Origin of the sequence: Pseudomonas sp. GW456-L13 (genome assembly GCF_017350115.1) — a bacterium.
GTDB lineage: Bacteria > Pseudomonadota > Gammaproteobacteria > Pseudomonadales > Pseudomonadaceae > Aquipseudomonas > Aquipseudomonas jessenii.
Window position 1 is genome coordinate 2,324,519 of sequence record NZ_JACNAS010000001.1, and the last position, 54,719, is coordinate 2,379,237.

The 54,719-nt window shown below is 60.3% G+C and carries 61 protein-coding genes and 1 pseudogene (2 of these 62 running past the window's edge); 28 read left to right on the top strand and 34 right to left on the bottom strand.

The window, feature by feature from the left end; translation table 11 throughout:
• Positions 1-506, bottom strand: the 5' portion of a protein-coding gene (locus J4D25_RS10555; RefSeq protein ID WP_057716394.1) for a class II aldolase/adducin family protein. 277 nt of this gene lie to the left of the window's left edge; 506 of the gene's 783 nt are visible here — the first part of the coding sequence; its start codon is at positions 504-506; its stop codon lies beyond the left edge, outside the window.
• 191 nt (positions 507-697) lie between these two features.
• Positions 698-1,153 (bottom strand): flavodoxin, encoded by a 456-nt coding sequence (locus J4D25_RS10560; protein ID WP_057716395.1) that lies wholly within the window; start codon positions 1,151-1,153, stop codon positions 698-700.
• A 102-nt stretch (positions 1,154-1,255) separates the two neighbouring features.
• On the opposite strand from J4D25_RS10560, the gene J4D25_RS10565 reads away from it, so the two are divergent.
• Both J4D25_RS10565 and J4D25_RS10570 read left to right on the top strand, forming a co-directional pair.
• On the top strand, positions 1,256-1,732 hold the full coding sequence (locus J4D25_RS10565; protein ID WP_057716396.1) for a PAS domain-containing protein: 477 nt from the start codon (positions 1,256-1,258) through the stop codon (positions 1,730-1,732).
• Positions 1,733-1,786: 54 nt separating this feature from the next.
• Positions 1,787-2,392, top strand: coding sequence for a hypothetical protein (locus tag J4D25_RS10570; RefSeq protein ID WP_057716397.1), 606 nt, complete (start codon positions 1,787-1,789; stop codon positions 2,390-2,392).
• A 3-nt stretch (positions 2,393-2,395) separates the two neighbouring features.
• Here J4D25_RS10570 and J4D25_RS10575 read toward each other — a convergent pair whose 3' ends face one another.
• Positions 2,396-3,355 (bottom strand): MerR family transcriptional regulator, encoded by a 960-nt coding sequence (locus tag J4D25_RS10575; RefSeq protein WP_057716398.1) that lies wholly within the window; start codon positions 3,353-3,355, stop codon positions 2,396-2,398.
• A 223-nt stretch (positions 3,356-3,578) separates the two neighbouring features.
• On the opposite strand from J4D25_RS10575, the gene J4D25_RS10580 reads away from it, so the two are divergent.
• From J4D25_RS10580 to J4D25_RS10610, 7 genes are all read left to right on the top strand, one after another.
• Positions 3,579-4,148, top strand: a complete 570-nt coding sequence (locus J4D25_RS10580; protein WP_057716399.1) for an antibiotic biosynthesis monooxygenase — start codon at positions 3,579-3,581, stop codon at positions 4,146-4,148.
• Positions 4,149-4,319: 171 nt separating this feature from the next.
• Positions 4,320-5,030 (top strand): dihydromonapterin reductase, encoded by a 711-nt coding sequence (gene folM, locus J4D25_RS10585; protein ID WP_057716400.1) that lies wholly within the window; start codon positions 4,320-4,322, stop codon positions 5,028-5,030.
• 19 nt (positions 5,031-5,049) lie between these two features.
• Positions 5,050-5,610 carry a GTP cyclohydrolase I FolE gene (gene folE / locus J4D25_RS10590; RefSeq protein WP_008046221.1) on the top strand — a complete coding sequence of 187 codons (561 nt, stop codon included), beginning with the start codon at positions 5,050-5,052 and terminating at the stop codon, positions 5,608-5,610.
• Positions 5,611-5,612: 2 nt separating this feature from the next.
• Positions 5,613-5,984 carry a dihydroneopterin triphosphate 2'-epimerase gene (gene folX, locus J4D25_RS10595; RefSeq protein WP_007970304.1) on the top strand — a complete coding sequence of 124 codons (372 nt, stop codon included), beginning with the start codon at positions 5,613-5,615 and terminating at the stop codon, positions 5,982-5,984.
• Between the two features lie 97 nt (positions 5,985-6,081).
• Complete coding sequence (locus J4D25_RS10600) at positions 6,082-6,378, top strand: DUF1244 domain-containing protein (protein WP_046040093.1); 297 nt, start codon at positions 6,082-6,084, stop codon at positions 6,376-6,378.
• A complete protein-coding gene (locus J4D25_RS10605; RefSeq protein ID WP_057716401.1) occupies positions 6,371-6,709 on the top strand; it encodes a HopJ type III effector protein in 339 nt (112 codons plus the stop codon). Before J4D25_RS10600 ends, J4D25_RS10605 begins: the two co-directional genes overlap by 8 nt.
• A 248-nt stretch (positions 6,710-6,957) precedes the next feature.
• Positions 6,958-8,208 (top strand): aspartate aminotransferase family protein, encoded by a 1,251-nt coding sequence (locus J4D25_RS10610; protein WP_057716402.1) that lies wholly within the window; start codon positions 6,958-6,960, stop codon positions 8,206-8,208.
• A gap of 2 nt (positions 8,209-8,210) precedes the next feature.
• Here the strand turns inward: J4D25_RS10610 and J4D25_RS26975 are convergent.
• Both J4D25_RS26975 and trxB read right to left on the bottom strand, forming a co-directional pair.
• Positions 8,211-8,300: pseudogene (locus tag J4D25_RS26975) on the bottom strand (outer membrane lipoprotein carrier protein LolA); the annotation flags it as partial.
• Positions 8,301-8,387: 87 nt separating this feature from the next.
• The gene (gene trxB / locus J4D25_RS10615; RefSeq protein WP_057716403.1) at positions 8,388-9,344 is read right to left on the bottom strand and encodes a thioredoxin-disulfide reductase; all 957 of its coding nucleotides are present in this window, start codon (positions 9,342-9,344) and stop codon (positions 8,388-8,390) included.
• 314 nt (positions 9,345-9,658) lie between these two features.
• On the opposite strand from trxB, the gene cysZ reads away from it, so the two are divergent.
• Together cysZ and J4D25_RS10625 are read left to right on the top strand one after the other, a co-directional pair.
• On the top strand, positions 9,659-10,411 hold the full coding sequence (gene cysZ, locus J4D25_RS10620; RefSeq protein ID WP_057716404.1) for a sulfate transporter CysZ: 753 nt from the start codon (positions 9,659-9,661) through the stop codon (positions 10,409-10,411).
• Positions 10,412-10,447: 36 nt separating this feature from the next.
• Entirely contained in the window at positions 10,448-11,647 is a 1,200-nt protein-coding gene (locus J4D25_RS10625) for a glycosyltransferase family 1 protein (protein ID WP_057716405.1), read from the top strand.
• 115 nt (positions 11,648-11,762) lie between these two features.
• On the opposite strand, the gene J4D25_RS10630 is transcribed toward J4D25_RS10625, so the two are convergent.
• From J4D25_RS10630 to J4D25_RS10640, 3 genes are all read right to left on the bottom strand, one after another.
• Positions 11,763-12,866: an NADH:flavin oxidoreductase gene (locus J4D25_RS10630; RefSeq protein WP_057716406.1), complete on the bottom strand. Its 1,104-nt coding sequence runs from the start codon at positions 12,864-12,866 to the stop codon at positions 11,763-11,765.
• A 191-nt stretch (positions 12,867-13,057) separates the two neighbouring features.
• Entirely contained in the window at positions 13,058-13,540 is a 483-nt protein-coding gene (locus tag J4D25_RS10635) for a glutathione peroxidase (RefSeq protein ID WP_056728393.1), read from the bottom strand.
• A 122-nt stretch (positions 13,541-13,662) separates the two neighbouring features.
• Positions 13,663-14,148 carry a peptidylprolyl isomerase gene (locus J4D25_RS10640; protein ID WP_007942189.1) on the bottom strand — a complete coding sequence of 162 codons (486 nt, stop codon included), beginning with the start codon at positions 14,146-14,148 and terminating at the stop codon, positions 13,663-13,665.
• Between J4D25_RS10640 and J4D25_RS10645 the strand changes: the two genes are divergently transcribed.
• The 3 genes from J4D25_RS10645 to J4D25_RS10655 are packed head-to-tail and all read left to right on the top strand — an operon-like array spanning position 14,117 to position 17,509.
• Entirely contained in the window at positions 14,117-14,443 is a 327-nt protein-coding gene (locus J4D25_RS10645; RefSeq protein ID WP_057716672.1) for a DUF3565 domain-containing protein, read from the top strand. The genes J4D25_RS10640 and J4D25_RS10645 overlap by 32 nt on opposite strands.
• A gap of 60 nt (positions 14,444-14,503) precedes the next feature.
• Positions 14,504-16,603, top strand: a complete 2,100-nt coding sequence (gene pta / locus J4D25_RS10650) for a phosphate acetyltransferase (RefSeq protein ID WP_007970292.1) — start codon at positions 14,504-14,506, stop codon at positions 16,601-16,603.
• Entirely contained in the window at positions 16,604-17,509 is a 906-nt protein-coding gene (locus J4D25_RS10655; protein WP_057716407.1) for an acyltransferase, read from the top strand.
• A gap of 183 nt (positions 17,510-17,692) precedes the next feature.
• Here J4D25_RS10655 and cysN read toward each other — a convergent pair whose 3' ends face one another.
• Both cysN and cysD read right to left on the bottom strand, forming a co-directional pair.
• Positions 17,693-19,591: a sulfate adenylyltransferase subunit CysN gene (gene cysN, locus J4D25_RS10660; protein ID WP_057716408.1), complete on the bottom strand. Its 1,899-nt coding sequence runs from the start codon at positions 19,589-19,591 to the stop codon at positions 17,693-17,695.
• A 9-nt stretch (positions 19,592-19,600) separates the two neighbouring features.
• A complete protein-coding gene (gene cysD / locus J4D25_RS10665) occupies positions 19,601-20,518 on the bottom strand; it encodes a sulfate adenylyltransferase subunit CysD (RefSeq protein ID WP_008046199.1) in 918 nt (305 codons plus the stop codon).
• 219 nt (positions 20,519-20,737) lie between these two features.
• On the opposite strand from cysD, the gene J4D25_RS26980 reads away from it, so the two are divergent.
• Together J4D25_RS26980 and J4D25_RS10670 are read left to right on the top strand one after the other, a co-directional pair.
• On the top strand, positions 20,738-21,043 hold the full coding sequence (locus tag J4D25_RS26980) for an IS3 family transposase (RefSeq protein WP_057713040.1): 306 nt from the start codon (positions 20,738-20,740) through the stop codon (positions 21,041-21,043).
• Entirely contained in the window at positions 21,040-21,876 is an 837-nt protein-coding gene (locus J4D25_RS10670; protein WP_057716268.1) for an IS3 family transposase, read from the top strand. Before J4D25_RS26980 ends, J4D25_RS10670 begins: the two co-directional genes overlap by 4 nt.
• A gap of 143 nt (positions 21,877-22,019) precedes the next feature.
• Here the strand turns inward: J4D25_RS10670 and J4D25_RS10675 are convergent, their stop codons facing one another.
• Positions 22,020-22,778 carry a Nif3-like dinuclear metal center hexameric protein gene (locus tag J4D25_RS10675; protein WP_057716409.1) on the bottom strand — a complete coding sequence of 253 codons (759 nt, stop codon included), beginning with the start codon at positions 22,776-22,778 and terminating at the stop codon, positions 22,020-22,022.
• A 103-nt stretch (positions 22,779-22,881) separates the two neighbouring features.
• Between J4D25_RS10675 and algW the strand changes: the two genes are divergently transcribed.
• Entirely contained in the window at positions 22,882-24,042 is a 1,161-nt protein-coding gene (gene algW / locus J4D25_RS10680; RefSeq protein ID WP_057716410.1) for a Do family serine endopeptidase AlgW, read from the top strand.
• Between the two features lie 137 nt (positions 24,043-24,179).
• On the opposite strand, the gene hisC is transcribed toward algW, so the two are convergent.
• From hisC to J4D25_RS10730, 10 genes are all read right to left on the bottom strand, one after another.
• Positions 24,180-25,232 (bottom strand): histidinol-phosphate transaminase, encoded by a 1,053-nt coding sequence (gene hisC, locus J4D25_RS10685; RefSeq protein ID WP_057716411.1) that lies wholly within the window; start codon positions 25,230-25,232, stop codon positions 24,180-24,182.
• 2 nt (positions 25,233-25,234) lie between these two features.
• Positions 25,235-26,572, bottom strand: a complete 1,338-nt coding sequence (gene hisD / locus J4D25_RS10690) for a histidinol dehydrogenase (RefSeq protein WP_057716412.1) — start codon at positions 26,570-26,572, stop codon at positions 25,235-25,237.
• A 126-nt stretch (positions 26,573-26,698) separates the two neighbouring features.
• The gene (hisG, locus tag J4D25_RS10695; protein ID WP_008018703.1) at positions 26,699-27,334 is read right to left on the bottom strand and encodes an ATP phosphoribosyltransferase; all 636 of its coding nucleotides are present in this window, start codon (positions 27,332-27,334) and stop codon (positions 26,699-26,701) included.
• Positions 27,335-27,459: 125 nt separating this feature from the next.
• A complete protein-coding gene (gene murA, locus J4D25_RS10700; RefSeq protein ID WP_056728381.1) occupies positions 27,460-28,725 on the bottom strand; it encodes a UDP-N-acetylglucosamine 1-carboxyvinyltransferase in 1,266 nt (421 codons plus the stop codon).
• A gap of 22 nt (positions 28,726-28,747) precedes the next feature.
• On the bottom strand, positions 28,748-28,987 hold the full coding sequence (locus tag J4D25_RS10705; protein ID WP_020796650.1) for a BolA family protein: 240 nt from the start codon (positions 28,985-28,987) through the stop codon (positions 28,748-28,750).
• Positions 28,988-29,101: 114 nt separating this feature from the next.
• Positions 29,102-29,407, bottom strand: coding sequence for a lipid asymmetry maintenance protein MlaB (locus J4D25_RS10710; RefSeq protein WP_057716413.1), 306 nt, complete (start codon positions 29,405-29,407; stop codon positions 29,102-29,104).
• Positions 29,404-30,057 (bottom strand): phospholipid-binding protein MlaC, encoded by a 654-nt coding sequence (locus tag J4D25_RS10715; protein WP_057716414.1) that lies wholly within the window; start codon positions 30,055-30,057, stop codon positions 29,404-29,406. Before J4D25_RS10715 ends, J4D25_RS10710 begins: the two co-directional genes overlap by 4 nt.
• A gap of 11 nt (positions 30,058-30,068) precedes the next feature.
• A complete protein-coding gene (gene mlaD, locus J4D25_RS10720) occupies positions 30,069-30,536 on the bottom strand; it encodes an outer membrane lipid asymmetry maintenance protein MlaD (RefSeq protein ID WP_007970271.1) in 468 nt (155 codons plus the stop codon).
• Positions 30,536-31,333, bottom strand: coding sequence for a lipid asymmetry maintenance ABC transporter permease subunit MlaE (mlaE, locus tag J4D25_RS10725; protein WP_057716415.1), 798 nt, complete (start codon positions 31,331-31,333; stop codon positions 30,536-30,538). The genes mlaD and mlaE overlap by 1 nt, the downstream gene beginning before the upstream one ends.
• Entirely contained in the window at positions 31,333-32,142 is an 810-nt protein-coding gene (locus J4D25_RS10730; RefSeq protein ID WP_007986707.1) for an ATP-binding cassette domain-containing protein, read from the bottom strand. Before J4D25_RS10730 ends, mlaE begins: the two co-directional genes overlap by 1 nt.
• A 275-nt stretch (positions 32,143-32,417) precedes the next feature.
• Between J4D25_RS10730 and J4D25_RS10735 the strand changes: the two genes are divergently transcribed.
• From J4D25_RS10735 to J4D25_RS10780, 10 genes are all read left to right on the top strand, one after another.
• Positions 32,418-33,392 (top strand): KpsF/GutQ family sugar-phosphate isomerase, encoded by a 975-nt coding sequence (locus J4D25_RS10735; RefSeq protein ID WP_057716416.1) that lies wholly within the window; start codon positions 32,418-32,420, stop codon positions 33,390-33,392.
• Positions 33,392-33,916 carry an HAD family hydrolase gene (locus tag J4D25_RS10740; RefSeq protein WP_008018712.1) on the top strand — a complete coding sequence of 175 codons (525 nt, stop codon included), beginning with the start codon at positions 33,392-33,394 and terminating at the stop codon, positions 33,914-33,916. The genes J4D25_RS10735 and J4D25_RS10740 overlap by 1 nt, the downstream gene beginning before the upstream one ends.
• A 7-nt stretch (positions 33,917-33,923) precedes the next feature.
• Complete coding sequence (gene lptC / locus J4D25_RS10745) at positions 33,924-34,496, top strand: LPS export ABC transporter periplasmic protein LptC (protein WP_057716417.1); 573 nt, start codon at positions 33,924-33,926, stop codon at positions 34,494-34,496.
• Complete coding sequence (lptA, locus tag J4D25_RS10750) at positions 34,483-35,031, top strand: lipopolysaccharide transport periplasmic protein LptA (protein ID WP_057716418.1); 549 nt, start codon at positions 34,483-34,485, stop codon at positions 35,029-35,031. The genes lptC and lptA overlap by 14 nt, the downstream gene beginning before the upstream one ends.
• A complete protein-coding gene (gene lptB, locus J4D25_RS10755; protein ID WP_008054366.1) occupies positions 35,031-35,756 on the top strand; it encodes an LPS export ABC transporter ATP-binding protein in 726 nt (241 codons plus the stop codon). The genes lptA and lptB overlap by 1 nt, the downstream gene beginning before the upstream one ends.
• A gap of 246 nt (positions 35,757-36,002) precedes the next feature.
• Positions 36,003-37,496, top strand: coding sequence for an RNA polymerase factor sigma-54 (locus J4D25_RS10760; protein WP_015093497.1), 1,494 nt, complete (start codon positions 36,003-36,005; stop codon positions 37,494-37,496).
• 74 nt (positions 37,497-37,570) lie between these two features.
• Positions 37,571-37,879, top strand: coding sequence for a ribosome hibernation-promoting factor, HPF/YfiA family (gene hpf, locus J4D25_RS10765; protein WP_007941242.1), 309 nt, complete (start codon positions 37,571-37,573; stop codon positions 37,877-37,879).
• A 12-nt stretch (positions 37,880-37,891) separates the two neighbouring features.
• Positions 37,892-38,356 (top strand): PTS IIA-like nitrogen regulatory protein PtsN, encoded by a 465-nt coding sequence (ptsN, locus tag J4D25_RS10770; RefSeq protein ID WP_008046148.1) that lies wholly within the window; start codon positions 37,892-37,894, stop codon positions 38,354-38,356.
• A 2-nt stretch (positions 38,357-38,358) separates the two neighbouring features.
• Positions 38,359-39,216, top strand: coding sequence for an RNase adapter RapZ (rapZ, locus tag J4D25_RS10775; protein WP_057716419.1), 858 nt, complete (start codon positions 38,359-38,361; stop codon positions 39,214-39,216).
• Between the two features lie 15 nt (positions 39,217-39,231).
• Positions 39,232-39,504, top strand: a complete 273-nt coding sequence (locus J4D25_RS10780; RefSeq protein WP_057716420.1) for an HPr family phosphocarrier protein — start codon at positions 39,232-39,234, stop codon at positions 39,502-39,504.
• 28 nt (positions 39,505-39,532) lie between these two features.
• Here J4D25_RS10780 and J4D25_RS10785 read toward each other — a convergent pair whose 3' ends face one another.
• The 6 genes from J4D25_RS10785 to pmbA form a co-directional block, all read right to left on the bottom strand.
• Positions 39,533-40,426, bottom strand: a complete 894-nt coding sequence (locus J4D25_RS10785; RefSeq protein WP_057716421.1) for a ZIP family metal transporter — start codon at positions 40,424-40,426, stop codon at positions 39,533-39,535.
• A gap of 31 nt (positions 40,427-40,457) precedes the next feature.
• Entirely contained in the window at positions 40,458-41,069 is a 612-nt protein-coding gene (locus J4D25_RS10790) for a superoxide dismutase (RefSeq protein WP_057716422.1), read from the bottom strand.
• A 2-nt stretch (positions 41,070-41,071) separates the two neighbouring features.
• Positions 41,072-41,500, bottom strand: a complete 429-nt coding sequence (locus J4D25_RS10795; protein WP_057716423.1) for a hypothetical protein — start codon at positions 41,498-41,500, stop codon at positions 41,072-41,074.
• A 27-nt stretch (positions 41,501-41,527) separates the two neighbouring features.
• Positions 41,528-42,904 carry an aspartate ammonia-lyase gene (locus tag J4D25_RS10800; protein ID WP_057716424.1) on the bottom strand — a complete coding sequence of 459 codons (1,377 nt, stop codon included), beginning with the start codon at positions 42,902-42,904 and terminating at the stop codon, positions 41,528-41,530.
• Positions 42,897-43,292 carry a hypothetical protein gene (locus J4D25_RS10805; protein WP_057716425.1) on the bottom strand — a complete coding sequence of 132 codons (396 nt, stop codon included), beginning with the start codon at positions 43,290-43,292 and terminating at the stop codon, positions 42,897-42,899. Before J4D25_RS10805 ends, J4D25_RS10800 begins: the two co-directional genes overlap by 8 nt.
• Positions 43,293-43,541: 249 nt before the next feature.
• Positions 43,542-44,888, bottom strand: a complete 1,347-nt coding sequence (pmbA, locus tag J4D25_RS10810; RefSeq protein ID WP_057716426.1) for a metalloprotease PmbA — start codon at positions 44,886-44,888, stop codon at positions 43,542-43,544.
• A 108-nt stretch (positions 44,889-44,996) separates the two neighbouring features.
• Between pmbA and yjgA the strand changes: the two genes are divergently transcribed.
• Positions 44,997-45,521 carry a ribosome biogenesis factor YjgA gene (gene yjgA, locus J4D25_RS10815; RefSeq protein ID WP_057716427.1) on the top strand — a complete coding sequence of 175 codons (525 nt, stop codon included), beginning with the start codon at positions 44,997-44,999 and terminating at the stop codon, positions 45,519-45,521.
• A 48-nt stretch (positions 45,522-45,569) separates the two neighbouring features.
• Here the strand turns inward: yjgA and tldD are convergent, their stop codons facing one another.
• The 7 genes from tldD to mreC all read right to left on the bottom strand — a co-directional run.
• Positions 45,570-47,012, bottom strand: coding sequence for a metalloprotease TldD (gene tldD / locus J4D25_RS10820; RefSeq protein ID WP_057716428.1), 1,443 nt, complete (start codon positions 47,010-47,012; stop codon positions 45,570-45,572).
• Between the two features lie 12 nt (positions 47,013-47,024).
• The gene (locus J4D25_RS10825) at positions 47,025-47,879 is read right to left on the bottom strand and encodes a carbon-nitrogen hydrolase family protein (protein WP_057716429.1); all 855 of its coding nucleotides are present in this window, start codon (positions 47,877-47,879) and stop codon (positions 47,025-47,027) included.
• Positions 47,880-48,062: 183 nt separating this feature from the next.
• Positions 48,063-51,866, bottom strand: a complete 3,804-nt coding sequence (locus J4D25_RS10830) for a YhdP family protein (protein WP_057716430.1) — start codon at positions 51,864-51,866, stop codon at positions 48,063-48,065.
• 75 nt (positions 51,867-51,941) lie between these two features.
• A complete protein-coding gene (rng, locus tag J4D25_RS10835) occupies positions 51,942-53,399 on the bottom strand; it encodes a ribonuclease G (RefSeq protein ID WP_008018726.1) in 1,458 nt (485 codons plus the stop codon).
• A gap of 45 nt (positions 53,400-53,444) precedes the next feature.
• Positions 53,445-54,053: a nucleoside triphosphate pyrophosphatase gene (locus J4D25_RS10840; protein ID WP_057716431.1), complete on the bottom strand. Its 609-nt coding sequence runs from the start codon at positions 54,051-54,053 to the stop codon at positions 53,445-53,447.
• A 32-nt stretch (positions 54,054-54,085) separates the two neighbouring features.
• Positions 54,086-54,577 (bottom strand): rod shape-determining protein MreD, encoded by a 492-nt coding sequence (gene mreD, locus J4D25_RS10845; protein ID WP_007970244.1) that lies wholly within the window; start codon positions 54,575-54,577, stop codon positions 54,086-54,088.
• Positions 54,577-54,719, bottom strand: the end of a protein-coding gene (gene mreC, locus J4D25_RS10850) for a rod shape-determining protein MreC (protein ID WP_079246811.1). It continues 982 nt past the right edge of the window; only the last 143 of its 1,125 coding nucleotides appear in the window; its start codon lies beyond the right edge, outside the window; its stop codon occupies positions 54,577-54,579. Before mreC ends, mreD begins: the two co-directional genes overlap by 1 nt.

Here is a 54,719-nt window from a genome sequence, read left to right on the forward strand (position 1 = left end):
TTTTCACCGAGGTCGGCCTGTAGCCGCACTTTCTCTTCATGGTTGAGCGCCACGCCTTCGTAGGCGTGGTAGGCCAGGCTGGAAAGCACGAACAACGACTGTTGGCTGATCGGCAAAACACCCTGCTTCTGCGCCGACACCGCCACCCCCGAAGCCGTGTGGGTGTGGAGCACGCAGACGACATCGTGACGGGCTTCATGCACGGCGCTGTGGATGGTGTAACCCGCCGGATTGATCTCGTAAGGGCTGTCCATCAGTTTGTTGCCGGCCTGATCCACCTTGACCAGGCTCGAGGCGGTAATTTCGTGAAACATCAACCCGAACGGGTTGATCAGGAAATCTTCGGTGCCGGGCACCTTGACGGAGATATGGGTGAAGATCAGGTCATCCCAGCCATGTTGGGCGACCAGGCGATAACAGGCTGCCAGGTCGACGCGGGTCTGCCACTCGGCAGCACTGACCTTGTCTTTGACACTGGGTGGCGATTGGACGGGAGGGACAGTCACGGCAAGGAGCCTCGGTGTTTTTATTATGGAGTGTTTCCTATGTCCACCGAGTCTAGTCAGCCCTTGAGGTTCGTGTAGTTGCATTGGCAGCCAGCTTGATGGCCCAGCGAGTCAGCCGCCCTGCCGTCCTGGTTCCATGTCAAACGACCGGCGCCAGCAGGGGTCTGACAGGCATAGGGCCGGGGCAACGCTCAGTCGCGCAGTGCGCTGATCAGGTCCGCCAGCCAAGGCTCGGCGTCCGTCTCTGGGGTCACCGTTTCGCTGGCATCCAGGCGCAGCATCGGCAGCACTTCGCGAATGCCAAGTTCAGCGAACAATTCGCGCATCTGCTCGCCGCCGCCACAAAAAGTATCGCCATAACTCGCATCGCCCAATCCGATCACCGCGCCCGGCAAACCGCGCCAGGCTGCTGGCAATTGGTCACGAATGGTCGAATACAGCGGCTGCAGGTTGTCCGGCAGCTCCCCCATGCCGGTGGTCGAGGTCACCGCCAGAAAGGCTTCAGGGCCAAACGCCTGGACGTCGGCGAGGGTCGCACGCGGGCTGTGCCAGGTTTCGAAACCGGCGGCGTTCAACAGGCTGGCGGCGTGGCGGGCAACTTCTTCGGCCGTGCCGTACACCGAGCCGGAAATGATGGCGACTTTCATCGATCTGATCCTGAATCCGAGTGAAAGACCCGGATATTAACACCACGGTTGTGATTATTCTTTTAGAATGCAATTGACAATCAATCAGGAAAGGATACTCCGATGATTAATGCACAACTGCTGCAAATGGTGATCAACGCCTCCAACGACGGTATCGTGATTGCCGAAAAGGAAGGCGATCAGGACAAGATCCTCATTTACGTCAACCCCGCGTTCGAACGCCTGACGGGGTACTCCAGTGAAGAAATCCTCTATCAGGATTGTCGCTTCCTGCAGTCGGGGGACCGCGATCAGCAAGCGCTGCCGCTGATTCGCGATGCATTGAACCGTGAAGGAACCTGCCGGGAAATACTGCGCAACTACCGCAAGGACGGCACGCCGTTCTGGAACGAGCTGTCCCTTTCAACGGTGAAAAATCCAGCGGACGGGCAAACCTATTTTGTCGGCGTACAGAAAGACGTCACTGTGCAGATCAAGGCGCAACAGCGCGTGGCACAGCTGGAGAGGCAGTTGGCTGAACTCCAGGCCGAGCTTGCTGCGCTCAAGGCGACGAACGGTGCAAACGAAACTCAGAATTAATGGTCAGTAATTACAATCACCAATGACTTTGTAACTATATCTTTCGAGCTGGCCATGCAACGCGACGCGCTCCTGACCCAGGATGAGCTGGATTTCATCCAGACCATGCAACACAACCCGCAACTCAATGTGCGGGACGCGACGTCGAGCCTGCTCGTCAACGGTGGGTCGCAAATCCGTGACCTGCTCACCCGCCTGGCGGCCCATGAGCAGGTCACCATTCAAGCCAGCTTCGAAAACCAGCAAATGACCTTTCCCCTGCACTTGGTGGAAGACGAGTTCCATGCGCTGCATTTGCGCCTCGGCGTGCCCAGCATCTATGAAGACGGGCCGATGGTCCGGCCTTGGCGCCTGGTACTGGACGAACCGGTAGCGCTGGAAAACGCCAAGGGTCAACCCGGCACCCTGTGGGTACACGAAGTGTCGTGCAAAGGGGTTTTGCTGGAAGCTCGCAACAGGACCAAACCACCGAAGCATTTCGCCTTGTGGTTCAGCCCCTCAGGCTACGAGCGGATTGCCTTGCGCGGTACTTTCGAGAAAGAAAACGAACAGGGCTTCTACGCCTATCAACTGAGCCTGAGCGATACCGATGAAGCCGAGCGTCTGCGCCAGTTCATCCTGCAACAGCATCGTTTGACTCATCCCGCGCTGCATCTCTGAACGTCAAGTATCCAGAGTACCCGCCAGGAACTGCTTCAGACGCTGGCTCATGACCTCCCCTTCATTGCCCAGGCAACCGATCGATGACCCGGCCAGGCTTTCCTGTGCCAGGTCAGAAGCATCGCCGGCCAACAACAATCGGCACTCCAGACTCATGGCCAGGCGATTCAGACGCCGCGGCAACTCGGGAGCCGGCACATGATTGGAAAACAGCACCAGAGCCAGGGGCTTGATCCTTTCACACATCAGCGCCAGTTCCTCGAATGGCTGGCCCATGTTCAGTACGCGAACGGCCAATGGCCCGGAACTCAGGAACAGGGCGGCGACCAACAGTTCCAGTTCCCGGCAATTGCCATCCAGGGCACAGATGACCACGCGACGCGGCTGTTTTTCGCGCATCAACAACAGACGCTGCAACATCCGGGAACGCAAAAAGCCATCCAGGAACAGCCACTCGCTGGTGCCGCCGAACTGGTCCTGGCGTTGCAACAACCGCTTCCAGACGGGCATCAGAATGCCCTGGAACACCACCGGCAGGGAGTAGCTGGAAAAGACTTGCCCGTAGAGCTCCTCCAGCCGAAGCTCGTCAAACCCGTTGACCGCAACATGAATCTGCTGCCGCCACTGCGCGTAATCGGCTTCCACGAGGTTGTTGGGGATGATATGCGACAACGCCTGGAGTGGCTCGGTCCTGGCCAGGATCTTGCCGATCCTGCTGACGGCAACCCCGCGCTCGATCCAGCCGAGAATGCTATGGACACGCTCAATATCGGACATCGAATACAGTCGATGCCCACTGTCGGTGCGTGTTGGAACAATCAGGCCATATCGTCGCTCCCAGGCTCGAAGCGTGACCGGGTTTACACCTGTCAGTCGCGCCACCTCACGAATGGGAAAGAGCTCTTCCTGTTCGAGAGCGACGGCCTGCGTGGAGCCTGAAGCGACGTCTGTAAATATGGGCATCCTGTTGAAACATCCTTGTATCGTCCAAGGCGTATTCTAACGCCCCTGCCCCGTAAAGTTTCCGTAAAAAATTCCATGCCGCGAACGAGCGAAAAACGCCGCAGACGCGATTGACTGAATCAGGAATAATCCTTGCTTGTTTCGAGTCGCAGCCCACCACCCCGGCGCTGTGCCTGGCGAAGTTCCTATCCGGAGCGACGCAAATGCCTTACGGAGATACACAATGTCTAGCCCTCCCGTCACGCTGATGGTTGCACGCCGCGTTGCCAATGGACGCTACCAGGACCTGATCGCCTGGCTGCGCGAAGGCGAACAACTGGCCACCGATTTTCCCGGTTATCTCGGCTCCGGTGTGCTCGCTCCGCCGCCCGGCGATGACGAATTCCAGATCATTTTCCGCTTCGCCGACGAGCAGACCCTGCAGGCCTGGGAACATTCCGCTTCGCGCAGCGCCTGGCTCGGACGTGGCGGCGACTTGTTCGCCCACCCGACAGAACACCGGGTCAGCGGCATCGAGGGCTGGTTCGGTGCCGTCGGTCAACGCCCGCCACGTTGGAAACAGGCCGTGGCGATCTGGCTGGCGTTCTTTCCGGTCTCGCTGCTGTTCAACTTTGTGCTGGGGCCGCTGTTGAGTGACATGAGCCTGCTGCCGCGGGTGTTCATCAGCACCCTGTGCCTGACGCCGTTGATGGTTTACCTGTTCATTCCATTGTCGACCCGTTTGCTGGCCGGCTGGCTGAACAGCACGCCGGCACGCCCATTGCGTGCCGAACCCTCCACACAGAATCATTGATCCCTCCTGTGGGAGCGAGCTTGCTTGCGATGAGGGAGTGTCAGTCAACATATGTGTCGTCTGACAGTCCGCAATCGCGAGCAAGCTCGCTCCCACACTTGTTTCCCTCGCAATAGGTAGAGCGCTCCCGTCGCTGGTATAGTTTTGCTCTCACCGCGATGCGAGCCGTTCATGACTTCTTCCGCAGCCCCTGTCCTCATTACCGGCGCCGGCCAGCGTGTCGGCCTGCACTGCGCCCGACGATTGCTGGAAGATGGCCATCGGGTGATTTTCAGCTACCGCAGCGAGCGTCCCGGCGTACAAACCCTGCGCGACCTGGGGGCCACCGCGGTGTTCGCGGACTTCGCCAGCGAGGCCGGGATCTTCGCCTTCATCAACGAGTTGAAAACCCATACCGACAGCCTGCGGGCAATCGTCCACAACGCTTCCGAATGGCTGGCTGAAACGCCGGACACCGACGCCGCGGCATTCACCCGCATGTTCAGCGTGCACATGCTGGCGCCCTACCTGATCAACCTGCATTGCGCCGACCTGCTGCAACGCTCGAGCCCCGCCGACATCGTGCACATCAGCGATGACGTGACCCGCAAGGGCAGCAGCAGGCATATCGGCTATTGCGCCAGCAAAGCCGGGCTCGACAGCCTGACCCTGTCCTTCGCCGCCCGGTACGCGCCGGCCATCAAGGTCAACGGGATCGCGCCGGCCCTGCTACTGTTCAACCCTGAAGACGACGCGGCCTACCGCGCCAAGGCGCTGGCCAAGTCCGCGCTGGGCATCGAACCCGGTTGCGAAGTGATCTACCAGAGCCTGCGCTATCTGCTCGACAACCCTTATGTCACCGGCACCACCCTGACCGTCAATGGCGGAAGGCACATCAAATAGTGTCCCGCGAGGATTTTCCATGACGTTATCCCTGCCCCAGAATTATCGAGAGATCCTCATCGGTCTCGGTGAAAACCCCGACCGCGAGGGCTTGCTCGATACGCCGACGCGTGCAGCCAAAGCCATGCAGTACCTTTGCCATGGCTATGAGCAAAGTGTCGAAGAGATCGTCAATGGCGCGCTGTTCGCCTCCGACAATGATGAAATGGTAATCGTCGACAACATCGAGCTGTACTCGCTGTGCGAACACCACATACTGCCCTTCATCGGCAAGGCGCATGTGGCTTATATTCCAACCGGCAAGGTGCTGGGCCTGTCGAAGATCGCGCGGCTGGTGGACATGTTCGCCCGGCGCCTGCAAATCCAGGAAAACCTCACCCGGCAAATCGCCGACGCGGTGCAGCAAGTGACCGGCGCGGCAGGCGTCGCAGTGGTCATCGAGGCGCAGCACATGTGCATGATGATGCGCGGCGTCGAGAAACAGAATTCGACCATGAACACCTCGGTGATGCTCGGTGCCTTCCGCGAGTCGAGCAATACCCGCCAGGAGTTCCTGCAATTGATTGGACGGAGCAAGTAGCAATGCCACAACTTCAGCCAGGCATGGCACGCATCCGGGTCAAAGACCTGTGCCTGCGTACCTTCATCGGCATCAACGAGGATGAAATCCTCAACAAGCAGGATGTGCTGATCAACCTCACCATTCTGTACGCAGCCCAGGAAGCGGTACGGGACAACGACATCGATCACGCGTTGAACTACCGGACCATTACCAAGGCAATCATCGCCCATGTGGAAGGCAACCGCTTTGCGCTGCTCGAACGTCTGACCCAGGAAATTCTCGACCTGGTGATGGCCAACGCATCGGTGCTGTACGCCGAGGTCGAGGTCGACAAGCCCCACGCGCTGCGATTCGCCGAGTCGGTGTCGATCACACTCGCGGCAAGCCGCTGAGCTTCAAGCTTCAAGCCGCAAGCGGTAGACTTCAAGCCACCGCAATCCAACTTGCAGCTTCAAGCGTGCCGCTTGAAGCTGTCTCGCAGAGACCGCCATGACCGATCAACAACGCCTGGAACTCGAAGCCGCCGCCTTTCGTCGGCTGGTGGCCCACCTGGACAGCCGCAAGGATGTGCAGAACATCGACCTGATGAATCTCTCGGGCTTTTGCCGCAACTGCCTCTCCAAGTGGTACAAGGCCGCGGCCGACGACCGCCAGATCGAGGTCAGCCTCGACGAAGCCCGCGAAGTGGTTTACGGCATGCCGTACGCCGAATGGAAAGCCCAATATCAGCAAGAAGCCAGCGCCGACCAGCAAGCGGCGTTCGCCAAAGGAAAACCCAATGAGTGATTTGAACACCCTGCGCGCCAGCCTCAAGACCGGCGAACACGCCTTCGCCGACACCCTGGCGTTCATTGCCGCCGGTTACGACTACCAGCCTCAGGCCTTCAACAACGGCGGTGTGGAAAACGCGGCCGGGCAGAACGAAGGCTCGTGCAAGACCCTGGGCCTGGCGCTGCTCGAAGGCTTGAGCGATGAAGAAGCCCTGCTGGCTTTCGGCGAGCATTACCGCTCGGTGCTGGCAACGCCGGAAGGCAGCGACCACGGCAACATCCGCGCGCTGATTGCCCACGGCCTGGCCGGTGTGAAGTTCTCTCAGCAACCGCTGACTCGCCGCTGATTCAAATTGTAGGAGCGAGCCTGCTCGCGATGGACTGAAGAACGCCACGGGGTGTCAGGCTCCCAGCGTCATCGTTCACCACCATCGCGAGCAAGCTCGCTCCTACAGGTTTTGCGTTCATGGCGCGCAATTGATCACAAGCACAACCCGACTTTTAAGATTGACCCGGCAACTTTATTTCGTTTGCCCCGTACCGCTGCTCACGGCTTAGATAAAAAGAAGTCCTCCTTCTTCCGAGCCGGTCATTCATGCGCAGCGAAACCATCAGCCAGTCGATCAACATCGTTCACCCTGTCACGCTCAGCCACGGCAAGAATGCCGAGGTCTGGGACACCGATGGCAAACGCTACATCGACTTTGTCGGCGGCATCGGCGTGTTGAACCTCGGCCATTGCCACCCGCGCATCGTCGAAGCCATTCGCGAACAAGCCACCCGTCTGACCCACTACGCGTTCAACGCTGCGCCCCATGAGCCTTACCTCGAACTGATGGATTGCCTCAGCGCATTCATGCCTGTGGGTTACCCGGTCAGCGGCATGCTCACCAACAGCGGCGCGGAAGCGGCGGAAAACGCCCTGAAGATCGTCCGTGGCGCCACCGGCCGCAGCGCGGTCATCGCCTTCGACGGCGCTTTCCACGGCCGCACACTGGCCACCCTCAACCTCAATGGCAAAGTCGCGCCGTACAAACAGAAAGTCGGCGTACTGCCGGGGCCGGTGTTTCACTTGCCCTTCCCCAGCCGGGACAACGGCGTCACCTGTGCCGAGGCCCTCAAGGCCATGGAGCGCCTGTTCAGCGTCGAGATCGATGTCGAAGACGTCGCCTGCTTTATCGTCGAACCGGTGCAGGGTGAAGCGGGTTTCCTGGCCATGGACATCGAGTTCGCCCAGGCGCTGCGCAAGTTCTGCGACGACAAGGGCATTGTGCTGATCGCCGATGAAATCCAGTCCGGTTTCGGCCGTACCGGGGAGCGTTTCGCCTTCTCGCGGCTGGGCATCGAGCCCGATCTGATTCTGCTCGGCAAAAGCATCGCCGGCGGCGTGCCGCTGGGTGCGGTGGTCGGGCGCAAGTCACTGCTCGACAATTTGCCCAAGGGCGGACTCGGTGGCACTTACTCCGGCAATCCCATCGCCTGTGCAGCGGCACTGGCAACCCTGGACGAAATGAACGATGCCAACCTGCATGCCTGGGGCACCCAACAGGAAGAAGCGATTGTCGGTCGCCATGCGACCTGGCGCGCGAACAACCTGACGCCGTACCTGGGACGCCTGACCGGCGTCGGGGCCATGCGTGGTATCGAGCTGATCAACGCCGATGGCTCGCCCGCAGCCGCGCAGTTGACGCAGCTGCTGGCCCTGGCGCGCGACGCCGGTTTGCTGCTGATGCCGAGCGGCAAGTCGCGGCACATCATTCGCTTGCTGGCGCCGCTGACCATCGAGGCTGCGGTGCTGGAGGAAGGGCTGGATATCCTTGAGGCGTGTCTGAAGAAATTGGCCTGATCCACAGCGCCCACTGTAGGAGCGAGCATGCTCGCGAAGAACCTGAGAGCCCCGCGGGGTGTCAGGCTCCCAGCGTTATCGTTGACGACCATCGCGAGCGCGCTCGCTCCTACAGGGACATGTGTATTTTCCGAAGGCACAAAAAAACCGGCCGAAGCCGGTTTTTCGTTTCTACAGAATCAAGCGTTCTGCAGATTATCCAGGTAACGCTCGGCATCCAGTGCCGCCATGCAACCTGCGCCAGCCGAGGTGATGGCCTGACGGTACACGTGGTCAGCCACGTCACCAGCGGCGAAGATACCTTCGAGGCTGGTGGCAGTGGCGTTGCCGTCACGGCCGCCCTGCACAACCAGGTAGCCGTCTTTGAGGGTCAACTGGCCTTCGAACAGCGAAGTGTTCGGGGTGTGGCCGATGGCGATGAACACGCCGTCGACTTTCACTTCGTCGAAGCTGCCGTCGTTGTTCTTCAGGCGGGCACCGGTCACGCCCATGTTGTCGCCCAGCACTTCGTCCAGGGTCGCGTTCAGCTTCAGCTCGATCTTGCCTTCGGCGACACGGGCGTTCAGCTTGTCGATCAGGATCTTCTCGGCGCGGAAAGTTTCACGACGGTGGATCAGGGTGACTTTGCTGGCGATGTTGGCCAGGTACAGGGCTTCCTCAACAGCGGTGTTGCCGCCGCCGACCACGGCCACCGGCTTGTTGCGATAGAAGAAACCGTCGCAGGTCGCACAGGCCGAAACGCCTTTGCCCATGAAGGTTTCTTCCGATGGCAGGCCCAGGTAACGAGCGCTGGCGCCGGTGGCGATGATCAGGGCGTCACAGGTGTAAGTCGCGCTGTCGCCGGTCAGGGTGTATGGCTTGGCGGCGAAGTCGACGGCATTGATGTGATCGAAAACGATCTCGGTTTCAAAGCGCTCGGCGTGCTCACGCATACGCTCCATCAGCGCCGGGCCGGTCAGGCCGTGGACGTCGCCCGGCCAGTTGTCGACTTCGGTGGTGGTGGTCAGTTGACCGCCGGCCTGCATGCCGGTGATCAGCAGTGGCTTGAGGTTGGCACGGGCGGCATAGACCGCGGCGCTGTAACCGGCAGGGCCGGAACCGAGAATAATCACTCGCGAATGACGGACTTCAGACATGACCTGCTCCTGTTGACCGGCCCGGAATACCTGGCACGGAACGCCGGATTGCCGGCTGGAATAAAAAAGAACGGTTGAAAGCACTTGGGGAAGGCTTGACCCGACCGTCCTGTAAAAAGATTGGGTGCAGCGTATCGAGGGGGCGAAGATTAAGGAAATACGGTTTAACAATCCAGCTCATAGGTGGTCTCTATGGCATCTGACCGACGATATCGACGTCTTTGTTACAGTGAATGTCGATACCGCCACCGCGCTTTCGCCTGTGAAGCAAAGCCGGTAAGGTCGGCGCGTTTTCCCTCTGCTCGGAGCACCTTATGCCCGCCCCTGTTCTGTCCGGCCCGCAATACCTGCGCGAAGGCCTCAAGCTGGTGTTGAGCCCCAGCCTGCGTTTGTTTGTGCTGTTGCCGTTGGCAATCAACCTGGTGCTGTTCGTCGGATTGATCTACCTGGCCAGCCATCAATTCAGCCTGTGGGTCGACACCTTGATGCCATCGCTGCCCGACTGGCTGAGTTTTCTCAGCTACATCCTCTGGCCATTGTTCGTGGTGCTGGTGGTGTTGATGGTGTTCTTCACCTTCACCATGCTCGCCAACGTCATTGCCGCGCCGTTCAACGGCTTCCTCGCGGAGAAAGTCGAAGTGGTGGTGCGCGGCACCGACGACTTCCCGGCCTTCAGTTGGGGCGAGTTGATCGCCATGATTCCGCGTACCCTGGCCCGGGAAATGCGCAAGCTTGGCTATTTTCTGCCCCGGGCGATCGGGTTGTTCATCCTCTCGTTCATCCCGGTGGTGAACATCATCGCCGCGCCGCTGTGGCTGTTGTTCGGGGTGTGGATGATGGCGATCCAGTACATCGACTACCCGGCGGACAACCACAAGCTGGGCTGGAACGAGATGCTCGCCTGGCTGCGCGAGAAGCGCTGGCAGAGCATGAGCTTCGGCGGCAGCGTGTACCTGGTGCTGCTGATCCCTGTGGTGAACATCCTGATGATGCCGGCTGCCGTGGCCGGGGCGACGCTGTTCTGGGTGCGTGAGCGCGGGGCAGAAAACCTGGTGACCCAGCGCTGAGTCACAAATCCATCATCCCGACGTCACACTGACGACATGGCCCCAGCCGACACTGGGGTCATGACGACAGCTCTGCATATCACCCTGATCACCGAAACCTTCCCACCGGAAATCAACGGCGTGGCCAATACCCTTGGTCGCTTGTGCGACGGCTTGCGCGCGCGCGGGCATCAAGTGGAGCTGGTGCGGCCGCGTCAGGGCTGCGACCAGCAACTGGCCAGCGACGATGAATTGCTGCTGTGCCGCGGCTGGCCACTGCCGGGCTATCCCGGCCTGCAATGGGGTCAGTCGTCGATGCACAAGCTGCTGCGGCGCTGGACGCGTCACCGCCCGGATGTGCTCTACATCGCCACCGAGGGCCCGCTGGGTCTCTCTGCGCTGCGCGCGGCACGGCGACTGGGAATTTCCGTGGTCAGCGGTTTCCACACCAATTTCCAACAGTACTCCAACCAGTACGGGCTTGGTTTGCTCACGCGCCTGCTGACTCACTACCTGCGCTGGTTCCACAACCGCTCGACCATGACCCTGGTGCCCAGCGTCAGCCAACGCATGGAACTGGAGCGGCGGCATTTCGAGCGCCTGGCGTTGCTGTCCCGTGGGGTCGACAGCGAATTGTTTCACCCGGCCAAACGCTTGAATGCCCTGCGCGAGCAATGGGGGCTGGCCGAAGCAGACATCGCCGTCATTCATGTCGGACGCCTGGCCCCGGAAAAGAATCTCGGCCTGCTCAAGCGCACCTTCAATACCCTCAAGGCGAGTTATCCCCAGCGCACGCTGAAACTGGTCGTGGTCGGCGATGGCCCGCAGCGCCAGGAACTGGAAAACGAAATGCCCGAGGCGATTTTCTGCGGCACCCAACGGGGTGAAGCCCTGGCGTGTCACTACGCTTCGGGCGACGTGTTTCTGTTTCCGAGCCTGACCGAAACCTTTGGCAATGTGGTGCTTGAAGCACTTGCCTCGGGGCTCGGCGTGGTCGCCTACGACCAGGCGGCGGCGGCCCAGCATATTCGTCATGGCTACAACGGCGTACTGGCGATGCCGGGGGATGAAGAAGCGTTCTGCGATGCAGCGGCATGGCTGCTGGAGGAAAGGGAAGCCTTGCGCAATGTTAGGCTCAATGCGCGCCAGCATGCCAGTCGCCAGGGTTGGGCGACGATTATCGAGCAGTTCGAGGGACAGTTGCGCGGGGCCTGTGCCGGGGAGATGGTGTTGCCGAATGCGCCGACTGTTCCCTGATTTTTCAGTGATCTTGAGTCAGTCATCGCGAGCAAGCTCGCTCCTACAGGATTTGTGTACAACGCACACCCTGTGGGAGCGAGCTTGCTCGCGATGAGGCCTTCCCGGTCGCCGCTTAAACCAGCGTCATCAACGCCTCACGACTGAACGGCAGAATGTCCTCTTCACGGCCGTCGCGCACTTTCTGCGCCCAGTCCGGGTCCACCAGCAAGGCACGACCGACCGCCACCAGGTCGAACTCATCGTTGTTCAGGCGCTCCAGCAGTTTTTCCAGGCTGGCCGGCTGCGCGACCTTGTCGGTATTGACCATGAACTGCAGGAACTCGCCATCCAGGCCGACACTGCCCACGGTGATGGTCGGCTTGCCGGTGAGTTGGCGGGTCCAGCCAGCCAGGTTCAGCTCGGAACCATCGAACTCCGGCTCCCAGAAGCGGCGGGTCGAACAGTGGAAAATGTCCACGCCCGCGTCGGCCAACGGCTTGAGGAACTCGCCCAAGGCTTCAGGGGTTTGCACCAGACGTGCGGTGTAGTCCTGCTGCTTCCACTGGGAGAAACGGAAGATGATCGGGAAACCTTCACCGACCGCGGCACGCACGGCCTGAACCAATTCAATGGCGAAGCGCGAACGGTTGGCCAGGCTGCCGCCGTATTCGTCGGTACGCTGGTTGCTGCCTTCCCAGAAGAACTGGTCCACCAGATAACCGTGGGCACCGTGGATTTCCACGCCGTCCATACCGATGCTCTGGGCATCCCTGGCGGCTTGGGCGAACGCGGCGATCACGTCCTGGATATCCTGTTTGGTCATGCCGTGAACCACGACCTGGCCTTCCTTCAATTTTTCCGACGGGCCATAACCCGGCACGCTGGCGTCCGGCTCGGTGCCGATCCGGCGCACGCTGCCCACATGCCACAACTGCGGAACGATCTTGCCGCCTTCGGCGTGAACGGCGTCGACGACTTTCTTCCAGCCGGCCAGGGCTGCTTCGCCATAGAAATGCGGAACGTTCGGGTAGCCGTTGGAAGCCTTGTGACCGACGGTGGTGCCTTCGGTGATGATCAGGCCGACGCCGGCTGCGGCGCGGCGACGGTAGTATTCGATCACTTTGGAATTAGGCACGCCACCTGGGGAAAAGGAGCGGGTCATCGGCGCCATGACGACGCGGGTCGGCAGTTCGAGGGTGCCGAGGTGGAACGGTTTGAACAGGGCTTTGACGGGCATGGGACGCTCCACAGAAATGACTTTATGACGGCGATAATATGGAGGTTCGCACGTACTGAACAGCACTATTGATTTGGGTGATGTAGGAGCGAGCTTGCTCGCGATGGTGGTCAACGATAACGCTGGCGGTCTGATGCCCCGCGGTGTTCCTACAACCATCGCGAGCGAGCTCGCTCCTATAGGGGGGGATATCAGCTCAGCGCTTTTTCAATCGCGTGAACGATGGTCGGATCATCCGGCGCCGTACGTGGCGAGAACCGAGCCAGCACACGCCCGTCCTTGCCCAGCAGGAACTTCTCGAAGTTCCAGGTGATATCGCCGGGAAATTCCGCGCCCTCTCCCGCCAGCAGGCGATACAACTGATGACGTTCATGCCCGTTGACTTCCAGCTTGCTGGACAACGGAAAGGTCACGCCATAGTTGAGGCTGCAGAAATCCTTGATTTCCTGCTCGGTCCCCGGTTCCTGCCCGGCAAACTGGTTGCACGGCAAGCCCAGGACGCTGAAGCCCTTGGCCTTGAATTGCTGATAGAGATTTTCCAGCGCCGCGTACTGCGGGGTCAGGCCGCATTTGGAGGCGACGTTGACCACCAGTACGACTTGGCCTTTGAAAGGCGCCAGAGGTAGCTCCTGTCCATCCAGGGCTGTCAATTTAAGGTCGTGAAAAGCACTCATGGCGTACTCCAGATTCCCGTGTTCTTCTCGAAACAGCCACTTGGCGGTGTCATCAGGGACGGCCGCAGACTAAAAAGGCGCCCACAAGGCGCCTCTCCAGTTATCTGAGCTTAGCGCAGAAATCAGTGGTGATGGCCACCTTCGCCATGGACGTGACCATGAGCGATTTCTTCCTGGCTGGCGTCACGGATGGCAACGATCTTGACCTGGAAATTCAGGCGCTGACCGGCCAACGGGTGGTTGCCGTCAACGGTGACGTCGTCGCCGTCCAGATCACGGATGGTCACGATCTGCATCTGGCCGTCCGGAGCGGAAGCGTGGAACTGCATGCCCACTTCCAGCTCGTCGACGCCTTCGAACATGCTGCGGCTCAGGGTGCTGACCAGTTCGGCGGCGTATTCGCCGTAAGCGTCTTCCGGTTCAACGGCTACGGTCAGTTCGTCGCCGACAGCCTTGCCTTCCAGAGCCTTTTCCAGGCCCGGGATGATGTTGCCTGCACCTTGCAGGTAGACCAGCGGCGCGCCGCCGGCGGAGCTGTCGATGACCTCACCAGCGTCGTTGGTCAGGGTATAGTCGATGGAGACAGCCTTATTGGCGGCGATCAGCATGGGGCGAGACCTTTTGCATAGGAAAATTGAAAGGCCAAGTTTAGCGAAGCAATCGTCCGAAAGCGAACACAACCCGGACAGACGGGATTCGACGATCACAGGCTTCCATCAGGACGAGGACGGACACTGGGTGGCCGAGCTTTCCTGCGGCCACACCCAGCACCTGCGGCACCAGCCACCCTGGCAATCCCGCGCCTGGGTCATGGACCCTGTGCAACGCCTTGAAAAAATAGGCCAGCCCTTTGCTTGCGGTTGGTGCGCACAGGGCTCGGTTAGCGATAACCTTGGCGACTGAATTTCGGTAGATCGTCAGATATAGATGATCACCTTTGCCATGCTCCTTCAGAGAATCCGCATGCAAACTTTTTTTATCGCGCCCACCGATTTTGGTGTGGGTCTGACCTCCATCAGCCTCGGGCTGGTGCGCACCCTTGAGCGGGCCGGGCTCAAGGTCGGTTTTTTCAAACCGATTGCCCAGCCGCATCCGGGCGACACGGGCCCGGAACGTTCCACCGAACTGGTGGCGCGTACCCACGGCTTGAAACCGCCCCAGCCCCTGGGCCTGGCCCATGTCGAGCGCATGCTCGGTGACGGCCAGCTCGATGAGTTGCTCGAAGAAATCATCACCCTTTATCAGCAGGCTGCCATCGGCAAGGACGTGCTGATCGTCGAAGGCATGGTGCCGACCCGCAGCGCCAGTTATGCCGCACGGGTCAACCTGCACCTGGCCAAGAGCCTCGACGCCGAGGTGATCCTGGTCTCGGCACCGGAAAACGAAGTGCTGACCGAGCTCTCCGGTCGCGTCGAGTTGCAGGCGCAGTTGTTCGGCGGCCCGAAAGACCCGAAAGTCCTCGGTGTGATCCTCAACAAGGTCAAGACCGAAGAAAGCATGGAGGCCTTCGCCACGCGCCTGAAAGAGCATTCGCCGTTGCTGCGCAGTGGTGATTTCCGCTTGCTCGGCTGCATTCCGTTCCAGCCGGAACTGAACGCCCCGCGCACCCGCGACGTCGCCGACCTGATGGGCGCGCAAGTGCTCAACGCCGGTGATTACGAAACCCGGCGCATGACCAAGATCATCATTTGCGCCCGCACCATGCGTAACACCGTGGAGTTGCTCAAGCCCGGCGTGCTGGTGGTGACCCCCGGCGACCGCGACGACATCATCCTCGCCGTCAGCCTCGCGGCCTTGAACGGCGTGCCGCTCGCCGGCCTGCTGCTGACCAGCGACACCCTGCCCGACCCACGCATCATGGACCTGTGCCGTGGCGCCCTGCAGGCTGGTTTGCCGGTGCTGTCGGTGAGTACCGGCTCCTACGACACCGCCAACCTGCTCAATGGCCTGAACAAGGAAATCCCCATCGATGACCGCGAGCGCGCCGAAATCATCACCGATTTCATCGCCGGCCATCTCGATGCCAACTGGCTGCACCAACGCTGCGGTACGCCACGGGAAATGCGTCTGTCGCCAGCGGTTTTCCGCTATCAATTGATCCAGCGCGCCCAGGCGGCCAACAAGCGCATCGTACTGCCCGAAGGCAGCGAGCCGCTGACCGTGCAGGCCGCCGCGATCTGCCAGGCCCGCGGCATCGCTCGCTGCGTGTTGCTGGCCAAGCCCGAGGACGTGCAGGCTGTCGCCCGCGCCCAGGGCATCGAGTTGCCTCCAGGCCTGGAAATCATTGATCCGGACTTGATCCGCGAGCGCTACGTCGAGCCGATGGTTGCGCTGCGCAAAAGCAAAAGCCTCAATGCGCCGATGGCCGAGCAACAACTGGAAGACACCGTGGTGATCGGCACCATGATGCTGGCCCTGGATGAAGTCGACGGCCTCGTATCGGGCGTGATCAACACCACCGCCAACACCATCCGCCCGGCCCTGCAGCTGATTAAAACCGCGCCAGGCTGCACCCTGGTGTCGTCGGTGTTCTTCATGCTGTTTCCGGAAGAGGTGCTGGTCTACGGCGACTGCGTGATGAACCCGCACCCGAGCGCCAGTGAACTGGCCGAGATCGCCCTGCAAAGCGCTGATTCGGCCGCTGCGTTCGGCATCACGCCACGGGTGGCGATGATCAGCTACTCCAGCGGCGAGTCGGCCAGCGGCGAAGAAGTCGAGAAGGTCCGCGAGGCAACCCTGCTCGCCCACGAACAACAGCACTCGCTGCTGATCGACGGCCCCTTGCAGTACGACGCCGCCGCCAACGAAAGCGTGGCCCGGCAACTGGCGCCGAACAGTCAGGTGGCCGGTCGTGCCACGGTGTACGTATTCCCCGACCTCAACACCGGCAATACCACGCACAAGGCCGTACAGCGCAGCGCCGACTGCGTCAGCCTCGGGCCGATGCTGCAAGGCCTGCGCAAACCGGTGAACGATTTGCCGCGCGGCGCGCAGGTCGATGACATCGTCTACACCATCGCCCTGACCGCGATTCAAGCCGCCAACCGACCTATGGATGTGTAAATGCTGGATTTCTTACCTGCTGCGCTGCGGGGCGTGATCGCCTCGCTGCTGTTGGCATTGAACACGATTCTGCTCTGCTCGTTCCTGTTCTGCGTGGCACTCGTCAAGGTATTGCCGTTCGCCCTCACCCAGCGCCTCGCGGGCTGGCTGATGAGCCATACCCACGAAGCCTGGATCAGCATCAACAAAGGCTGGATGAACCTGGTGCGCCGCACACGCTGGCACATCAGCGGCCTGCAAGGCCTCGACTATCAGCATTCGTACCTGATCACCAGCAACCACCAGAGCTGGGTCGACATCCTGGTGCTGCAATACGTGCTAAACCGGCGCATTCAGCCGCTGAAGTTCTTTCTCAAGCAGGAGCTGATCTGGGTTCCGGTGATCGGTCTGGCCTGGTGGGCGCTGGGCTTTCCGTTCATGAAGCGTTACTCCAAGGCCTATCTGGAAAAGCACCCGGAGAAGAAAGGCAAGGACCTGGAAACCACCCGCAAGACCTGTGCGAAATTCCGCGACAACCCGGTGGGCATTTTCAACTTCGTCGAAGGCACGCGCTTCACCGAGGGCAAGCACAAGCAACAGCAGTCACCCTTCAAGTACCTGCTCAAGGCCAAGGCCGGCGGTATTGCCTTTGTGCTGGATGCGATGGGCGAGCAGCTTGAATCCCTGGTCAACGTGACCATCCACTACCCCGCCGGGCGCCCGGGTTTCTGGGATTTGCTGTGCGGGAACGTTGCGGACGTGGTGGTGCACTTCGAAGAGCTGAAGATTCCGCCACAGTTCATCGGCAAGAATTACGACCAGGACGGTGAATACCGCCTGCAGTTTCAGGGCTGGATCAATCAGTTGTGGCTGGACAAGGATGCGTTGCTGGAACAGCTGCACCACGAATTCCCAGACCGCCGCTGAACCAATGTGGGAGCGGGCTTGCTCGCGAATACGGACTGACATTCAACATTGATGTCGACTGATCCGCCGCTATCGCGAGCAAGCTCGCTCCCACAGGTTTAGTGTTTGTTTTGACTGACTACCAGACATAAAAAAACCCGCCGATGATCACTCATCGACGGGTTTCTTTTTACCGGTCAGCGCTTAGATCGCGCCACGCTCACGCAGCAGACCCAGCACTTGCTTGACGCCTTCCTCCAGCGACACGGACTGGGTGTCGATCACCAGGTCGGCATCCAGCGGCACATCGTACGGGAAGGACTCGCCCGGGATGTTATCCCCGGCCGCCGCGTACAAACCTTGCGGATCACGCTCGGCGCAGACCGTCGGCGAAGCCTGGACGTAGACCGTCAGCAGACGCTCCTTGCCGATCAGTTCCCGGGCCTGTTCACGCCCTTCGGCACTCGGGGCAACGAACGCAGCGAGGGTCAGCAGACCAGCCTCGTTGAACTGACGCGCCACGTGCGCGGCACGACGCCAGTTCTCGGTACGCCCGGCGCGATCCTGTGGCAGACCTTTGTTCAGGTCGTGACGCAGGTTCTGGCCATCGAGTACGAACACCGCGCGCCCCAGGTCGAACAGCTTGCGTTCAACTGCATACGCCAGTGTGCTTTTGCCCGCGCCCGACAAGCCGCTGAACAACACGGTGGCCGGTTGCTGGCCGAAGCGCTGTGCGCGTTCTTCGGTGGCGACGTGAGCTAGTTTGCCGTGGTGCGTGGAGCTGCCGTGAGCTACAGGCTGGGCGACGATCATGCCCGCGCCAACGGTGCCGTTGGTCAAGCGGTCGATGATGATGAAGGCCCCGGTGGTGCGGTTGCTGTCGTAACCGTCGAGGGCAATCGGCGCATCGAGCGCGATCTTGACCTTGCCGATTTCGTTCAGCTGCAACGCACTGGCCGGACCTTCTTCCAGGGTGTTCACGTCGACCTTGTTGACGATGCTGGCGATGGAGCCAGGCACGTAACTGGTGGCGCGTTTGATGTCGTACTTCTTGCCCGGCAGCATCGGCTCTTCAGCCATCCACACCAGCATCGCTTCGAAGCTGTCGGTGACTGGCGGCACGTTGTCGGCATGTACCAACAGGTCGCCACGGGAAATATCGATTTCGTCTTCCATGGTCAGCGTTACAGCCTGACCAGGACCTGCGTGCTCCAGTTCACCTTCGAAGGTGACGATGGATTTCACGCGGCTGCTCTTGCCCGACGGCAGGACCACGACTTCGTCGCCTTTCTTGACGATGCCGCTGGCCAGGGTGCCGGCGAAGCCACGGAAGTTCAGGTTCGGACGGTTGACGTACTGAACCGGGAAACGCAGGTCGGTGAAGTTGCGATCGCCCGCAACTTCCACGGTCTCGAGGATCTCCATCAGCGACTGGCCGGTGTACCACGGCGAGCGCTCGGACTTGTTCACCACGTTGTCGCCTTTCAGCGCAGACATCGGCACGAAGTGCATCGTGGTGGGCTTCATCTTCAAGCCTTCGGCGAACTGCAGGTAGTCGGCCTTGATCGACTCGAACACACCCTGGTCGAAGTCCTTGAGGTCCATCTTGTTGATGGCCACGACTATGTGCTTGATGCCCAGCAACGAGGCGATGAAGCTGTGGCGACGGGTCTGGGTCTGCACGCCGTAACGGGCGTCGACCAGGATGATCGCCAGGTCACAGGTGGAGGCACCGGTGGCCATGTTGCGGGTGTACTGCTCGTGGCCAGGGGTGTCGGCGATGATGAATTTGCGCTTGGCGGTGGAGAAGTAGCGGTACGCGACATCGATGGTGATGCCTTGTTCACGCTCGGCCTGCAGGCCGTCGACCAGCAGCGCCAGGTCGATGTCTTCGCCGGTGGTGCCGACTTTTTTCGAATCGCGGGTAATGGCTTCCAGGTGATCTTCGTAGATCATCTTGGAGTCGTGCAGCAGGCGCCCGATCAGGGTGCTCTTGCCGTCGTCGACGTTACCGCAGGTCAGAAAGCGCAGCAGCTCTTTACGTTCGTGCTGGCCCAGGTAGGCGAGGATGTCCTCGCTGATCAAATCAGATGCGTGCGACATGACAACCCCTTAGAAATAACCCTGACGTTTTTTGTCTTCCATCGAGCCTGCGCCATCGTGGTCGATGACACGGCCCTGGCGCTCGGAAGTTCGCGTCAGGAGCATTTCCTGAATGATGTCCGTGAGGCTTTCGGCCTCGGACTCCACCGCGCCCGTCAACGGGTAGCAACCAAGGGTACGGAAACGCACTTTCTTTTTGACGATGCGCGCTTTGTCTTCGTCGCTCAGGTGCTCGAGGATGCGCTCGTCGTCGATCATGATCAGCGTGCCGTTCTTCTCGATGACTTCACGCTCGGCGGCGAAGTACAGCGGAACGATCGGGATGCCTTCAAGGTAGATGTACTGCCAGATGTCCAGCTCGGTCCAGTTCGACAGCGGGAAGACGCGGATCGACTCGCCCTTGTTGACCTTGCCGTTGTAGACGTTCCACAGCTCGGGGCGCTGGTTTTTCGGATCCCAGCGGTGCTTGCTGTCGCGGAACGAGTACACGCGCTCTTTGGCGCGGGATTTCTCTTCATCGCGACGGGCGCCGCCGAATGCTGCGTCGAAACCATACTTGTCGAGTGCCTGCTTGAGGCCCTCGGTCTTCATGATGTCGGTGTGCTTGGCGCTGCCGTGGGTGAACGGGTTGATGTCCTGCGCCACGCCGTCCGGGTTGACGTGGGTGATCAGGTCGAGGCCCAGCTCGGCGACCATCTTGTCGCGGAAGCTGTACATCTCCTTGAATTTCCAGCGAGTGTCGACGTGCATCACCGGAAACGGCAGCTTGCCCGGGAAGAACGCCTTGCGTGCCAGATGCAGCATCACGGCGGAGTCTTTACCGATGGAGTACAGCATCACCGGGTTATCGAACTCGGCGGCCACCTCGCGGATGATGTGGATGCTTTCCGCCTCCAGCTGTTTCAGATGCGTCAGTTTGTCGACCATGGCTACTCACGAAAACTTTCTTATGAACGGCCACCGGGCCGTGTTCGAGCGGGGATCCTAGCACAGCGCCCCCTTCTAATCAGGACGCCAACTAGATCGAAAGAGCATATGAATATGCCTGCCTGTTTGGGCTCAACCCCTGTAGGAGCGAGCTTGAACTGGCCTAATAATTCCGGACACCTCTTAAGGGCGATATGATTTCGCCAACTTGGAGGTTCCATGAACGAAAGAAAGGTCTATTCACGCGAGTTCAAGCTGCATGCTGCCAGCATGGTGCTTGATGATAACTGCCCGGTTCCAGACGTTTGTGCATCGCTGGATATCGGGCCCACCGCTTTACGGCGTTGGGTCGATCAGGTTCGCAAGGAGCGCGAGGGGCAGCCAGTCAAAGGCACCAAGGCGATTACCGAAGATCAGCGCCAGATCCAGGAACTAAAGGCCAAGATCAAGCGCATGGAAATGGAAGCCGAGATCTTAAAAAAGGCTACCGCTCTCTTGATGTCGGATCCCGATCGTTTTCGATGATTGCGGAACTAAGAGAGTCGTTCCCGACAGCTGTCGTGTGTCGTGTTTTCGATGTGAAGCGCAGCAGCTTTTACGAGTGGCTTCAGCGGCGAGCCCAACCGCGGATCAGGCGCGAAGAGCTCAAGCTCAAAGTGGTTGAACTGCACAGCGAAAGCCGCGAAGCCATGGGTTCCAGAATGATCAGCAAGGGCCTGAAGTCCCAAAACATCGCGATCGGAAGAGGCCTTGTCCGAGCGCTGATGAGGGAGGCCAACATTGTCAGTAAACAACGCCAGCCGCACCCATTCAGATCCAAGGGAGTGGAAGCGTTTGTCGCGCCCAATCGGCTCAAGCGCAACTTCAAACCGGCTGCAGTCGATCAGGTCTGGTGTGGTGACGTGACCAGCTTGATGGTGGGCGAGCGCTGGGTTCATCTGGCCATCGTCATCGATTTGTTTGCTCGCCGGGTCATCGGTTGGGCATTTTCGCTGGTCAATGACGCCAACTTGGTCAGCAAGGCGCTACGCATGGCGACAGAGGTTCGAACGTGCCCTGCGGGACTGATGTTTCACTCGGATCAGGGCTGTCAGTACACCAGCCGCAAGTTTCAGGAAGAACTGAAGCGTCGTGACATATTGCAAAGCATGAGCCATCGCGGGCAGTGCTGGGACAACGCTCCAACAGAGCGATTTTTCGGCACGCTGAAATCAGAATGGGTGCCTCGTAGTGGCTACAGCAAGATCGAGGAAGCCAAAACCGATATGGTGCGCTTCTTCATGTACTACAACCGCACCAGGCTCCACAGCTACAACAACTATCTGTCGCCAATAGCCATGGAGCAAAAAGCGGCATAAACACCGTAACCGGTGTCCGGGATTACTTGACCAGTTCAGCTTGCTCGCGATGGTCGTCAACGATAACGCTGGGAGTCTGACACCCCGTGGTGTCTTCAGGTTCATCGCGAGCAAGCTCGCTCCTACAGGAAGAGGGTGCGCTTTCAGATCGGATTCGGGCAATCGATGAAGATGTGCTCCAGCGCAAACCGACGGGCCAGATAATCCCCCAGCGCCTGAACGCCGTAGCGCTCGGTCGCATGGTGACCGGCGGCGATGAAGCTGATGTCGTTTTCCCTGGCGCTGTGAAAGGTTTGCTCGGAAGCCTCGCCGCTGAGGTACAGATCGACACCCGCCAGAATGGCTTGATCGATGTAACCCTGGCCACCACCGGTGCACCAGCCGACGCGGCGTACCATGGCGCTGCCTTCGATCAACAGCGGCTCACGCCCCATCACTTCCTGGACGCGGCGGGCGAAATCCCGGGGCATCATTGGCTCGTTCAACGAGCCGACCAGGCCGACAATCTTCAGGTTGTCCGGATCCAGCGGTCCTTCGACGGTGATGTCGAGCTGTCGCGCGAGCTGCGCGTTATTGCCGACATCCGGGTGCAGGTCCAGCGGCAGGTGATAGGACAACAGGCTGATATCGTGCTTGAGCAGGGTCTTCAAGCGACGCTGCTTCATGCCGGTGATGCACGGGTTTTCACCCTTCCAGAAGTAGCCATGATGCACCAGCACCAGGTCTGCGTTGGCCTCCACGGCCGCATCGAGCAGGGCCTGGCTGGCGGTGACGCCACTGACAATGCGCATCACTTGTGGCCGCCCCTCGACCTGCAGGCCGTTGGGGCAATAATCGGCGATTTTGGCGCTGTTGAGGTAGCGGTCAGCTTCTTCGACCAGGGTGCTCAGGGCGACGGCCATAAAAGACTCCTAAATATCCCGTTCAGAGGCGCGCGCGGCCTCGTATAATGCGCGTCATTATGAGCGGTCTCAGACCGCCTGCAACTCTCTCAGGAACTGCTTAATGCTCAAGGCGCTGCGTTTTTCCGGCTGGCCGCTGTTGGCCGGCGTGCTTGTCGCTCTTTTGATAATCCAGCGTTACCCGCAGTGGGTCGGGCTCCCGAGCCTCGACGTCAATCTGCAACAAGCGCCGCAAACCACCAGCATGCAGCAGGGTCCGGTGTCTTATGCCGAAGCGGTATCCACCGCGGCGCCATCGGTGGTGAACCTGTACACCACCAAAGTCATCAACAAACCCAACCATCCGCTGTTCGAAGATCCGCAGTTTCGTCGCTTCTTCGGCGATAACTCGCCCAAGCAGAAACGCATGGAGTCGAGCCTCGGTTCCGGCGTGATCATGAGCCCGGAAGGCTACATCCTGACCAACAACCACGTGACCAGCGGTGCCGACCAGATCGTGGTGGCGCTCAAGGACGGCCGGGAAACCCTGGCGCGAGTGATCGGCAGCGACCCGGAGACCGACCTCGCGGTTCTGAAAATCGACTTGAAAAACCTGCCGGCGATCACCGTGGGGCGTTCCGACAACATCCGCATCGGCGATGTGGCGCTGGCCATCGGCAACCCCTTCGGCGTCGGCCAGACCGTAACCATGGGCATCATCAGCGCCACCGGGCGCAATCAATTGGGCCTGAACAACTACGAAGACTTCATCCAGACCGATGCGGCGATCAACCCGGGCAACTCAGGCGGTGCGCTGGTGGATGCCATCGGCAACCTGACCGGCATCAACACGGCGATCTTTTCCAAGTCCGGGGGCTCCCAGGGCATTGGGTTCGCAATCCCCGTGAAGCTGGCGATGGAAGTGATGAAGTCGATCATCGAGCACGGCCAGGTGATTCGTGGCTGGCTGGGTATCGAGGTGCAGCCGCTGACCCAGGAACTGGCCGAGTCGTTCGGCTTGTCCGGTCGTCCAGGCATTGTCGTGGCGGGAATTTTCCGCGATGGCCCGGCACAGAAGGCCGGTCTGCAACTGGGTGATGTGATTCTTGCCATCGATGGCGAACCGGCCGGTGATGGCCGTCGCTCGATGAATCAGGTAGCGCGGATCAAGCCGACCGACAAGGTCGCGATCGAGGTGATGCGCAACGGCAAGGAGCTCAAGCTGATGGCTGAAGTCGGCCTGCGTCCGCCGCCGGCTCCGATCAAGGAAAAAGAAGAAGAGTAAGCGGACAACCCAAAAACCTGTGGGAGCAAGCTTGCTCCGGGCGGCGCTCCGACGATGAGGCAATAACATTCAACATACTCGTTGACTGTAAATCCGCTATCGCGAGCAAGCTCGCTCCCACAGGGTCGTGCCTGGTTTTACAAGTCGCCCAGGCCGTCGATCAGCGCCTGATTCTGCTCCGGCGTGCCGATGGAGATCCGCAGGAACTGGGCAATCCGCTCCTGCTTGAAGTGCCGGACGATCACGCCTTGCTCGCGCAGCTTAGCCGCAAGCCCCGCCGCATCGTACCGGGGGTGACGGGCAAAAATGAAGTTCGCCGCCGATGGCAGCACTTCAAAACCCTTCTCCTCCAGCTGTGCAACGACCTTCTCGCGATTCTCGATCACCAACCGGCAGGTCTTGTCGAAATACTCGCGATCCTCGAACGCGGCGGCAGCGCCGACATTCGCCATGCGATCCAGCGGATAGGAGTTGAAGCTGTTCTTGATCCGCTCCAGCGCCTCGATCAGGTCCGGATGGCCGACCGCCAATCCAACCCGCAGGCCCGCCAGGGAACGGGACTTGGACAGGGTCTGGGTCACCAGCAGGTTCGGATAACGGTCCACCAGGGTGATTGCCGTCTCGCCACCGAAGTCGATGTAGGCCTCGTCGACCACCACCACCGAATCCGGGCTCGCCTTGAGAATCTGCTCCACCGCTTCCAGCGCCAACAGGCAGCCGGTCGGCGCGTTCGGGTTGGGGAAGATGATCCCGCCGTTCGGCCTGGCATAGTCCGCCGGGTTGATCTGGAACTGCTCGTCCAGCGGCACCGCGTCGAACTTGATGCCGTACAAACCGCAGTAGACCGGGTAGAAGCTGTAGCTGATGTCCGGGAACAACAGCGGCTGATCGTGCTGCAGCAAACCGTGGAAGATGTGCGCCAGCACTTCATCGGAACCGTTGCCGAGGAACACTTGATTGCTTTGAACACCGTAGTACCTGGCGACCGCGTTCTTCAGCAGATCGCTGTTCGGGTCCGGGTACAGACGCAGGTTGTCGTTCAGTTCGGTTTGCATCGCGGCCAAGGCTTTGGGCGATGGACCGTACGGATTTTCATTGGTGTTTAGCTTCACCAGTTTTGCCAGCTTCGGCTGCTCGCCCGGGACGTAAGGCACCAGATTCTTGACGAACGGGCTCCAGAATTTACTCATGTTCAGTTCCCCTGCCCTTGTGGAAAGTCTTCGTCGACGATGCGGTACTCGGCGCTACGCGCGTGGGCGGTCAGCGATTCGCCACGGGCCAGCACGGAAGCGGTTTTGCCCAACTCGGAAGCGCCCTGCTCGGAACAGAAGATGATCGACGAGCGTTTCTGGAAGTCGTACACACCCAGCGGCGAGGAGAAACGCGCGGTGCCGGAGGTCGGCAACACGTGGTTGGGACCTGCGCAGTAGTCGCCCAAGGCTTCAGAGGTGTGGCGGCCCATGAAGATCGCGCCGGCGTGGCGGATCTGCGGCAGCCAGGCTTGTGGATCGGCAACGGACAATTCGAGGTGCTCCGGCGCGATGCGGTTGGCCACTTCGATGGCTTGCTCCATGTCGCGCACCTTGATCAGTGCACCACGGCCATTGATCGAGGTTTCGATGATCGCGGCGCGCTCCATGGTCGGCATCAGCTTGGCGATGCTGGCGGCGACCTTGTCGAGGAATTCGGCGTCTGGGCTGACCAGAATCGCCTGGGCGTCTTCGTCGTGCTCGGCCTGGGAGAACAGGTCCATGGCGATCCAGTCCGGATCGGTCTGGCCGTCGCACACCACCAGGATCTCGGAGGGACCGGCGATCATGTCGATTCCGACCTGGCCAAACACGTGGCGCTTGGCGGTGGCGACATAGATGTTGCCCGGGCCGACCACTTTATCGACCTTCGGTACGCTTTCGGTGCCGTAAGCCAATGCGGCAACGGCTTGAGCGCCACCGATGGTGAACACACGGTCGACGCCGGCGATGCAGGCAGCGGCCAGCACCAGTTCATTGATTTCACCGCGCGGGGTCGGTACGACCATGACCACTTCGGTGACGCCGGCGACCTTGGCCGGAATCGCGTTCATCAACACCGACGACGGGTACGACGCCTTGCCACCCGGTACGTACAGGCCGGCACGGTCCAGCGGCGTGACTTTCTGGCCCAGCACGGTGCCGTCGGCCTCGGTGTAGCTCCAGGAGTCCTGCTTCTGTTTTTCGTGGTAGCTGCGCACACGGGCGGCGGCGACTTCCAGCGCTTCGCGCTGAGCCACGGTAATGCGCGTCAGTGCCAATTCCAGACGCTCACGCGGCAGGATCAGGTCGGCCATGGACTTCACGTCCAGGCCGTCGAACTGGCGGGTAAAGTCCACCAGTGCCGCGTCGCCACGTTCACGCACAGCCTTGATGATGTCCAGCACCCGCTGATTGACCGAGTCGTCAGACACACTTTCCCAGCTCAGCAGATGATCCAGATGATGCGCGAAATCCGGGTCAGCAGCGTTGAGTCGGCGAATTGCAGTCGGTGCGGTCATAGCGAGAGCCTCATAGGAATGGCAAAAACTCAGGCGCCCTAACTTAGCAGTCGTTTCCGCTTGGGCACCTGAGAATTCTGGCTATGAGGCGGATAGACGGGCGCGACTTAACGTCGCGCAGGTGAATCAGCCGCGGTGTCGAGACTCCACTGCCTTGCGCAGGGTGTCGATCAACGCCTGGATACGGGCGTGCTGCATCTTCATCGAAGCTTTGTTGACGATCAGCCGGGAGCTGATGGCAGCAATGAAATCCTGTGGCTCCAGACCGTTGGCCCGCAGCGTGTTACCAGTGTCGACCACGTCGATGATCTTGTCCGCCAGGCCGATCAGCGGCGCCAGCTCCATCGAACCGTAGAGCTTGATGATGTCGACCTGACGGCCCTGTTCGGCGTAGTAGCGCTTGGCAACGTTGACGAACTTGGTGGCGATACGCAGGCGGCCCTTGGGCTCGACCGCGCCGACCTTGCCGGCGGTCATCAGCTTGCACTGGGCAATTTGCAGGTCCAGCGGCTCGTACAGGCCCTGGCCGCCGTACTCCATCAGCACATCTTTACCGGCGACACCGAGGTCGGCGGCACCATGCTCGACGTAAGTTGGCACATCGGTGGCACGCACGATCAGCAGGCGTACATCTTCCTGGGTCGTGGGAATGATCAGCTTGCGGCTCTTGTCCGGATTCTCGGTCGGCACGATGCCCGCTTCAGCCAGAAGCGGCAGGGTGTCGTCAAGGATGCGGCCCTTGGACAGTGCGATGGTCAACATGGGAAACGTCAGTCCTTATCAAGGTACTCATGCCCGGTCGCAAATGGCGCCGGACACACATCGAGCCGAAAACGGCTCGACTTCAACAAATCAACGGGCATGTCCTTATGCCCATACAGCAGGGACTAGCCCGGAACGCGACGGATCTTGGCGCCCAGCATCTGCAGTTTTTCTTCGATGCACTCGTAGCCACGGTCTATGTGGTAGATGCGGTCGATCAGCGTGTCGCCTTCGGCGATCAGGGCCGAGATCACCAGGCTGGCCGAAGCACGCAGGTCGGTCGCCATCACTGGCGCGCCCTTGAGCTTTTCGGTGCCGGTGACGATGGCGGTGTTGCCTTCGACCTGGATCTTGGCGCCCATGCGGTGCAGCTCGTAGACGTGCATGAAGCGGTTTTCGAAGATCGTCTCGATCACAGCGCCGGTGCCTTCGGCAATGGCGTTGAGGGAGATGAACTGCGCCTGCATGTCGGTCGGGAACGCCGGGTACGGAGCGGTCCGCACGTTGACGGCTTTCGGACGCTTGCCGTGCATGTTCAGCTCAATCCAGTCTTCGCCACAGGTGATTTCGGCACCGGACTCACGGAGTTTTTCCAGAACGGCTTCGAGGATGGTCGGATCCGTATCCTTGACCTTCACACGACCACCGGTCACCGCCGCCGCCACCAGATAGGTGCCGGTTTCGATGCGGTCAGGCATTACTTTATAAGTGGTAGTGTGCAGGCGCTCGACGCCATCGATGGTGATGGTATCGGTACCGGCGCCGGAAACCTTGGCGCCCATGGCGTTCAGGAAGTTCGCCAGGTCGACCACTTCAGGCTCGCGAGCGGCGTTTTGCAGGACGCTACGGCCCTTGGCCAAGGCCGCGGCCATCATGATGTTTTCGGTACCGGTCACACTGACGGTATCGAAGAAGAAGTGCGCACCGCGCAGGCCACCTTCAGGCGCCTTGGCCTTGATGTAGCCACCTTCGACGTCGATGACGGCGCCCATGGCTTCCAGGCCACGGATGTGCAGGTCAACCGGACGCGAACCGATGGCGCAACCGCCAGGCAAGGCGACTTCGGCTTCACCGAAACGAGCAACCATCGGACCGAGCACCAGAATCGACGCACGCATGGTTTTAACCAGTTCGTAAGGTGCGACCAGGGTCTTGATGGTGCGCGGGTCGATTTCGACGGCCAGCTTCTCGTCGATCACAGGTTCGATACCCATGCGCCCGAACAGCTCGATCATGGTGGTGATGTCGTGCAGGTGCGGCAGGTTGGCCACAGTCACCGGGCCATCGCACAGCAGGGTAGCCGCCAGGATCGGCAGGGCAGAGTTCTTTGCCCCGGAGATGCGGATCTCGCCGTCAAGACGAGCACCGCCAGTAATAATCAATTTATCCATAAGAATCTCGACGCCCTTGGGCTCAGGTGCGCTCGGCCCAGGCCGCGCTGCTGAAAAATTTCATAGTGACCGCATGGATGCTGCCATCGGTGATCCATGGGTTCAAATGGGCATAGACCTGCTGCTGACGCTTGACCGGGCTCAACGCCGCCAGTTCATCGCTAATCACGTTCAGCTGGAAATTGCAGCCTTCGCCCTCGACTTCTACTTTCGTTCCGGGCAGCTTTCCTTCAAGAAAGCTCTTAACTTCGTTGGCCTGCATGCTCAACCTCAATCGGCGCCCTGTGCGCGCGGGTCGGACATCATACAAAAAAGCCCCGCGCCTGCGAACCCCGCCAAGCAGGACTCAGACGGGGGGCTTCTTCATAGATGCGGGTTAGGGGCGCGCCAACAGCTCGGTCAGCTCGCTGACCTGAGCGATTTCACGCATGTCTTCCGGCATCCCACGGATGCTCAGGGCCTTACCGGCCTCCTGCGCATCACGGATAAAGCACAGCAGCAACGACAAACCGACACTGCTGGACTTGGTTACCGCCGAGCAATCGACCACCAGCGCTGCAGCGTTGCTGGCTTTGATCAGCGCCTTGCCCTGCTCGCGCAGGCCAGGGCCGGTGCGGTAATCCAGCACGCCACTGAGTCGCAGCTCGCCCGCTTCGTCCATCTGGACTGCCGACTCACTCATTGGGCTGACTGCTCTGGTTTCTTGTCGGTGGCTTCCTTGGCCTTGGCGACTTCCCCGGCCCAACCATTGATGGTCTTGTCCAGGTCGTTGCCATTGCGCTGCATCGCATCGGCGAACTGATCGCGGAACAGCTTGCCGATATTGATGCCATTGATGATGACGTTACGCAGTTTCCACTCGCCGTTGATCTTTTCCAGCGTGTAGGACACTGGATAGATCGCGCCGCTGCTGCCTTTGACAGTCATGCCTACACTGGTACGGTCGCCCGACTCGTCTTTGGCCGGCTCAACGGTGATGCCCTGGTTGTTGTACTCCAGCAAGGCATTGCCATAGAACTGGAACAGACCCTTCTTGAAGTTTTCTTCGAAGGTCTTCATCTGTGCAGGCGTAGCTTTACGCGAGTACTTGACCGTCATGATGCTCTTGGAAATACCCTCGGCATCCACGACCGGCCCGACGATGGTGTTCAGCGCCGCATAAAAGTCTTGCGGATCCTGCTTGTACTTCTCTTTGTTTGCCGCCAGGTCCGCGAGCATACGGTTGGTTGTGTCCTGCACCAGATCGTGCGCCGAAGTCGCCGCTACGGCGTGGGACACCAACGGAAACACCGCGAGCATTACCAACAGGCCACGTCGCAAGATAGAGATCATTTAACAGTTCCTCATTTAGCTTCTTTGCTAACGGTATTGAGCAGGAATTTACCGATCAGGTCTTCGAGCACCAGCGATGACTGCGTGTCATGGATGGTTCCACCATCCTTGAGCAGGGTGTCTTCCCCGCCCACGCTGATACCGATGTACTTCTCGCCCAACAGGCCAGCAGTCAGGATAGATGCAGTGGAGTCCGCCGGCAGATTATCGATGCGTTTTTCCAGCTGCATGGTCACCCGACCGGTGAAACTGTCGCGATCCAGATCGATGGCCGTGACCTTGCCGATGGTCACACCGGCCATGGTCACCTTTGCTCTGACCGTCAAACCGGCGATATTGTCGAAGTAGGCGTAAAGTTTATACGTGTCGGTGCTCGGAGTCGGGGACAGGCCACTGACCCGCAACGCCAACAAAAGCAAAGCCAGGATGCCAGCCAGCAAGAAAAGGCCGACACCGATTTCCAGGGTGCGGTTTTGCATCAGAAATCTCCAAACATCAAGGCGGTCAGAATAAAGTCCAGGCCGAGTACTGCCAACGAGGCATATACAACGGTCTTGGTAGTGGCACGACTGATCCCCTCGGAAGTGGGTTCGCAGTCATAGCCTTGGAATACGGCGATCCAGGTCACGACAAAGGCAAAGACGATACTTTTGATGATCCCGTTGAGCACATCGTCGGCGAACGTCACGCTGTTCTGCATGTTCGACCAGTAGGAGCCCTCATAGACCCCCAGCCAGTCGACCGCTACCCACGAGCCGCCCCAGATACCCACCACGCTGAAAATCATCGCCAGCACCGGCAGGGAAATGAAACCGGCCCACAGGCGTGGCGCGATGATGTACTTGAGCGGGTCGACCCCGATCATTTCCAGGCTGGACAACTGTTCGGTGGACTTCATGTTGCCGATTTCGGCGGTCAACGCCGAACCTGCGCGCCCGGCGAACAGCAAGGCGGTCACTACCGGCCCCAGTTCACGCAGCAGCGTCAGCGCCACCATCTGCCCGACAGCCTGCTCCGAACCATAGCTGGAAAGAATGTTGAAGCCCTGCAGCGCCAGCACCATGCCGATGAACACCCCGGAGACCACGATGATCACCAGGGACATCACGCCCACCGAATGCAACTGCTTGACCAGCAGCCCGAAGCCGCCACCGATACCGCCCCGGCCGAGCAAGGCATGGAACAGGAACAGGCTCGAACGCCCGAACACCGCCAGCACATCGATGCCGGCCTGGCCGAAGCGGCGAACGCGCTCCATCAATGAAATTCTGCGCATCAGCGCTTCCCCAGAAGATCTGCGCGGTAATCCGTCGCTGGAAAGTGGTACGGAACCGGGCCATCGGGTTCGCCGGTCATGAACTGACGAATGCGCGGTTCATCCGAATTCATCAACTCGTCCGGCGTCCCCTGCCCCAACACCTGACCATCGCCCACCACGTAAATGTAATCGGCAATGCTCGCGGTCTCGGCCAGGTCGTGGGATACCACGATGCTGGTGATGCCCAGCGCATCGTTGAGCAACCGGATGAGGCGCACCAGAACGCCCATTGCGATGGGGTCCTGACCGACAAAGGGCTCGTCGTACATGAGGATCTGCGGGTCGAGCGCAATCGCCCGGGCCAGCGCAACACGGCGCTTCATGCCGCCGGAAAGCTCGTCGGGCATCAGCTCGATGGCACCGCGCAAGCCCACGGCCTGCAATTTGAGCAGGACAATGTCGCGGATCATTTCATCCGGCAGTTGGGTATGAACACGCAACGGAAAAGCGACGTTCTCGAAGACATCGAGGTCGGTAAACAGTGCGCCGCTCTGAAACAGCACGCCCATATGCTTGCGCGCGTCGAACAGGTCGCTGCGCGACAGTTTTGGCAGGTTCTGACCGTTGACCCAGACTTCGCCCTTGGTGGGCCGCAACTGGGCGCCCATCAGACGCAAGAGCGTGGTCTTGCCACACCCGGAAGGCCCCATGATGCCGGTGACCTTGCCGCGCGGGATACGGATATCGACATTATTGAAAATGCTGCGCGCACCGCGCTTGAAGGACAGTCCCTTCAGCTCGACCGCGTAGGCGTTATCGGCACTCATCTAAACTCCTTGCGATGCAGCCTCTCACTCGGACGCCTGGCTTTCTGACAAAAGCACATACCTCCCGGGCAGGCCGAACTGGCGGCGAACTATATCACTGCAACGGCTGCGCGCCCAAGGCCAAAGCCAGGTCATGTTCAGCCGCATGACAGGTTGAAGGCCCCGTTTAGAAGGTTTCCGGCAACAAGGATGGCAATGCGCGACGAACTAGCGTGAGGGATTCGATCATAACCGTTATAATCGCCGCCTTTTCATCAGGCTATACGATTTCTGACATGAGCCAATCCAGCGACCTGATTCAATCTGCACAACGCACCATCCGCCTCGAGGTAGAAGCCGTGCAAGGCCTGCTACCCCATATCGACGCAGATTTCGTACGCGCTTGCGAGATGATTCTGGCCAGCAAAGGCCGCGTGGTCGTGGTCGGCATGGGCAAGTCGGGACACATCGGCAACAAGATTGCCGCGACCTTGGCCAGCACCGGCACCACGGCGTTTTTTGTGCACCCGGCTGAAGCCAGCCACGGTGACATGGGCATGATTACCCGCGACGACATCATTCTGGCGCTCTCGAATTCCGGCTCCACCAATGAAATCGTGACCCTGCTGCCACTGATCAAGCGCCTGGGCATTCAGTTGATCAGCGTGACCGGCAAGCCTGACTCGCCGCTAGCCAAGGCCGCCGAGGTCAACCTGAATGTTCACGTCGAGCACGAAGCCTGTCCGTTGAACCTGGCCCCCACCTCGTCGACCACCGCCGCCCTGGTCATGGGCGATGCCTTGGCAGTCGCACTGCTGGAAGCCCGTGGCTTTACCGCGGAAGACTTCGCCTTTTCCCATCCCGGCGGCGCCCTGGGCCGACGCCTGCTGCTGAAAGTGGAAAATGTCATGCACGCCGGGCAAGAGTTACCGCAAGTACAGCGCGGCACCCTGCTGAAGGACGCGCTAATGGAAATGACCCGCAAAGGCCTGGGCATGACCGTGATCCTGGAAGCCGACGGAAAGCTGGCCGGGATCTTTACTGACGGTGACTTGCGTCGCACGCTGGACCGTAGCATCGACATCCATAGCGCTACCATCGACCAGGTCATGACAGCACACGGCAAGACTGCCCGCGCCGAGATGCTCGCCGCCGAAGCGCTGAAAATCATGGAAGACCATAAAATCAACGCGCTGGTCGTAGTCGACAGTGAAGACCGCCCGGTCGGCGCCTTGAACATGCACGACTTGCTGCGTGCAGGAGTAATGTAATGAGTGCGGACCTGCTGCAACGCGGCAAACAGATCAAGCTGGCAGTGTTCGATGTCGATGGCGTGCTGACCGATGGGCGCCTGTACTTCCTCGAAGACGGCAGCGAGTTCAAGACGTTCAACACCCTCGACGGCCAGGGCATCAAGATGCTGATGGCCGCCGGTGTGCAGACCGCCATCATCAGTGGCCGCAAGACCCCGGTGGTCGAGCGGCGGGCCAAAAACCTCGGTATCCCGCACCTCTATCAGGGTCGCGAGGATAAACTGGTGGTACTCGACGAACTGCTGGCCCAACTCAACTTGAGCTATGAACAGGTGGCCTACCTCGGCGATGACCTGCCGGACCTGCCGGTGATTCGCCGCGTCGGCCTGGGCATGGCGGTGGCCAATGCCGCCAGCTTCGTGCGTGAACACGCCCACGGCATCACCCTCGCCCGTGGCGGCGAAGGTGCCGCTCGCGAATTCTGCGAATTGATCCTGCGCGCCCAGGACCGCCTCGACGCGGCCAATGCGGCGTACCTGTGAGCCCACTATGCTGAGCAAAAAATTTCGCAACACCCTGATGTTCAGTTGCATCGCGGCGATATTCGCTGCGGTTGGCTACTGGAACATCAGCCCGGAACGCTTCCTCGACAAGCCGGTAACGCCGGTCGATGAAAGCGCGATCGACTATTACGCCATCAACGCCCACAGCGTGCAGTACCTGCCCGACGGCAAGCTGCAATATGATCTGGTGTCCGACAAGGTCGAGCACGTGAAAGCGACCGAGGTGACATTGCTGACCAATCCCGACCTGAATGTGTTCCGCGGCACTGAATTCCCGTGGCACGTCCAGAGCCTGCGCGGCGAGGTCAACCCTGATGGCACACAGGTCGAACTGATCGATGACGTGCGCATCACGCGCTTCGACGAGAAAAACCGTAGAACCCTGATCACCAGCACCCGCATGACCGTGTTCCCGCAGCAGCAATATGCGCAGACCGAGCAAGACGTTAGAATCGACGGCGCTGGCGGTGTATCGACTGGCAAGGGAATGAAAGCGTATTTGAAAGAAAGCAGGATACACCTGCTATCGAACGTAAGAGGACAGTATGAGGCTCGTTAAAACCCTCCCGATTTTGCTCAGTCTGGGCGCAGCACTGGGAAGCGTGAGCGCCTGGGCTCTGCCGGAAGACCAACAGCAGCCTATCCGTATTCAGGCCGACGATGCCCAACTGGACGACAAGCAAGGTATTGCTACCTATAAGGGTGACGTGATCATCACCCAAGGCTCGATGAAGGTGACAGGCAACACCGTTACCATCACCCGCACCCCGGCTGGCGACATTGACGTAGTGACCTCGGTGGGCAACCTGGCGTACTTCGAGCAATTGCAAACGGCTGGCGACACCAAGCCTGTCCAGGGTTGGGGCGTGACGATCCAGTATCACGCTTCGCAAAATCGCGTCGTACTGATCGACAAGGCCAAAGTTGTCGACAAGGACAACAACGTCACCCAAGGCGAGAAAATTGTCTACGACACGGACAAGAAACTCGCCAGCGCCGGTCGCGCCACAGGCAGCAAAGTCACCGAGGCGCGTCCGCGTATCGACATGGTGATCCAGCCGAAGAAGAAAACCGACGAGAAAAAGGCCCAGTAATGGCAACTCTGAAAGCTCAGCATCTGGCCAAGAGCTACAAGAGCCGCCAGGTCGTGCGTGACGTCAGCCTGTCCATCGACAGCGGCCAGATCGTCGGCCTGCTTGGCCCGAACGGCGCCGGCAAGACCACCTGCTTCTACATGATCGTCGGCCTGGTGCAAGCCGACCAGGGCCGTGTCCTGATCGATGACCTGGACGTCAGCCACCAACCGATGCACGGCCGCGCAAAGGCCGGTATCGGCTACTTGCCGCAGGAAGCATCGATCTTCCGCAAACTGTCGGTGGCCGACAACATCATGGCCATCCTCGAGACCCGCAAGGAACTCGACAAGGCCGGTCGTCGCAAGGAGCTGGAAAGCCTGCTGCAGGAATTCCACATCAGCCACATCCGCGACAACCTGGGCATGAGCCTGTCCGGTGGTGAGCGCCGTCGCGTGGAAATCGCCCGCGCCCTGGCCACCAACCCGAAATTCATCCTCCTCGACGAGCCCTTCGCCGGCGTGGACCCGATTTCGGTCGGCGACATCAAGCAGATCATTCACCACCTCAAGGCCAAGGGCATTGGCGTGCTGATCACGGACCACAACGTTCGTGAAACCCTGGATATCTGTGAAACCGCCTATATCGTCAATGACGGCCAACTGATTGCCGAAGGCGACGCAGAGACCATCCTGGCCAACGACCTGGTCAAGGAAGTGTATCTGGGCCATGAGTTCCGCCTGTAAGCGCTGAGCCGTGCCCAGGCAGTTGCCCGGGCACCTGACCAGCCACTCACCAGCGCTTCCGTGCCGACAAGCGTGGTCAGCCCTCGACAAGGGCAGCGCTGCAACACAGCTTTATAGTTTTTTATTGTTACAGCGCTCTAGGCAAACCCTTTAGTTTCAGGCATATAATTTGCTTAAGTTTGGCGCCCCGGCGCCCTGTAGTGGATGGCGCATGTGCGCCGGCGAATAAGGTGTTAAGCCCCTGCCATGAAACCATCGCTAGTCTTGAGAATGGGCCAGCAGCTGACGATGACACCGCAGCTGCAACAGGCCATCCGCCTGCTCCAATTGTCGACCCTGGACCTGCAACAGGAAATCCAGGAGGCCCTGGAGTCCAATCCGATGCTCGAACGCCAGGAAGAAGGCGACGACTTCGACAATTCCGACCCCCTGGCCGACAACGCCGAACAAAAGCCCAACACCGACATCCAGGAGCCCTCCTACCAGGAGAGCGCCCCGACGGTTGATAACCTCGATGAGGGTGACTGGAACGAGCGTATCCCCAACGAACTCCCCGTCGACACCGCGTGGGAAGACGTTTACCAGACCAGCGCCAGCAGCCTGCCCAGCAATGATGATGACGAGTGGGACTTCACCACCCGCACCTCGGCCGGCGAAAGCCTGCAGAGCCACTTGCTGTGGCAACTGAACCTGGCCCCGATGTCCGACACCGATCGCCTGATCGCCGTAACCCTGATCGACTGCATCAACAATCAGGGCTACCTGGACGAAACCCTCGAGGAAATCCTCGAAGCGTTCGACCCGGAACTGGACATCGAACTGGACGAAATCGAAGCCGTCCTGCACCGCATCCAGCAATTCGAGCCCGCCGGCATCGGCGCCCGCAACCTGGGCGAATGCCTGCTGCTGCAATTGCGCCAGCTGCCTGCCAAGACCCCTTGGCTGGCCGAGGCCAAGCGCCTGGTCACCGATTACATCGACCTGCTTGGCAGCCGCGACTACAGCCAGTTGATGCGTCGCATGAAGCTCAAGGAAGATGAGCTGCGCCAGGTCATCGAGCTGGTCCAGAGCCTCAACCCGCGCCCGGGCTCACAGATCGAGTCCACCGAAGCCGAGTACGTCGTCCCTGACGTCATCGTGCGCAAGGACAACGAGCGCTGGCTGGTGGAGCTCAATCAGGAGTCGGTGCCACGGCTGCGGGTCAATGCCCAGTACGCCGGTTTCGTGCGCCGCGCCGACACCAGCGCCGACAATACCTTCATGCGCAATCAGTTGCAGGAGGCCCGCTGGTTCATCAAGAGCCTGCAAAGCCGCAATGAAACCCTGATGAAGGTTGCCACCCAGATCGTCGAGCATCAGCGCGGCTTTCTGGAGTACGGCGACGAAGCCATGAAGCCGCTGGTCCTGCATGACATCGCCGAAGCGGTCGGCATGCATGAATCGACGATTTCACGGGTGACCACCCAGAAGTTCATGCACACCCCCCGGGGCATTTATGAACTGAAGTACTTTTTTTCCAGTCACGTAAGCACCTCCGAAGGCGGCGAATGCTCGTCCACGGCGATCCGGGCGATCATCAAAAAACTGGTTGCAGCGGAAAATCAGAAAAAGCCGTTGAGTGACAGCAAGATCGCTGGTTTACTGGAGGCACAAGGCATTCAGGTGGCTCGCCGCACCGTCGCCAAGTACCGCGAATCCCTCGGGATCGCGCCTTCGAGCGAACGCAAGCGGTTGATGTAGGGCCACGCCACAGCGTTCCAGTGGTAGATCATCTGATCTACCGCTTTATGCACTGGCAACGAAGGAGAAGCTGTATGCAAGTCAACATCAGTGGACACCAACTGGAAGTGACCGAACCTCTTCGCACCTACATCGGCGAAAAACTCGAACGATTGGAGCGACATTTCGACAAGATCACTAATGTGCAGGTCACGATGACCGTCGAAAAACTGAAGCAGAAAATCGAAGCCACGCTGCATATTCCCGGGAATGAAGTGGTCGCCAACGCGGAACATACCGATATGTATGCCGCGATCGACGCACTCACCGACAAGCTGGATAAACAACTCAAAAAGCATAAGGAAAAGACCCAGAGCCTCCTCCAGGGCGCAACCGGTCGTTAACACTCCCAACCCATGATCCGACTTGAAAGTATCCTGACCCCCGGCCGTTCCCTGGTGAACGTGCCGGGAGGCAGTAAAAAGAAAGCCCTCGAACAAATTGCCAATCTTATCGCCCGCGAAGTGCCGGCCCTGGAGATGCAAGATGTCTTCGAGGCGCTGATCGCCCGTGAAAAACTCGGCTCCACCGGGTTTGGCAATGGCATCGCTATTCCACATTGCCGTCTCAAGGGCTGTGTTTCGCCCATCAGTGCATTGATGCACCTGGACGCCCCTATCGATTTCGACGCCATCGACGGCGCGCCGGTTGACCTGCTGTTCGTGCTGTTGGTCCCGGAAGCCGCCACCGATGCGCACCTTGAGCTGCTGCGACAGATCGCCAGCATGCTCGACCGCAAGGAAGTTCGCGAAAAGCTGCGTAGTGCTGCAAGCAACGAAGCCCTGTATCAGGTTGTCCTTGACGAGCAAAACGGTCAGTAATCATGCGCTTGATCATCGTCAGTGGCCGTTCCGGCTCAGGTAAAAGTACCGCCCTCGACGTTCTTGAGGACAGCGGCTACTACTGCATCGACAACCTGCCAGCCGGCCTGCTGCCGGAGCTGGCCGAACGCGCCCTGGTTCATACCGAGATGTTGCAGCCGCTGGTCGCCGTTTCCATTGACGCGCGCAACCTGCCCAGCCACCTGTCACGCTTCCCCGACCTGCTCGAGGAAGTCCGTGCCCGCCACATCCAGTGCGATGTGCTGTACCTGGACGCCGACGAAGAAACACTGCTCAAGCGCTTCTCGGAAACCCGACGGCGTCACCCCCTGACCAACGCCAACCGCTCGCTGGCCGAAGCCATCAGCGTCGAGAGCGTCCTGCTCGGGCCGATTGCCGACCTCGCCGATCTCAAGATCAACACTACCAGCCTGAACCTGTATCAACTGCGCGATGCCATCAAACTGCGTCTGTTGAATCAGCCGGAGCCGGGGACTGCGTTCCTGGTTGAATCCTTCGGCTTCAAGCGCGGCATGCCGGTGGACGCCGACCTGGTGTTCGATGTGCGCTGCCTGCCCAACCCTTACTGGAAACCGGAGTTGCGCGAACAGTCCGGGCTCGATCAACCGGTTGCCGAATACCTGGCGGCTCAGCCGGATGTCGAAGAGATGTTCCAGGACATTTCCACATACCTGCTAAAGTGGCTGCCTCGCTTTGCCGCCAGCAACCGCGCCTACGTCACCATTGCCATTGGCTGCACTGGCGGACATCACCGCTCCGTCTACCTGACCGAGCGTCTGGGGCAAACGCTGCAACAATCCCTGAAGAACGTCCAGGTCCGCCACCGCGACCTCAGCTAAAGGATTCACATCGCGATGCCTGCTCTGGAAATCGAAATCATCAATAAACTGGGTCTGCACGCTCGCGCTTCTGCAAAATTCGTTGGGGTAGCAGGTCAGTTCCCGTGCCAGATCAGGGCCGGACGTACACCACAGTCCATGGTCGATGGCAAAAGCATCATGGCGATGATGATGCTGGCCGCCGGCAAAGGCACCACGATCCACTTGAGTACAGAAGGCGAGCAGGAACAGGAAGCGCTGGATGCTCTGGTGGCGTTGATCAACAACTTCTTCGACGAAGGCGAGTAATACAACCACAAAAGCCCCTCACCACAAATCAAGCGAGGGCCGTATCCATCACCATCATCAAACAAAACCCCATCAGCAGCCCGAGGCTGGCAAGCTTGTCATGACCATTGCGGCGCGACTCGGGAATGACTTCGTGGGTCACCACCAGCAGCATCGCCCCCGCCGCCAGCGCCAATCCCAAAGGCAGCAGCAGTTCGGCCAGGCTCACCAGCCACGCGCATAGCAGTGCGAACACCGGTTCTACCAAACCTGACGCCGCACCGATCAGGAACGCCTTGCCCCGGGACATCCCTGCCCCGGCCAGCACCAAAGCGATGACCAACCCTTCCGGTACATCCTGCAAGGCAATGCCCATGGCGAGGCTGTCGGCGTCAGGCATTGCGCCACCGGCCGAAACACCTACCGCCATGCCTTCCGGGATGTTGTGGGCGATGATGGCAAATACGAACAGCCAGATCCGCGGAGCAATGACCGGTCGTTCCAGCGTGCCGACCAGCATGTCCGGGCTGGCGCCAGAGACCTTCCGATCCACCAGGAACAACAGGAAGGCGCCGAGCATAATGCCGAAGCTGATCAACCCACTGGACGCCCAAGGTGACAGTCCAAGCCCTTCGGCGGCAGAGATGCCCGGAACGATCAGCGAAAATGCCGTCGCAGCCAGCATCACGCCAGCGCCAAAGCCAAGCAAAGTGTCGCTAAGCCTCTGCGGCATCCGCCGAATCACCAACACCGGCACCGCGCCCAGCGCGGTACCCAAGGCGCAGATCGCACCGCCCTGCAGTGCGCGCAGCAACTTCGGCTCAAGGTCGAGCCATGCCAGCCCATGGGCAACCAAAAGGCTCATTCCCGCCAGCAGTAACAGCGATCCAAACGCGTAACGAAACATCCGTCCATTTCCGATCGCCAGTGTTTCAGTGCCCATAGTCCAGCCTTGGATTGTTTTTATGGAAGACTTAAACCAGTGCGGCCTGATAGCGCGCAGCGACTTGCGGCCAATTGATCACGCGGTAGAACGCGCTGATGTACTCCGGACGACGGTTCTGATAACGCAGGTAATAGGCGTGCTCCCAGACGTCGAGGCCCAGAATCGGGGTATTGCCGTTCATCAACGGGCTGTCCTGGTTACCGCTGCTTTCCACCACCAAGGTCTTTTGCGGGGTCACGCTCAGCCAGGCCCAGCCGCTGCCGAAGCGGGTCAACGCGGCCTTGGTAAAGGCTTCCTTGAAGCTGTCGAGACCGTCCAGTTGTTCATCGATGGCCTTGGCCAGCACGCCTTCGGGCTCGCCACCACCGTCGGGCGCCATGACTTCCCAGAACAACGAATGATTGGCGTGGCCGCCACCTTGGTTGATCACCGCCGTCCGTAGTTTTTCCGGCAGTTGCTGAACGGCGGACACCAGCTTCTCCACGGGCCACTCGGCATACTCGGTGCCTTCAACAGCCGCGTTCAGGTTATTGATGTAGGTCTGGTGATGCTTGGTGTAGTGGATCTCCATGGTCTGCGCATCGATGTGCGGCTCCAGGGCGTCGTAGGCGTACGGCAAGGCAGGCAAGGTAAAAGCCATGTTCAATGGACTCCTTGATGATGAGGCTCAGGCGAAGCGGCATCGATGTGCAGCAGCCGATGGGTACGCGGATACTCGCCGTGCTCACTGATGAAATTCAGCAGCTCGACGTAGGTCTTGCTGCTCTGGCGCAACGCGGCTTCTCGCAATGTTTGAGGTAGCCGTGGGTCCTGCATGGTCTGCAAGAGCCGTTGGTGGATGGCACACAAGTATTCGGCGCTCTCCTCCGGCTGATTCAGACGCAAGTGCAGGTCCGCCAGGTTGTGATGGGAAATCACGCAGGCCGCTACCGCTTCGTCGGCATCCGCCCAGCGCTCGAACAGCACCTGGGCCAGAGCCAATGCCTGCAGGTACGCCTCGCGGGCATCGACCAGTTCACCCAGCATGAAAAAGCGATTGGCTCTTTCGATCGTGCGTTTCCAGTGCTCCATGGTGCGCCTCCAAAGCGGTAACGGGGCTTAGACGCCGCCCGCAGTGAGTTTTTCCGGGTTGAGCAATTCTTCCAGCTGGCTGCGCGTCAGGTCGGTATGTTCCAGTGCGACGTCAATCACCGGCCGACCTTGCTGATAGGCCTTCTTGGCAATCTCGGCAGCTTTCTGGTAACCGATGATCGGGTTGAGCGCGGTAACCAGAATCGGGTTGCGTGACAGAGCTTCCTTGATCCGGCCTTCGTTGACCTTGAAGCTGGCGATGGCCTTGTCTGCCAGCAGACGACTGGAATTGGCCAGCAACTCGATACTGCTCAGCAGGTTCTGGGCGATGATCGGCAGCATCACGTTCAGTTCGAAATTGCCCGACTGACCGGCGATGGTGATAACACTGTCGTTGCCGATGACCTGAGCCGCGACCATCGCGGTGGCCTCTGGAATGACCGGGTTGACCTTGCCCGGCATGATCGAAGAACCCGGCTGCAAGGCTTGCAGTTCGATCTCGCCAAGGCCGGCCAGCGGGCCGGAGTTCATCCAGCGCAGATCGTTGGCGATTTTCATCAGCGACACGGCAGTGGCCTTTAGCTGTCCGGAGACGGCAACGGCAGTGTCCTGGGAGCCGATCAGCGCGAACAGGTCCTTGCCTGGCTGGAACTCAACCCGGGTCAATTTGCTTAGCTGCTGGCTGAAACGCGCCGCGAACTCGGGGTGGGCGTTGACACCCGTGCCCACCGCCGTGCCGCCTTGAGCCAGGGATTGCAGGCTTGGCTGCAAGTCCTGCAGATGGCCGATGTTGGCCTTGAGCTGCTGCGCCCAACCGTTGAGCACCTGGCTCATGCGCACCGGCATGGCGTCCATCAGGTGCGTACGCCCGGTTTTGACGTGGTGATGAACCTGCTCGGCCTTGCGCTCGATGACCTGCACCAGATGCGTCAGCGCCGGCAGAAGTTGTTCATGGAGCGCCAGTGCTGCGCTGACGTGAATGGTGGTCGGGATGATGTCGTTGCTGCTCTGCCCGCAGTTGACGTGATCGTTGGGGTTCACCGCCTCGCCCAGCAAGCGGCTGGCCAGCGTGGCGATCACTTCGTTGGCGTTCATGTTCGAGCTGGTACCGGAACCGGTCTGGAACACATCCACCGGGAAGTGCTGCATGAAATCGCCTTCGAGCAAGCCTTGGGCTGCGTCGACGATGGCTTTGCCCTGGGCTTCGCCGATCTGCTTGAGCTCGACGTTGGTGCGGGCGGCCGCTGCCTTGGCCAGGATCAAGGCGCGGATGAACTGAACCGGCATCGGTTTGCCGCTGATCGGGAAGTTATCCACCGCACGCTGGGTCTGTGCGCCGTAGAGGGCGTCTTCCGGGACCTGAAGCTCGCCCATACTGTCGCGTTCGATACGGGTATTACTCATCGGGAGATCCTTGCATCAGTTCTATGAGAGGAATCGAGGGCTGCAACTCACAGGTAGCGAGTTGCCAGGTGTAGCTCTGCCAGCGCTTGAGGCGGCATTTGCACAACGAGAGGCGTTCCAGTTCGCGCAGCGGGCGCCAGGCCTGGTCAAGACAGTAAGTGCGCCAATGCCACGGCAGCGCGACATCGGCGGCGGTATCGAGCAACAATCGGAAGGCAGTTTCGGCGACGGTCCAGGGTGAGGTGGCCGTGCAACACGCCAGGTACCGGCCTTCGGCCAGGTAGTGGTCGATCAGGCGAGGCTCGTCGGGGTTCATCGCGCAACGGATCTGGCGACTCATCCAGCGCCAGCTTTCGAGGTAAGGCTGCTCGTGCAAGGCAGAACTCATGATCCGGGGCTCATTCGATAATGAGATTTATTATTATATGATAATGATAACCAAAACAAGGCCGTACCGACACAGCAGATCCATTGTGGAGCGAGCCTGCTCGCGAAGGCGTCATCACTTTCAACATTGATTTCGTCTGACACGCTGCTATCGCGAGCAAGCTCGCTCCCACAGGGGATCTGAGTTGTAGCCAACAAAAAAGGCGCGCCACCCAATGGGTGGCGCGCCTTTTGGTGAAGCGGCCGTGGCTTAGCTGCCTGCCACCGTCATCCGCTCGATCAGCACCGAGCCGGTGCGAATGTTACTGCGCAGTTCCAGGTCATTACCCACGGCAACGATCTGCTTGAACATGTCGCGCATGTTGCCGGCGATGGTCACTTCCTGTACCGCGAACTGGATTTCACCGTTCTCGACCCAGTAACCCGCTGCACCACGGGAGTAATCGCCGGTGACCATGTTGAGGCCCTGCCCCATCAATTCAGTCACCAGCAAGCCACGGCCCATGCGCCGCAGCAACGCCGCCTGGTCTTCGTCGCCATGGGTGACGAACAGGTTGTGCACGCCACCGGCGTTGGCCGTGCTCGGCATACCGAGCTTGCGGCCGGAATAGGTGCCGAGGATGTAAGACACCAACTCGCCCTTTTCGACGAACGGTTTGGCGTAGGTTGCCAAACCATCACCGTCGAACGCTGCACTGCCCATGGCACGCATCAGATGCGGACGTTCGTCGATGGTCAGCCACTCCGGAAACAGCTTCTGCCCGAGAGTGCCCTCAAGGAAGGACGACTTGCGATACAGGCTGCCGCCGGAAATCGCCGACAGGAAACTGCCGAACAGCCCCCCAGCCAACTCTGCGGAAAACAGCACCGGCACCTCGCAAGTCGGTACCGGACGTGCGCCCAGACGACTTGCCGCCCGTTGCGCAGCGCGTTGACCGATGCTCACCGGGTCGGCGAGCAGATTGCCCTGGCGGTTCACGTCGTACCAGTAATCGCGCTGCATCTGGCCATCGGCCTCGGCGATCATCACGCAGCTCAGGCTGTGCCGAGTCGATGCGTAACCGCCGATAAAGCCGTGGCTATTGCCATAAACGCGGCAGCCCTGATGGGTACTGAGGGTGGTGCCGTCGGCGTTCTTGATCCGGCTGTCGGCGGCAAACGCCGCGGCTTCACAGGCCAGGGCCTGTTCGATGGCTTGTTCCGGAGTGATGTCCCATTGGTGGAACAGGTCGAAATCCGGAATATCGCGCGCCATCAGCGCGGCATCCGCAAGGCCCGAGGCTTCGTCTTCCGAAGTGTGTTTGGCAATGGCCAGTGCAGCGGCGACGGTTTCGCGAATCGCATCAGGACCGCTGGCCGAAGTGCTGGCCGAGCCTTTGCGTTGCCCCACGTACAAGGTGATGCCAAACCCCTGGTCGCGGTTGAACTCAACGGTTTCGACTTCACGCTGGCGCACCGAAGTCGACAACCCCTGCTCCAGCGACACCGCCACTTCACAGGCGCTGGCCCCCTGGCGCTTGGCTTCAGCGATGATCTGCTCGACTTGTTCCTGCAGTGCCGGCAACGCTTGTGGGCCGACGCTTTCAACTGCACTCATGCTGTTCTCCACTCAAATTCTGCTTTCGGTAACGGTCATCGAGCGACCGGGCCGGACAAGCGGCCCCCGACTGGTTATCATGGCGGCGTTTCTTTGCGGACGGCCACCATGGTTGATTCTTACGACGACTCCCTCGATACGGGAGAAAAAAGCAAATCCCAGGTCAAACGCGAGCTGCATGCTCTGGTTGACCTTGGCGAGCGCCTTACAACACTCAAGCCTGACTTGCTGGCAAAACTGCCCTTGACCGACGGAATGCGTCGGGCTCTGGCCGATGCGCCCAAGCACACCGCGAACATCGCGCGAAAACGGCACCTTCAGTTCATCGGCAAACTGATGCGCGATCAGGACACTACCGCCATTCTGGTTCTGCTCGATCAACTCGATGCCTCCACCCGTCAATACAACGAACGCTTCCATAACCTGGAACGCTGGCGCGATCGTCTGATTGCCGGCGACGATGCCGTACTGGAAAAATTCGTCGTCGACTACCCGGACGCGGACCGCCAGCAATTGCGTTCCCTGATCCGTCAGGCCCAGCATGAGGTTGCGCAAAACAAACCTCCTGCTTCCAGCCGTAAAATCTTCAAGTACATCCGTGAGCTGGACGAGACTCAACGCGGTCTGCGTTAATTCTCGAAGCGGGTGAGCTGCCTCGCAGCTCACCCGCAGCCTCACTTCTTACGACCCCGTGCCACCCACGGTGATCGCATCAATCTTCAGCGTTGGCTGGCCGACACCCACCGGCACCGACTGCCCATCCTTGCCACACGTACCCACGCCGCTGTCCAGCGACAGATCATTACCGACCATCGACACCTTGCTCATGGCTTCCGGCCCGTTGCCGATCAGGGTCGCGCCCTTGACCGGAGCGGTAATCTTGCCGTCCTCGATCAGGTACGCCTCGCTGGTGGAGAACACGAACTTTCCGCTGGTGATGTCCACCTGACCGCCACCCAGGTTGGCGCAGTAAATGCCGCGCTTCACCGAAGCGATGATTTCCGCCGGGTCGCTTTCGCCGGCGAGCATGTAGGTGTTGGTCATGCGCGGCATCGGCAGGTGCGCGTAGGATTCGCGACGGCCGTTACCGGTGCGTGCCACGCCCATCAGGCGGGCGTTGAGCTTGTCCTGCATGTAGCCTTTGAGTACGCCGTTTTCGATCAGCGTGGTGCACTCGGTCGGCGTGCCTTCGTCGTCGACACTCAACGAGCCACGGCGACCGGCCAGGGTGCCGTCATCGACAATGGTGCACAGCTTCGACGCAACCATCTCGCCCATGCGACCGCTGTAGGCCGAACTGCCCTTGCGGTTGAAGTCGCCTTCCAGACCATGACCGACCGCTTCGTGCAGCAACACGCCCGACCAGCCGGAACCGAGCACCACCGGCAAGGTACCGGCCGGTGCCGGAATGGCTTCGAGGTTGACCAGCGCCTGGCGCAACGCTTCACGGGCATAGCCCATGGCGCGGTCTTCGCCGAGGAAATAACGGTAATCGGTCCGACCGCCACCGCCATGCCCCCCGCGCTCGCGGCGACCGTTCTGCTCGACGATCACACTGACGTTGAAGCGCACCAGCGGCCGTACATCCGCCGCCAGACCGCCGTCGGTGGAAGCCACCAGAATCCGTTCCCAGACACCGGCCATGCTCACGGTGACTTGCTGGATGCGAGGGTCGAGGGCGCGGGTCGCGGCATCGATTCGCTTGAGCAAATCGACTTTCTCGGCACGGGTCAGCACTTCCAGGGGATTGTCCGGCGCATACAACTGCGCGACATCCTGGCTGGTGAATGCCTGCACGGTGCCATTCTGGCCAGCGCGGGAAATCGAACGGGCGGCCCGCGCCGCCGCGCCAAGGGCTTCCAGGGTGATGGCATTGCTGTAGGCAAAACCGGTTTTTTCACCCGATTGCGCGCGCACGCCCACACCTTGGTCAAGGTTGAAGCTGCCTTCCTTGACGATGCCGTCTTCCAGCGCCCAGGACTCGGAGATCTGCCCCTGGAAATACAGGTCGGCCGCATCGATGCCCGGCCCGGCCAGGTCGCCGAGCACGCCTTGCAGGCTCTCGATCGTGACGCCACCGGGCGCCAGCAGGTGTTCACTGACTGAGGACAACAACTCGCTCATATGCTTTACGCCTTAAATTCGTCGTTCTGATGCAGGTCGCTGGGCGCCCTGCGAGAAAAAGCGCCGGTGACTGGACACCGGCATGCGCGCCCGGATGGACGCCTGTTCGCTGCTGTCGCGTTCGGCCAGCAGCACGGCCTCGCCTTGATCCTGTTGTGCCAGCACACGCCCCCACGGGTCGATGATGGCAGCATGACCGAAAGTTTCCCGCGGCCCCGGATGCGTCCCACCCTGGGCAGCCGCGAGCACATAACATTGTGTCTCGATGGCCCGTGCGCGAATCAGCACATCCCAATGCGCCGCGCCGGTCACCGCCGTGAAGGCCGAAGGGGCGGTAATCAGTTCCGCACCGGCCGCGCGCAATTCGCTGTACAGCTCCGGGAAGCGCAAGTCGTAACAGACCGTCAGGCCAACCCGCCCAACCGGTGTGTCCGCCACCACGACCCCACTGCCATAAGCATAGTCATCGGATTCACGATAACGGCCGCGATTGTCGGCCACGTCGACGTCGAACAGGTGCAGCTTGTCGTAGCGCGCCACCGTTTCACCCTGGTCATCGACCAGCAACGAACAGGCATGCACCTTGGCCGCCGGTTGATCCACCGGCGGCAACGGCAACGTGCCGGCCACAATCCATAACTTGAGGTCGCGTGCGGTCTGTTTCAACCAGGGCAGGATCGGGCCTTCGCCCAGTGCTTCGGCGCGTCCGATGTCGGCAATGTCGCGCCGGCCCATGGCGGCGAAGTTCTCCGGCAATACCGCGAGCTTCGCGCCACCGGCGGCCGCTCGCTCGAGCAGCCGCCGGGCCTGGGCCAGATTGGCCAGCACATCGCTCTGGCTGACCATTTGAATCACCGCTAGAGACATGGCCTTTTCCTTATTGAAACCAACACAGACCTTGTAGGAGCGAGCTTGCTCGCGATGAGTTTGAATGCGACGCGTTTTTTCAGACAGCCTGCGTCATCGTTCACGTCCATCGCGAGCGGGCTCGCTCCTACAGGGGGCGAGCCGCAATGGCCATGCTACTCCATAGGCCCGAAGGATGGCGTTTCAAAAAGCCTTGTCGAAGGCAATCTTCGGTTCTTTCCAAGGCCCTTTGACGGTGTACTTCACACTGGCGAAACGGGCGACCCGGTCTCCGATCAGCTTGTCGATCAGGAACAGCGCCCCGCCGACCGCGGGTGCACCGACGATCAATGCGGCAATCGGCAGGTTATTGGTCACCGGCAAGGTCACCATCAGTTTCGCATCGATCTGATCGGCCACCATGTTCAGGGTGCCGTCGAGTTCAATGGTGCTCGACGGACCCGTCAGCTGGATCGGCTTACGGGTGACATACACACCATTGGTCCCGACCAGCAGCCCCTTGACCCGGTCATAACTCAGGCCTTTGCCGAACAGGTCGGAGAAATCCAGGCGCAGGCGCCGGCCGATGGAGTTGAAGTTGAGCAAGCCAAATACCCGCAGCGCCTGGGCACTGCCCTCAACCTCGACGAACTGACCCTGATTGAGGGTCGCATCAAGCGTGCCGGAGAAACGCTTGGTCGCCACCCAGGCCGGTGAGCCGGGCCAGCGGCCATCGACATCCATATAGAAGTCCTGGCTGGTGACGCTCGGCGCAAACCCCCAGCCCTTGAGCACATCGGCGAGGTTCTTGCCGCTGATACGGCCCTTGTACCAGCTGTTGCTGGCGCCAGGTACGCCTTCCCAACCACCGCTGCCCACCAACAGCATGCCCTTGAGGCCCAGGTCCAGGGAGTTGAACTCTATGCCCTTGGGCGTCGGACGAATTTTCAGCGACCAGCCCCCCACCAGATCCTGCCCCTGGAATAGCTGATTGATGGTGATGTCCATCGCGGGGATTTTTGTCGGGTCCACCGACGCCAGCGGATCCGGCGAGTTTTCATCGGCCAGCACGGTCGGGTCCGGTGCGGGCAGGCGCACAGTTTGCAGATTGATCGTGATCGGCGTGGCTTTCGCATCGGGAAGGCTGGCGCTGCCATTGATCTGCTGGCTGTCCAGTTGTAGCGCCCAGGCGGAAGGCTTGCGCGCCAGCTGGATCGAGGCCTGATCGAGGGTGGTGCCGATACCGCTGAGTTTGCCCACCTTGAAATCCGCGCCGCTGAGCAGTTGCCTGGCGCTGCCGCCGGGGTCTTGTCCGGCGTATCTGCCCACCAGATCCTTCCACGGGCCAACGTCCAGCTCCGACAGCACGCCCCGTATCCGCAAACCTTTGGTGCCAGGCAAGACGGACTCGCCGCCACCGAGGAACAACTCCCCGCGACCGTCGGCGAAACTACTGGCCGGGGCCGCGAACGTGAAACTCGCCAAGTCCCCGTAGTTGACCCAATAACGCCGCTCGTCGCCCTGCAAGGTCATGCGGAACGTGGTGTCGCGCCCGGCCTCGGAGGTTATGCCGAACGGTGCAGGCAAATCGACGGCCACGCCCTTGAGGCTGGAATTGACCATCAACTGGCTGTCGGCGCCGTCCAGGGTCAGTTGCAGTTGATACGGGATCACACCGCTCACCGGTAGAGGCTGGGTGACCTTCAGCCAGTCGGTCAGTTTCTTGACCTCGACCTGCCCTGACGCGGCCACCCGGGTACTGTGCTTGCCCGGGCTGCCATCGGCAAATATCTGTGCGGTGACCGGTTTGTCGAACGCCCGGGCGCTGATGTTCTGCCCGGTCAGGCCTTTGCCGCTGTCGAAACGGAAATCACCTTTGAGTTGGGTCAGTTCCAGCGCAGGCTCGGCCAGTTTCAAGCGCGCCTTGGCGGTCTTGAAATCGACGAGGATCTTCGGCTCCTCGCCTTTTGCCAGGGGAATATCGAGCTTCAACTTGCCTTGCAGGTCACCCTCGCCTTCCCAGCCGGCAAAGGTTGCTGCGGTGCCGATCGGTGCTTCCTGAAGGATTTTCAAGCCATCGCCCAAACCGCCGGAAAATCCGCCATCGAGGAACAAATGAACGTTCTGTCCGGCCGGCACATGGGGAATGTCGACGTAGATATCGTTGACCTGGGTGTCGAGCAACTGGCCCTTGCTGGCCAGAATCCGCACGCCGCTGTCTTCGACAAACACATCGCCGCTGACCTTGCTGACATGGGGCCAGCCCGGCTGGAAGGCCAGTTCGGCATCGTGAACCTTGAAGTACAGGCTGATGCTGCGATCGACGTCCGCGGCACCGGGGCTGAGCGACCCTTGATACTGGAAGAAGCCTTGATCCACCGCGCCCTTGAGAATCGCCGTGCGCAACCATTCGTCCAGCGCCGGACTGAGGACCGTCGGCAAGTACTTGGCGGTGTAGCGACCGTCACCGTCCACCAGGCCGACCCGCAGGTCCATGTAGTCTTCCCGGGTGTGATCGAAATACAGGCGAATCAGGAAGTCGCCGGCGATCTTGCCTTCCTCGCCCAGCACTTTCAGATACGGCGCGATCAGGGTGAAACCTTCTTTATCGAGTTTCCAGGTCAGCCGCGCATTGGCCTGAATGTACTGCCATGGCTTGGCGAAAATCGGGTCCAGGTGCAGCATGAAATCCTTGCTGTCCATGCGCAGTTCGCCGTGCCCCAGGTCACCGCTGATGCTGCCGCTGACATTTCGCGCCGCCGGCGCACCGTGATAGGCGTCGAAGCCCACCTGGTCGAGGTTGGCGGCAAACCCGAATTTGCTGTCGTCGGTGGCATTGGGGCGGAAGTCGATCAGCACGTTACGCAGGCCACCCGTGACCTTGAGCCGCTCGACGACCGTGGCAAAACCCTCTGGTAACGGCGCCAGTGCGTTGAGCAGCGGGGTCAGCGGCGTGAGATCAACCCGGTCGGCTTGCAGGTGCCAGAGTTCTTCGGTTTTATCAGTGGCGGCGTTTTGCGTGAGCTGCAGATGCGTTTCCCAGCGGGTCTCGCCGAAGTTCATCGCCAGGGAGTCCAGAGTCACTGACGCACCTTTGGCACTGCGCTGGAAGTAACCATTGAGCGCCAGGTTATTGATCTGGATCGGCTTGCGCTCGGCGTAGGCACCCTTGAGTTGTGGCGCGTTCACGCGCACCGCAGCGCTTTGCAAGGCGCCTTTGCCCCAAGTCACCCACAGCTCGCCGCCGGCCTTGATCTCGGAAAAATTCCACTGTTGGGTCAGGCGTTCAGGCAACCACTTCGACCAGTCGCTTTGCGGCAGGCTCAGGTAGACCTCGGCTTCACCGTCCTTCCATTGACTGGCTCGAATACGGGTACGCAGGCTCATGGCCACCGGTTGCCCGTCCGGCAGGGTCAGCCGTGCGTCGAGCCGCTGCCGCGACGCCCCGGTTTTCAGATTCAGGCCGACATAAGTCAAGGTCAGCGGCGATTCGCCAAACGGCTGCAAGGTCACCTGGCTGTCGAGCACCGACAGTTGCTGGATCATCTGCATCTGATTGAGCAGTTGCTCCGGATCGGTGGGCTGGTCCTGGCGCATCGGCAAACCTTCCAGAGCCCACTGACCGCCCTCAACTTGCCTGAGGTTGATCTTGAGGCCGCTGAACTCCAGATGAGCGATGCGTACCTGGCGGGCCAACAAGCTGGCCCAAAGGTCCGGCACCGCGCGCACCTGATCCAGGTGCAAGGCATTGGCGCCGTCGCCGACCGTCACGTCGCGGGCCATCAATATAGGGGCGAATCCACTCCAGTTGCCTTCGAGCTCGCCGATCTGCAACGGCATGCCCAAGGCATCGCTGGCTTTGGTTTCGATGTCGGCGCGGTACTCGGCGACTAGCGGCGTCAGCTCCCGGCCAAGGCTGACGTAGAGCGCCATCAACACCAAAACCAACGCGCACAGGCCCAGACCCCAGCGGGTCAGTGCGGCCAATATGCGTGTCAGACGGTCCATGTCAGGTGGCTCCCATGGCAAAAGTTTTGCAAAAAGCTGAGGCCAGCCATTCTCGAACAATCAAAACAAAACGCTTCAGAGCAGCACCACGTCGTATTGTTCCTGGGAATACATGGTTTCGACCTGGAAGCGGATGGTGCGCCCGATAAACCCTTCCAGTTCGGCAACGTTGCCCGACTCTTCGTCGAGCAGGCGGTCCACCACTTTCTGGTTTGCCAATACACGATAGCCTTCCGCCTGATAGGCGCGAGCCTCGCGCAAGATTTCACGGAAGATTTCGTAGCAAACGGTTTCCGGGGTCTTGAGCTTGCCCCGTCCCTGACAGGCATTGCACGGCTCGCACAACACCTGTTCAAGGCTTTCGCGGGTGCGCTTGCGGGTCATCTGCACCAGGCCCAGCTCGGTGATACCGATGATGTTGGTCTTGGCGTGATCGCGCTCCAGTTGCTTTTCGAGCGTGCGCAACACCTGGCGCTGGTGCTCTTCATCTTCCATGTCGATGAAGTCGATGATGATGATTCCGCCCAGGTTACGCAGGCGCAATTGACGGGCGATGGCCGTCGCGGCTTCGAGGTTGGTCTTGAAGATGGTCTCTTCGAGATTGCGGTGGCCGACGAACGCCCCGGTGTTGACGTCGATGGTGCTCATGGCTTCCGCCGGGTCGACCACCAGATAACCGCCGGACTTGAGCGGGACCTTGCGTTCGAGTGCCTTCTGGATTTCGTCTTCGACGCCATACAGGTCGAAAATCGGCCGCTCGCCCGGGTAATGCTCCAGGCGGTCAGCGATCTCGGGCATCAGTTCGGCGACGAATTGCGTGGTTTTCTGAAAGGTTTCCCGGGAGTCGATGCGGATCTTCTCGATTTTCGGGCTCACCAGGTCACGCAGGGTGCGCAGCGCCAGACCGAGGTCTTCGTAGATTACGCTAGGCGCACTGATGGTTTTGATCTGGGCGTTGATCTGATCCCAGAGACGGCGCAGATAACGGATGTCCATGAGGATTTCATCCGCGCCGGCACCTTCGGCTGCCGTGCGCAGGATGAAACCGCCAGCTTCCTTGATACCTTCCTTGGCCACGCAATCAGTGACCACCTGTTTGAGGCGTTCGCGCTCGGCTTCGTCTTCGATCTTCAGAGAAATACCGACATGGGCCGTGCGCGGCATGTACACCAGATAACGTGAAGGAATCGAAAGCTGGGTGGTCAGGCGTGCGCCTTTGGAACCGATCGGATCCTTGGTCACCTGCACCACCAGGCTCTGGCCCTCGTGCACCAGTGCACTGATGCTCTCGACCGCCGGGCCTTCGCGCAGGGAAATTTCCGACGCATGAATGAACGCGGCACGGTCCAGGCCGATATCGACGAATGCCGCCTGCATTCCAGGCAATACCCGCACGACTTTGCCTTTATAGATGTTGCCGACGATCCCGCGCTTTTGCGTACGCTCGACGTGGACCTCTTGCAGGACACCGTTTTCGACCACCGCCACGCGCGACTCCATCGGCGTGATGTTGATCAGAATCTCTTCACTCATGGCAGGGTCTCGTTCAGGCATGTTCACGATAATGGCCGCATTTGTTCAGAACGTTGCTTGGTGTGCGTTCCGGGGTTGCCAACAGGGTATGCCGAAATGGCCGAGCAGTTCCGCGGTTTCGCAAAGCGGTAGTCCGACCACCGCTGAATAACTTCCATCGAGCCCGGCGACAAACACCGCACCCAGTCCTTGAATGCCATAACCGCCTGCCTTGTCCCGTGGTTCGCCGCTGGCCCAGTAGGCTGCGGCTTCCTCACGACTGATATCTCGAAAACGTACCCGGCTGGTGACAACCCGGGACTCGCAACGTCCGCCATCGAGCACGGCAATCGCGGTCAGGACTTCATGTTCACACCCTGACAGCATCGTCAGCATGGCGCACGCATCCGCTTGATCAACCGGTTTGCCGAGAATTTTTCCATCGAGCACCACGGCGGTATCGGCACCGAGCACGCAGAATGGTTCGTCAGACACGACGCCGCCGCGCCCGGCCTCGGCCTTGCCGCGCGCCAGACGCTCGACGTAGGCCGATGGGGATTCTTGAGCTAAAGGAGTTTCATCGATGTCCGCACTGACGGCGCAGAACGCAACGCCGATCTGCGTGAGCAATTCACGTCGACGCGGCGAACCAGAGGCGAGGTACAACCGTTTCATCAAGACCTCTCCCTGTCCCATGCCTGAGCGAATTAATTGATTTTGTAGCGTCGACGCAGTCCGCGCAAACCGAAACTGATCCAGGGCCAGAGCAGCGCACTGACCAGTGCCGGCAGCACCAGCGCCAACGTCGGCTGACGATTGCCGGTCAAGGCACTGAGCCACAGTTGTACAAGCTGGGCGAGGCCGAAGATCACCAGGATCACCAGGCTCTGTTGCCACATCGGGAACATCCGCAGGCGCTGCTGCAGCGCCAGCACCAGATAGGTGATGAGCGTCAGGATCAAGGCATTCTGACCCAGCAAGGTACCGTAGAGCACGTCTTCAGCCAGCCCCAGGCAAAACGCCGTCACCATCCCGACGGTCTGCGGCAGGTTCAACGCCCAGAATGCCAGCAACAACGCCAGCCACAGCGGGCGCAGGATTTCCATGAATTGCGGCAGAGGCGAAACGCTCAACAGCAGACCGACGGCGAACGTCAGCCAGACTATCCAGCCGTTTCGGGATGCTTTCACACCGCCCATTATTCTCTCCCCACTGGAGTGGCCGGCGCGGACACTGGCGGTTTGGCGGCAGGCTTCGCGGCAGCGGGTTGCGCCGCCGGCGGTTTAGTCGCGGCCGCAGGCTTGGCTGGCGTGGTGGTTGGCTTGGCTGGCGCGGTGACCG

Excerpts from the sequence above, each read along its gene's own strand:
- J4D25_RS10560 (WP_057716395.1), bottom strand. The coding sequence starts at position 1,153 with ATGAAAGTCGCCATCATTTCCGGCTCGGTGTACGGCACGGCCGAAGAA.
- J4D25_RS10565 (WP_057716396.1), top strand. The coding sequence starts at position 1,256 with ATGATTAATGCACAACTGCTGCAAATGGTGATCAACGCCTCCAACGAC.
- J4D25_RS10570 (WP_057716397.1), top strand. The coding sequence starts at position 1,787 with ATGCAACGCGACGCGCTCCTGACCCAGGATGAGCTGGATTTCATCCAG.
- J4D25_RS10575 (WP_057716398.1), bottom strand. The coding sequence starts at position 3,355 with ATGCCCATATTTACAGACGTCGCTTCAGGCTCCACGCAGGCCGTCGCT.
- J4D25_RS10580 (WP_057716399.1), top strand. The coding sequence starts at position 3,579 with ATGTCTAGCCCTCCCGTCACGCTGATGGTTGCACGCCGCGTTGCCAAT.
- folM (WP_057716400.1), top strand. The coding sequence starts at position 4,320 with ATGACTTCTTCCGCAGCCCCTGTCCTCATTACCGGCGCCGGCCAGCGT.
- folE (WP_008046221.1), top strand. The coding sequence starts at position 5,050 with ATGACGTTATCCCTGCCCCAGAATTATCGAGAGATCCTCATCGGTCTC.
- folX (WP_007970304.1), top strand. The coding sequence starts at position 5,613 with ATGCCACAACTTCAGCCAGGCATGGCACGCATCCGGGTCAAAGACCTG.
- J4D25_RS10600 (WP_046040093.1), top strand. The coding sequence starts at position 6,082 with ATGACCGATCAACAACGCCTGGAACTCGAAGCCGCCGCCTTTCGTCGG.
- J4D25_RS10605 (WP_057716401.1), top strand. The coding sequence starts at position 6,371 with ATGAGTGATTTGAACACCCTGCGCGCCAGCCTCAAGACCGGCGAACAC.
- J4D25_RS10610 (WP_057716402.1), top strand. The coding sequence starts at position 6,958 with ATGCGCAGCGAAACCATCAGCCAGTCGATCAACATCGTTCACCCTGTC.
- trxB (WP_057716403.1), bottom strand. The coding sequence starts at position 9,344 with ATGTCTGAAGTCCGTCATTCGCGAGTGATTATTCTCGGTTCCGGCCCT.
- cysZ (WP_057716404.1), top strand. The coding sequence starts at position 9,659 with ATGCCCGCCCCTGTTCTGTCCGGCCCGCAATACCTGCGCGAAGGCCTC.
- J4D25_RS10625 (WP_057716405.1), top strand. The coding sequence starts at position 10,448 with ATGGCCCCAGCCGACACTGGGGTCATGACGACAGCTCTGCATATCACC.
- J4D25_RS10630 (WP_057716406.1), bottom strand. The coding sequence starts at position 12,866 with ATGCCCGTCAAAGCCCTGTTCAAACCGTTCCACCTCGGCACCCTCGAA.
- J4D25_RS10635 (WP_056728393.1), bottom strand. The coding sequence starts at position 13,540 with ATGAGTGCTTTTCACGACCTTAAATTGACAGCCCTGGATGGACAGGAG.
- J4D25_RS10645 (WP_057716672.1), top strand. The coding sequence starts at position 14,117 with ATGGAGACAGCCTTATTGGCGGCGATCAGCATGGGGCGAGACCTTTTG.
- J4D25_RS10640 (WP_007942189.1), bottom strand. The coding sequence starts at position 14,148 with ATGCTGATCGCCGCCAATAAGGCTGTCTCCATCGACTATACCCTGACC.
- pta (WP_007970292.1), top strand. The coding sequence starts at position 14,504 with ATGCAAACTTTTTTTATCGCGCCCACCGATTTTGGTGTGGGTCTGACC.
- J4D25_RS10655 (WP_057716407.1), top strand. The coding sequence starts at position 16,604 with ATGCTGGATTTCTTACCTGCTGCGCTGCGGGGCGTGATCGCCTCGCTG.
- cysN (WP_057716408.1), bottom strand. The coding sequence starts at position 19,591 with ATGTCGCACGCATCTGATTTGATCAGCGAGGACATCCTCGCCTACCTG.
- cysD (WP_008046199.1), bottom strand. The coding sequence starts at position 20,518 with ATGGTCGACAAACTGACGCATCTGAAACAGCTGGAGGCGGAAAGCATC.
- J4D25_RS26980 (WP_057713040.1), top strand. The coding sequence starts at position 20,738 with ATGAACGAAAGAAAGGTCTATTCACGCGAGTTCAAGCTGCATGCTGCC.
- J4D25_RS10670 (WP_057716268.1), top strand. The coding sequence starts at position 21,040 with ATGATTGCGGAACTAAGAGAGTCGTTCCCGACAGCTGTCGTGTGTCGT.
- J4D25_RS10675 (WP_057716409.1), bottom strand. The coding sequence starts at position 22,778 with ATGGCCGTCGCCCTGAGCACCCTGGTCGAAGAAGCTGACCGCTACCTC.
- algW (WP_057716410.1), top strand. The coding sequence starts at position 22,882 with ATGCTCAAGGCGCTGCGTTTTTCCGGCTGGCCGCTGTTGGCCGGCGTG.
- hisC (WP_057716411.1), bottom strand. The coding sequence starts at position 25,232 with ATGAGTAAATTCTGGAGCCCGTTCGTCAAGAATCTGGTGCCTTACGTC.
- hisD (WP_057716412.1), bottom strand. The coding sequence starts at position 26,572 with ATGACCGCACCGACTGCAATTCGCCGACTCAACGCTGCTGACCCGGAT.
- hisG (WP_008018703.1), bottom strand. The coding sequence starts at position 27,334 with ATGTTGACCATCGCACTGTCCAAGGGCCGCATCCTTGACGACACCCTG.
- murA (WP_056728381.1), bottom strand. The coding sequence starts at position 28,725 with ATGGATAAATTGATTATTACTGGCGGTGCTCGTCTTGACGGCGAGATC.
- J4D25_RS10705 (WP_020796650.1), bottom strand. The coding sequence starts at position 28,987 with ATGCAGGCCAACGAAGTTAAGAGCTTTCTTGAAGGAAAGCTGCCCGGA.
- J4D25_RS10710 (WP_057716413.1), bottom strand. The coding sequence starts at position 29,407 with ATGAGTGAGTCGGCAGTCCAGATGGACGAAGCGGGCGAGCTGCGACTC.
- J4D25_RS10715 (WP_057716414.1), bottom strand. The coding sequence starts at position 30,057 with ATGATCTCTATCTTGCGACGTGGCCTGTTGGTAATGCTCGCGGTGTTT.
- mlaD (WP_007970271.1), bottom strand. The coding sequence starts at position 30,536 with ATGCAAAACCGCACCCTGGAAATCGGTGTCGGCCTTTTCTTGCTGGCT.
- mlaE (WP_057716415.1), bottom strand. The coding sequence starts at position 31,333 with ATGCGCAGAATTTCATTGATGGAGCGCGTTCGCCGCTTCGGCCAGGCC.
- J4D25_RS10730 (WP_007986707.1), bottom strand. The coding sequence starts at position 32,142 with ATGAGTGCCGATAACGCCTACGCGGTCGAGCTGAAGGGACTGTCCTTC.
- J4D25_RS10735 (WP_057716416.1), top strand. The coding sequence starts at position 32,418 with ATGAGCCAATCCAGCGACCTGATTCAATCTGCACAACGCACCATCCGC.
- J4D25_RS10740 (WP_008018712.1), top strand. The coding sequence starts at position 33,392 with ATGAGTGCGGACCTGCTGCAACGCGGCAAACAGATCAAGCTGGCAGTG.
- lptC (WP_057716417.1), top strand. The coding sequence starts at position 33,924 with ATGCTGAGCAAAAAATTTCGCAACACCCTGATGTTCAGTTGCATCGCG.
- lptA (WP_057716418.1), top strand. The coding sequence starts at position 34,483 with ATGAGGCTCGTTAAAACCCTCCCGATTTTGCTCAGTCTGGGCGCAGCA.
- lptB (WP_008054366.1), top strand. The coding sequence starts at position 35,031 with ATGGCAACTCTGAAAGCTCAGCATCTGGCCAAGAGCTACAAGAGCCGC.
- J4D25_RS10760 (WP_015093497.1), top strand. The coding sequence starts at position 36,003 with ATGAAACCATCGCTAGTCTTGAGAATGGGCCAGCAGCTGACGATGACA.
- hpf (WP_007941242.1), top strand. The coding sequence starts at position 37,571 with ATGCAAGTCAACATCAGTGGACACCAACTGGAAGTGACCGAACCTCTT.
- ptsN (WP_008046148.1), top strand. The coding sequence starts at position 37,892 with ATGATCCGACTTGAAAGTATCCTGACCCCCGGCCGTTCCCTGGTGAAC.
- rapZ (WP_057716419.1), top strand. The coding sequence starts at position 38,359 with ATGCGCTTGATCATCGTCAGTGGCCGTTCCGGCTCAGGTAAAAGTACC.
- J4D25_RS10780 (WP_057716420.1), top strand. The coding sequence starts at position 39,232 with ATGCCTGCTCTGGAAATCGAAATCATCAATAAACTGGGTCTGCACGCT.
- J4D25_RS10785 (WP_057716421.1), bottom strand. The coding sequence starts at position 40,426 with ATGGGCACTGAAACACTGGCGATCGGAAATGGACGGATGTTTCGTTAC.
- J4D25_RS10790 (WP_057716422.1), bottom strand. The coding sequence starts at position 41,069 with ATGGCTTTTACCTTGCCTGCCTTGCCGTACGCCTACGACGCCCTGGAG.
- J4D25_RS10795 (WP_057716423.1), bottom strand. The coding sequence starts at position 41,500 with ATGGAGCACTGGAAACGCACGATCGAAAGAGCCAATCGCTTTTTCATG.
- J4D25_RS10800 (WP_057716424.1), bottom strand. The coding sequence starts at position 42,904 with ATGAGTAATACCCGTATCGAACGCGACAGTATGGGCGAGCTTCAGGTC.
- J4D25_RS10805 (WP_057716425.1), bottom strand. The coding sequence starts at position 43,292 with ATGAGTTCTGCCTTGCACGAGCAGCCTTACCTCGAAAGCTGGCGCTGG.
- pmbA (WP_057716426.1), bottom strand. The coding sequence starts at position 44,888 with ATGAGTGCAGTTGAAAGCGTCGGCCCACAAGCGTTGCCGGCACTGCAG.
- yjgA (WP_057716427.1), top strand. The coding sequence starts at position 44,997 with ATGGTTGATTCTTACGACGACTCCCTCGATACGGGAGAAAAAAGCAAA.
- tldD (WP_057716428.1), bottom strand. The coding sequence starts at position 47,012 with ATGAGCGAGTTGTTGTCCTCAGTCAGTGAACACCTGCTGGCGCCCGGT.
- J4D25_RS10825 (WP_057716429.1), bottom strand. The coding sequence starts at position 47,879 with ATGTCTCTAGCGGTGATTCAAATGGTCAGCCAGAGCGATGTGCTGGCC.
- J4D25_RS10830 (WP_057716430.1), bottom strand. The coding sequence starts at position 51,866 with ATGGACCGTCTGACACGCATATTGGCCGCACTGACCCGCTGGGGTCTG.
- rng (WP_008018726.1), bottom strand. The coding sequence starts at position 53,399 with ATGAGTGAAGAGATTCTGATCAACATCACGCCGATGGAGTCGCGCGTG.
- J4D25_RS10840 (WP_057716431.1), bottom strand. The coding sequence starts at position 54,053 with ATGAAACGGTTGTACCTCGCCTCTGGTTCGCCGCGTCGACGTGAATTG.
- mreD (WP_007970244.1), bottom strand. The coding sequence starts at position 54,577 with ATGGGCGGTGTGAAAGCATCCCGAAACGGCTGGATAGTCTGGCTGACG.